Source organism: Mesorhizobium sp. M0184 (assembly GCF_040322215.1).
Classification (GTDB): domain Bacteria; phylum Pseudomonadota; class Alphaproteobacteria; order Rhizobiales; family Rhizobiaceae; genus Mesorhizobium.
The window spans coordinates 1-55,322 of record NZ_JAMYSZ010000010.1 but is presented as its reverse complement, the minus strand read 5'-3'; the positions used below and the strand labels follow the sequence as shown (position 1 = coordinate 55,322).

The 55,322-nt window shown below is 62.5% G+C and carries 57 protein-coding genes (1 of these 57 running past the window's edge); 34 read left to right on the top strand and 23 right to left on the bottom strand.

Features of this window, described 5'->3' with window-relative positions; translation table 11 throughout:
- A protein-coding gene (locus NKJ23_RS14375) for a LysR family transcriptional regulator (RefSeq protein WP_352680714.1) crosses the window boundary here: on the bottom strand, positions 1–617 show its 5' portion. The gene continues 235 nt to the left of window position 1, outside the view; only the first 617 of its 852 coding nucleotides appear in the window; it begins with the start codon at positions 615–617; the stop codon falls past the left edge of the window.
- Between the two features lie 97 nt (positions 618–714).
- Here NKJ23_RS14375 and NKJ23_RS14370 point away from each other — a divergent pair, with 97 nt between their 5' ends.
- The 7 genes from NKJ23_RS14370 to NKJ23_RS14340 all read left to right on the top strand — a co-directional run bounded on the left by NKJ23_RS14370 (position 715) and on the right by NKJ23_RS14340 (position 4,197).
- Positions 715–1,176: a RidA family protein gene (locus tag NKJ23_RS14370; RefSeq protein WP_352616790.1), complete on the top strand. Its 462-nt coding sequence runs from the start codon at positions 715–717 to the stop codon at positions 1,174–1,176.
- A 46-nt stretch (positions 1,177–1,222) separates the two neighbouring features.
- Positions 1,223–2,011 carry an SDR family oxidoreductase gene (locus tag NKJ23_RS14365; protein WP_352680713.1) on the top strand — a complete coding sequence of 263 codons (789 nt, stop codon included), beginning with the start codon at positions 1,223–1,225 and terminating at the stop codon, positions 2,009–2,011.
- Between the two features lie 435 nt (positions 2,012–2,446).
- Positions 2,447–2,656, top strand: coding sequence for a cold-shock protein (locus tag NKJ23_RS14360; RefSeq protein ID WP_010915421.1), 210 nt, complete (start codon positions 2,447–2,449; stop codon positions 2,654–2,656).
- A 348-nt stretch (positions 2,657–3,004) separates the two neighbouring features.
- Entirely contained in the window at positions 3,005–3,232 is a 228-nt protein-coding gene (locus NKJ23_RS14355; protein WP_023677608.1) for a hypothetical protein, read from the top strand.
- Positions 3,232–3,639 (top strand): hypothetical protein, encoded by a 408-nt coding sequence (locus tag NKJ23_RS14350; protein WP_352517839.1) that lies wholly within the window; start codon positions 3,232–3,234, stop codon positions 3,637–3,639. The genes NKJ23_RS14355 and NKJ23_RS14350 overlap by 1 nt, the downstream gene beginning before the upstream one ends.
- Before the next feature lies 1 nt (position 3,640).
- Positions 3,641–3,805, top strand: a complete 165-nt coding sequence (locus NKJ23_RS14345) for a hypothetical protein (protein ID WP_023722752.1) — start codon at positions 3,641–3,643, stop codon at positions 3,803–3,805.
- A gap of 50 nt (positions 3,806–3,855) precedes the next feature.
- On the top strand, positions 3,856–4,197 hold the full coding sequence (locus NKJ23_RS14340) for a YkgJ family cysteine cluster protein (protein ID WP_352517854.1): 342 nt from the start codon (positions 3,856–3,858) through the stop codon (positions 4,195–4,197).
- 34 nt (positions 4,198–4,231) lie between these two features.
- On the opposite strand, the gene NKJ23_RS14335 is transcribed toward NKJ23_RS14340, so the two are convergent.
- Positions 4,232–5,152: an AraC family transcriptional regulator gene (locus tag NKJ23_RS14335; protein WP_352517838.1), complete on the bottom strand. Its 921-nt coding sequence runs from the start codon at positions 5,150–5,152 to the stop codon at positions 4,232–4,234.
- 170 nt (positions 5,153–5,322) lie between these two features.
- Here NKJ23_RS14335 and NKJ23_RS14330 point away from each other — a divergent pair, with 170 nt between their 5' ends.
- Together NKJ23_RS14330 and NKJ23_RS14325 are read left to right on the top strand one after the other, a co-directional pair.
- The gene (locus NKJ23_RS14330) at positions 5,323–5,742 is read left to right on the top strand and encodes a nuclear transport factor 2 family protein (protein ID WP_352517837.1); all 420 of its coding nucleotides are present in this window, start codon (positions 5,323–5,325) and stop codon (positions 5,740–5,742) included.
- Positions 5,743–5,828: 86 nt separating this feature from the next.
- On the top strand, positions 5,829–6,440 hold the full coding sequence (locus tag NKJ23_RS14325) for a LysE family translocator (protein WP_352680712.1): 612 nt from the start codon (positions 5,829–5,831) through the stop codon (positions 6,438–6,440).
- Positions 6,441–6,466: 26 nt separating this feature from the next.
- Here NKJ23_RS14325 and NKJ23_RS14320 read toward each other — a convergent pair whose 3' ends face one another.
- The 3 genes from NKJ23_RS14320 to NKJ23_RS14310 are packed head-to-tail and all read right to left on the bottom strand — an operon-like array spanning position 6,467 to position 8,377.
- Entirely contained in the window at positions 6,467–6,853 is a 387-nt protein-coding gene (locus NKJ23_RS14320) for a nuclear transport factor 2 family protein (protein ID WP_352680711.1), read from the bottom strand.
- A gap of 16 nt (positions 6,854–6,869) precedes the next feature.
- Positions 6,870–7,316, bottom strand: coding sequence for an OsmC family protein (locus NKJ23_RS14315; protein WP_352452750.1), 447 nt, complete (start codon positions 7,314–7,316; stop codon positions 6,870–6,872).
- 50 nt (positions 7,317–7,366) lie between these two features.
- Entirely contained in the window at positions 7,367–8,377 is a 1,011-nt protein-coding gene (locus tag NKJ23_RS14310; RefSeq protein WP_352680710.1) for a zinc-dependent alcohol dehydrogenase family protein, read from the bottom strand.
- A gap of 95 nt (positions 8,378–8,472) precedes the next feature.
- Between NKJ23_RS14310 and NKJ23_RS14305 the strand changes: the two genes are divergently transcribed.
- Positions 8,473–9,072, top strand: coding sequence for a TetR/AcrR family transcriptional regulator (locus tag NKJ23_RS14305; protein WP_352452748.1), 600 nt, complete (start codon positions 8,473–8,475; stop codon positions 9,070–9,072).
- Between the two features lie 93 nt (positions 9,073–9,165).
- Here NKJ23_RS14305 and groL read toward each other — a convergent pair whose 3' ends face one another.
- Both groL and groES read right to left on the bottom strand, forming a co-directional pair.
- Positions 9,166–10,821 (bottom strand): chaperonin GroEL, encoded by a 1,656-nt coding sequence (gene groL, locus NKJ23_RS14300; protein ID WP_352680709.1) that lies wholly within the window; start codon positions 10,819–10,821, stop codon positions 9,166–9,168.
- A 65-nt stretch (positions 10,822–10,886) separates the two neighbouring features.
- The gene (gene groES, locus NKJ23_RS14295) at positions 10,887–11,183 is read right to left on the bottom strand and encodes a co-chaperone GroES (protein ID WP_352680708.1); all 297 of its coding nucleotides are present in this window, start codon (positions 11,181–11,183) and stop codon (positions 10,887–10,889) included.
- 218 nt (positions 11,184–11,401) lie between these two features.
- On the opposite strand from groES, the gene NKJ23_RS14290 reads away from it, so the two are divergent.
- The gene (locus NKJ23_RS14290; protein WP_352680707.1) at positions 11,402–12,337 is read left to right on the top strand and encodes a bifunctional helix-turn-helix transcriptional regulator/GNAT family N-acetyltransferase; all 936 of its coding nucleotides are present in this window, start codon (positions 11,402–11,404) and stop codon (positions 12,335–12,337) included.
- A 40-nt stretch (positions 12,338–12,377) separates the two neighbouring features.
- Here NKJ23_RS14290 and NKJ23_RS14285 read toward each other — a convergent pair whose 3' ends face one another.
- The gene (locus NKJ23_RS14285; protein WP_352517857.1) at positions 12,378–13,766 is read right to left on the bottom strand and encodes an FAD-binding oxidoreductase; all 1,389 of its coding nucleotides are present in this window, start codon (positions 13,764–13,766) and stop codon (positions 12,378–12,380) included.
- 140 nt (positions 13,767–13,906) lie between these two features.
- Here NKJ23_RS14285 and NKJ23_RS14280 point away from each other — a divergent pair, with 140 nt between their 5' ends.
- The 5 genes from NKJ23_RS14280 to NKJ23_RS14260 all read left to right on the top strand — a co-directional run bounded on the left by NKJ23_RS14280 (position 13,907) and on the right by NKJ23_RS14260 (position 21,324).
- Positions 13,907–14,815 (top strand): LysR substrate-binding domain-containing protein, encoded by a 909-nt coding sequence (locus NKJ23_RS14280; RefSeq protein ID WP_352517858.1) that lies wholly within the window; start codon positions 13,907–13,909, stop codon positions 14,813–14,815.
- Between the two features lie 156 nt (positions 14,816–14,971).
- Positions 14,972–15,451 carry a MarR family winged helix-turn-helix transcriptional regulator gene (locus NKJ23_RS14275; protein ID WP_352517870.1) on the top strand — a complete coding sequence of 160 codons (480 nt, stop codon included), beginning with the start codon at positions 14,972–14,974 and terminating at the stop codon, positions 15,449–15,451.
- Positions 15,448–16,626, top strand: coding sequence for an HlyD family secretion protein (locus tag NKJ23_RS14270; protein ID WP_352517859.1), 1,179 nt, complete (start codon positions 15,448–15,450; stop codon positions 16,624–16,626). The genes NKJ23_RS14275 and NKJ23_RS14270 overlap by 4 nt, the downstream gene beginning before the upstream one ends.
- Before the next feature lie 304 nt (positions 16,627–16,930).
- The gene (locus tag NKJ23_RS14265) at positions 16,931–18,466 is read left to right on the top strand and encodes a DHA2 family efflux MFS transporter permease subunit (RefSeq protein WP_352579230.1); all 1,536 of its coding nucleotides are present in this window, start codon (positions 16,931–16,933) and stop codon (positions 18,464–18,466) included.
- A gap of 173 nt (positions 18,467–18,639) precedes the next feature.
- Positions 18,640–21,324, top strand: a complete 2,685-nt coding sequence (locus tag NKJ23_RS14260; RefSeq protein ID WP_352680706.1) for an EAL domain-containing protein — start codon at positions 18,640–18,642, stop codon at positions 21,322–21,324.
- Between the two features lie 43 nt (positions 21,325–21,367).
- Here NKJ23_RS14260 and NKJ23_RS14255 read toward each other — a convergent pair whose 3' ends face one another.
- Both NKJ23_RS14255 and NKJ23_RS14250 read right to left on the bottom strand, forming a co-directional pair.
- The gene (locus NKJ23_RS14255; RefSeq protein WP_023674330.1) at positions 21,368–21,883 is read right to left on the bottom strand and encodes a CAP domain-containing protein; all 516 of its coding nucleotides are present in this window, start codon (positions 21,881–21,883) and stop codon (positions 21,368–21,370) included.
- A 195-nt stretch (positions 21,884–22,078) separates the two neighbouring features.
- A complete protein-coding gene (locus NKJ23_RS14250) occupies positions 22,079–22,573 on the bottom strand; it encodes a MarR family winged helix-turn-helix transcriptional regulator (protein ID WP_051406070.1) in 495 nt (164 codons plus the stop codon).
- A gap of 62 nt (positions 22,574–22,635) precedes the next feature.
- On the opposite strand from NKJ23_RS14250, the gene NKJ23_RS14245 reads away from it, so the two are divergent.
- Positions 22,636–23,085: an SgcJ/EcaC family oxidoreductase gene (locus tag NKJ23_RS14245; protein WP_352680705.1), complete on the top strand. Its 450-nt coding sequence runs from the start codon at positions 22,636–22,638 to the stop codon at positions 23,083–23,085.
- A gap of 276 nt (positions 23,086–23,361) precedes the next feature.
- Here the strand turns inward: NKJ23_RS14245 and NKJ23_RS14240 are convergent, their stop codons facing one another.
- Positions 23,362–23,727: a winged helix-turn-helix transcriptional regulator gene (locus NKJ23_RS14240; RefSeq protein ID WP_023674333.1), complete on the bottom strand. Its 366-nt coding sequence runs from the start codon at positions 23,725–23,727 to the stop codon at positions 23,362–23,364.
- A 108-nt stretch (positions 23,728–23,835) separates the two neighbouring features.
- On the opposite strand from NKJ23_RS14240, the gene NKJ23_RS14235 reads away from it, so the two are divergent.
- Together NKJ23_RS14235 and NKJ23_RS14230 are read left to right on the top strand one after the other, a co-directional pair.
- Complete coding sequence (locus tag NKJ23_RS14235) at positions 23,836–24,540, top strand: glutathione S-transferase family protein (protein WP_023674334.1); 705 nt, start codon at positions 23,836–23,838, stop codon at positions 24,538–24,540.
- A 143-nt stretch (positions 24,541–24,683) separates the two neighbouring features.
- Positions 24,684–25,508, top strand: a complete 825-nt coding sequence (locus NKJ23_RS14230) for a DUF2189 domain-containing protein (RefSeq protein WP_023674335.1) — start codon at positions 24,684–24,686, stop codon at positions 25,506–25,508.
- Between the two features lie 6 nt (positions 25,509–25,514).
- Here the strand turns inward: NKJ23_RS14230 and NKJ23_RS14225 are convergent, their stop codons facing one another.
- Together NKJ23_RS14225 and NKJ23_RS14220 are read right to left on the bottom strand one after the other, a co-directional pair.
- Entirely contained in the window at positions 25,515–26,147 is a 633-nt protein-coding gene (locus NKJ23_RS14225) for a LysE family translocator (RefSeq protein ID WP_023674336.1), read from the bottom strand.
- 119 nt (positions 26,148–26,266) lie between these two features.
- Entirely contained in the window at positions 26,267–28,234 is a 1,968-nt protein-coding gene (locus NKJ23_RS14220) for a pilus assembly protein TadG-related protein (protein WP_502902535.1), read from the bottom strand.
- 336 nt (positions 28,235–28,570) lie between these two features.
- Here NKJ23_RS14220 and NKJ23_RS14215 point away from each other — a divergent pair, with 336 nt between their 5' ends.
- Together NKJ23_RS14215 and NKJ23_RS14210 are read left to right on the top strand one after the other, a co-directional pair.
- Complete coding sequence (locus NKJ23_RS14215) at positions 28,571–29,431, top strand: TIGR01459 family HAD-type hydrolase (RefSeq protein ID WP_352680703.1); 861 nt, start codon at positions 28,571–28,573, stop codon at positions 29,429–29,431.
- Positions 29,432–29,440: 9 nt separating this feature from the next.
- Positions 29,441–30,424 carry a bifunctional riboflavin kinase/FAD synthetase gene (locus NKJ23_RS14210; protein WP_352680702.1) on the top strand — a complete coding sequence of 328 codons (984 nt, stop codon included), beginning with the start codon at positions 29,441–29,443 and terminating at the stop codon, positions 30,422–30,424.
- A 78-nt stretch (positions 30,425–30,502) separates the two neighbouring features.
- Here NKJ23_RS14210 and NKJ23_RS14205 read toward each other — a convergent pair whose 3' ends face one another.
- Both NKJ23_RS14205 and NKJ23_RS14200 read right to left on the bottom strand, forming a co-directional pair.
- On the bottom strand, positions 30,503–31,057 hold the full coding sequence (locus tag NKJ23_RS14205; protein ID WP_352579223.1) for an HdeD family acid-resistance protein: 555 nt from the start codon (positions 31,055–31,057) through the stop codon (positions 30,503–30,505).
- A gap of 340 nt (positions 31,058–31,397) precedes the next feature.
- Complete coding sequence (locus tag NKJ23_RS14200) at positions 31,398–31,997, bottom strand: DUF2165 family protein (protein WP_352680701.1); 600 nt, start codon at positions 31,995–31,997, stop codon at positions 31,398–31,400.
- Positions 31,998–32,005: 8 nt separating this feature from the next.
- Here NKJ23_RS14200 and NKJ23_RS14195 point away from each other — a divergent pair, with 8 nt between their 5' ends.
- The 3 genes from NKJ23_RS14195 to NKJ23_RS14185 all read left to right on the top strand — a co-directional run bounded on the left by NKJ23_RS14195 (position 32,006) and on the right by NKJ23_RS14185 (position 34,113).
- On the top strand, positions 32,006–32,227 hold the full coding sequence (locus tag NKJ23_RS14195) for a hypothetical protein (protein ID WP_352680700.1): 222 nt from the start codon (positions 32,006–32,008) through the stop codon (positions 32,225–32,227).
- The gene (locus NKJ23_RS14190) at positions 32,197–33,102 is read left to right on the top strand and encodes an alpha/beta hydrolase (RefSeq protein WP_352680699.1); all 906 of its coding nucleotides are present in this window, start codon (positions 32,197–32,199) and stop codon (positions 33,100–33,102) included. The genes NKJ23_RS14195 and NKJ23_RS14190 overlap by 31 nt, the downstream gene beginning before the upstream one ends.
- Positions 33,103–33,300: 198 nt before the next feature.
- Positions 33,301–34,113 (top strand): MipA/OmpV family protein, encoded by an 813-nt coding sequence (locus NKJ23_RS14185; protein WP_352680698.1) that lies wholly within the window; start codon positions 33,301–33,303, stop codon positions 34,111–34,113.
- Positions 34,114–34,116: 3 nt separating this feature from the next.
- Here NKJ23_RS14185 and NKJ23_RS14180 read toward each other — a convergent pair whose 3' ends face one another.
- Complete coding sequence (locus NKJ23_RS14180; RefSeq protein ID WP_352680697.1) at positions 34,117–34,551, bottom strand: RES family NAD+ phosphorylase; 435 nt, start codon at positions 34,549–34,551, stop codon at positions 34,117–34,119.
- Between the two features lie 4 nt (positions 34,552–34,555).
- Positions 34,556–34,966, bottom strand: coding sequence for an Xre family toxin-antitoxin system antitoxin (locus tag NKJ23_RS14175; RefSeq protein ID WP_031211149.1), 411 nt, complete (start codon positions 34,964–34,966; stop codon positions 34,556–34,558).
- A gap of 335 nt (positions 34,967–35,301) precedes the next feature.
- On the opposite strand from NKJ23_RS14175, the gene ileS reads away from it, so the two are divergent.
- Together ileS and NKJ23_RS14165 are read left to right on the top strand one after the other, a co-directional pair.
- Positions 35,302–38,292, top strand: a complete 2,991-nt coding sequence (gene ileS, locus NKJ23_RS14170) for an isoleucine--tRNA ligase (protein ID WP_352680696.1) — start codon at positions 35,302–35,304, stop codon at positions 38,290–38,292.
- A 195-nt stretch (positions 38,293–38,487) separates the two neighbouring features.
- Positions 38,488–39,168 (top strand): hypothetical protein, encoded by a 681-nt coding sequence (locus NKJ23_RS14165; protein WP_352680695.1) that lies wholly within the window; start codon positions 38,488–38,490, stop codon positions 39,166–39,168.
- A gap of 71 nt (positions 39,169–39,239) precedes the next feature.
- Here the strand turns inward: NKJ23_RS14165 and NKJ23_RS14160 are convergent, their stop codons facing one another.
- Positions 39,240–39,692: a nucleoside deaminase gene (locus tag NKJ23_RS14160; protein ID WP_352680694.1), complete on the bottom strand. Its 453-nt coding sequence runs from the start codon at positions 39,690–39,692 to the stop codon at positions 39,240–39,242.
- A gap of 76 nt (positions 39,693–39,768) precedes the next feature.
- On the opposite strand from NKJ23_RS14160, the gene NKJ23_RS14155 reads away from it, so the two are divergent.
- The 5 genes from NKJ23_RS14155 (at position 39,769) to NKJ23_RS14135 (ending at position 46,245) form a co-directional block, all read left to right on the top strand.
- A complete protein-coding gene (locus tag NKJ23_RS14155; RefSeq protein ID WP_352680693.1) occupies positions 39,769–41,697 on the top strand; it encodes a pseudouridine synthase in 1,929 nt (642 codons plus the stop codon).
- Complete coding sequence (gene rsmD, locus NKJ23_RS14150) at positions 41,678–42,232, top strand: 16S rRNA (guanine(966)-N(2))-methyltransferase RsmD (protein ID WP_352680692.1); 555 nt, start codon at positions 41,678–41,680, stop codon at positions 42,230–42,232. The genes NKJ23_RS14155 and rsmD overlap by 20 nt, the downstream gene beginning before the upstream one ends.
- Before the next feature lie 97 nt (positions 42,233–42,329).
- Complete coding sequence (locus NKJ23_RS14145; RefSeq protein WP_352680691.1) at positions 42,330–43,694, top strand: M16 family metallopeptidase; 1,365 nt, start codon at positions 42,330–42,332, stop codon at positions 43,692–43,694.
- A 166-nt stretch (positions 43,695–43,860) separates the two neighbouring features.
- On the top strand, positions 43,861–45,105 hold the full coding sequence (locus tag NKJ23_RS14140; protein WP_502902534.1) for a M16 family metallopeptidase: 1,245 nt from the start codon (positions 43,861–43,863) through the stop codon (positions 45,103–45,105).
- A 270-nt stretch (positions 45,106–45,375) separates the two neighbouring features.
- Positions 45,376–46,245, top strand: coding sequence for a patatin-like phospholipase family protein (locus NKJ23_RS14135; RefSeq protein ID WP_352475000.1), 870 nt, complete (start codon positions 45,376–45,378; stop codon positions 46,243–46,245).
- An 89-nt stretch (positions 46,246–46,334) separates the two neighbouring features.
- Here NKJ23_RS14135 and NKJ23_RS14130 read toward each other — a convergent pair whose 3' ends face one another.
- Positions 46,335–47,231 (bottom strand): MBL fold metallo-hydrolase, encoded by an 897-nt coding sequence (locus tag NKJ23_RS14130; RefSeq protein ID WP_352680689.1) that lies wholly within the window; start codon positions 47,229–47,231, stop codon positions 46,335–46,337.
- A gap of 147 nt (positions 47,232–47,378) precedes the next feature.
- Between NKJ23_RS14130 and NKJ23_RS14125 the strand changes: the two genes are divergently transcribed.
- Positions 47,379–48,284 (top strand): LysR family transcriptional regulator, encoded by a 906-nt coding sequence (locus NKJ23_RS14125; protein WP_352680688.1) that lies wholly within the window; start codon positions 47,379–47,381, stop codon positions 48,282–48,284.
- A 189-nt stretch (positions 48,285–48,473) separates the two neighbouring features.
- On the opposite strand, the gene NKJ23_RS14120 is transcribed toward NKJ23_RS14125, so the two are convergent.
- The gene (locus NKJ23_RS14120; RefSeq protein WP_352680687.1) at positions 48,474–49,016 is read right to left on the bottom strand and encodes a dihydrofolate reductase family protein; all 543 of its coding nucleotides are present in this window, start codon (positions 49,014–49,016) and stop codon (positions 48,474–48,476) included.
- 230 nt (positions 49,017–49,246) lie between these two features.
- Positions 49,247–50,977, bottom strand: a complete 1,731-nt coding sequence (locus NKJ23_RS14115) for an adenylate/guanylate cyclase domain-containing protein (protein ID WP_352680686.1) — start codon at positions 50,975–50,977, stop codon at positions 49,247–49,249.
- A gap of 476 nt (positions 50,978–51,453) precedes the next feature.
- Here NKJ23_RS14115 and NKJ23_RS14110 point away from each other — a divergent pair, with 476 nt between their 5' ends.
- Positions 51,454–52,323 carry an HNH endonuclease gene (locus NKJ23_RS14110; RefSeq protein ID WP_352680685.1) on the top strand — a complete coding sequence of 290 codons (870 nt, stop codon included), beginning with the start codon at positions 51,454–51,456 and terminating at the stop codon, positions 52,321–52,323.
- A 346-nt stretch (positions 52,324–52,669) separates the two neighbouring features.
- Positions 52,670–53,812 carry an MFS transporter gene (locus NKJ23_RS14105; protein ID WP_352680802.1) on the top strand — a complete coding sequence of 381 codons (1,143 nt, stop codon included), beginning with the start codon at positions 52,670–52,672 and terminating at the stop codon, positions 53,810–53,812.
- 413 nt (positions 53,813–54,225) lie between these two features.
- On the opposite strand, the gene NKJ23_RS14100 is transcribed toward NKJ23_RS14105, so the two are convergent.
- Together NKJ23_RS14100 and csgH are read right to left on the bottom strand one after the other, a co-directional pair.
- Positions 54,226–54,639: a curlin gene (locus NKJ23_RS14100; protein ID WP_352453910.1), complete on the bottom strand. Its 414-nt coding sequence runs from the start codon at positions 54,637–54,639 to the stop codon at positions 54,226–54,228.
- A gap of 169 nt (positions 54,640–54,808) precedes the next feature.
- Positions 54,809–55,210 carry a curli-like amyloid fiber formation chaperone CsgH gene (gene csgH / locus NKJ23_RS14095; RefSeq protein ID WP_352542636.1) on the bottom strand — a complete coding sequence of 134 codons (402 nt, stop codon included), beginning with the start codon at positions 55,208–55,210 and terminating at the stop codon, positions 54,809–54,811.
- Positions 55,211–55,322 lie beyond the last annotated feature (112 nt).

Below are 55,322 nucleotides of genomic sequence, written 5' to 3'. Positions count from 1 at the left end.
CCGATCCCGGCCTCGGCGAGCGAAGCCAGCATCCTGTCCTGCCAGGAGCAGGCGCCTTCGAAGATGATCAGCGGAAGCTCAACCTCGTCATCGATCTCGATCATGCGGCTTGCCGCCCAGACCAGCTGTCGTGACAGATGGCCTCGCGGCGCCTTTGTGAAGCGCGCCGGATCGGCCATGACGATGTCGCATTTTCCTTCGCCCAGCGACTTGCTGAGATCGGTGCTGCTGGCTGATGTCAGCTCGATCTCCACGGAAGGATGCCGGCGGCGGAAGTCGGCGATGATCAACGGCAGCCGTGTCACCGCCAAATCCTCGACGATGCCCAGCCGGACACGGCCGACCAGCCTGCGGCCCTCTATCTCGCGCCTGGCATCGTCGCCGATCGCGATGGCCTTGCGGGCGAAGGCGAGCAGGATCTCGCCGGCCTCGGTCAGCGTCACGCCGCGCGGCGAACGGCGCAGCAGCTCGGCGCCGACTTCGCCCTCGAGGCGCTGAAGCTGCATGCTCACCGCCGCCTGGGTGCGGGCAAGCCGATCGGCGGCCCGGCTCACCGTTCCCGTATCGGCCACGGTGACGAAGGCGCGCAGCAGCCTGACGTCGATATCACCAGTCATAAAAATTCCTGATAGCTGGGTCAGCACTATCAGGCTATCCGAAAGCCCGGTCTGAATTCAAGGTCCGCTCGCGCCAACGAAAACAGGAGCAGCCACCTTGTCCTACAGAAGAAGATTTGAGGAGTTCGGTGTCGCCTGGCCGTCGCTCGATCGGCCCGCTTTGCCGTTCTCGCCGACGGTTCGGGTCGCAGACATCGTCTATGTCTCCGGTCAGATCCCCGAGATCGGGCAGGAGATCGCTGCGATCGGCCAGGTCGGCGCAGAGATCGATCTGGCCGCGGCGCGGAACGCCGCCCGGCTCTGCGCGGCCAACATCGTCTATTGGCTGGACAAGGAATTGGACGGCAATCTCGACCGCGTCGTGAGATTCGCCAAGCTGACCGTCTATGTGAACGCGGCGGCCGGCTTTGCGGCCTATTCGGAGGTCGGCAACGGAGCATCCGAATTTCTGCTCCATGTTTTTGGCGAGCGTGGCGAGCATGCCCGCTGCTCGCTCGGCATGGCCGGCTTGCCGGCCAATGTTCCGGTCGAAGCCGACGCCATTGTGCATGTACGCTAGGGAAGTCGCCCGAAATGGGCAGTGAAACCAAGAGGACGCTTGGCTGATGGCTGCAAATCTTGAGGGAAGGAAGGCGCTTGTTCTCGGCGGAGGCAAGGGCCTCGGTTTCGGCGTCGCCGAAGCGCTCGCGGCGAAAGGCGCCGAGATCATCCTGGTCGGACGAGGGGAGGAGACCCGGGATGCGGCGCGGCACGCAATCGAGTCCGCCGGCCACATCTGCTCGACTTTCAGCGCCGATCTTTCCGATAACGACAGCGTCTCCCGGCTGATCCGTGCCATCGAGGACGAGCATCAGCGGATCGACATCGTCCTGCTCAATGGCGGCGGCCCGCCGCCCTTCGCGGCCAGCGTCTTCGATGCGAGCGTCTGGGAGAAGCAGTTCACCAGCATGGTGCTGAGCCAGATGCGCATCGCCATTTCTTTCCTGCCAGGCATGCGGGCGCGGCGCTGGGGACGCATCATCGCCGTTTCCTCCACGTCCGTCCGCGAGCCGATCCCCGGCCTCACCGCTTCGAATGCGTTGCGCGCGTCGCTTGCCGGCTGGGCCAAGACCCTGGCCGGCGAAGTGGCGGCGGACGGCGTCACCGTCAACCTGTTGCTGCCTGGCCGTTTTGCGACGGACCGGACGAAGCAGTTCGACGCGATGGACGCCGCCGACAGGGGTGTGGACGCTGCTGTGATCGCCGCCGAGAGTCAGGCCGAAATCCCGGCAAAGCGCTACGGGACCCCCGCCGAATTCGGCGCGGTTGCCGCATTCCTGGCCAGCGACGACGCCGCCTATATCACCGGCGTGGCTTTGCCGGTGGATGGTGGGCTCAGCCGCGGCATGCTGTGAGGGGCAGGCGGCGCGAATGCTCGCATCACACAGGAACGCCCCTCGTGCCTTTTATCTGCGCGGGGGGCGTCCTGTTTGTCGTCCGCCTCTCTCAAGATCGCTCTTTCAAGAACGGCTTTCGACACCGAAAGAATGCCCGCGGTGCCAAAATGGTTCCCGGCTAAGTGGTTTTTTCGGCGGGCAATAGCCCGGCTTTCGCCGTCCGATGTGCTGGCGCGGGCCGCCGCCGCGCGTCTTCGCGAGTGTGGCAAATCAAAAAAATTGACACAACGCGCAAAGAAGTCTATAAGAATTTTGTCGATATTTGTTTGACCGACTTTTGTTATCCGCGTGCTTAGGCGCGCCTTTGGCGAACTTCCCCCATCAAAATCGAGACAAACGTTGTTGTGCATCCGCATGACGGCGAACGAATATTTGCCATGGAAAGGGTTCGTTATGAGCACAGGCACAGTTAAATGGTTCAACGCCACCAAGGGTTTTGGTTTTATTCAGCCTGACGACGGTTCTGCCGACGTTTTCGTCCACATCTCAGCCGTCGAGCGCGCCGGAATGCGCGACATCGTCGAGGGCCAGAAGCTTGGCTACGAGATGGTCCGCGACAACAAGTCGGGCAAGATGTCCGCCGACCAGTTGAAGGCGGCCTAAAACGGAATTCAGCCTCACCGGTGACCACGGATGTACTGGCACCGGTGAATGGCAAATTCCAGCGCATGATCGCGGGATGTTAAATCTCGGAGCGGATCATGTGCATTGAGAAGAACGTTTCTTTGCGCGTTTCTCGGGATGCGCAGGCGCTCTTATGGAAGGTCAGGCGGTGCCTGGCCTTTTTCATTTTTGCGCTTCGACCGCCGAAAGAGCGCTGCTCGACGGCCCGGACGTGCTAAGGACGTTCCAGCAATTTGAACCGGCTGCCGTATTGCTTTGTGCGGGATCCTGGCCGAAAGACCAGTCTCGCCACTTTTCGGCGGCGTGCTCCGAACCGGGAGAAAGACCTTGACCGCAACTTCAAAAAAACCCCGCGACCAGGCCGAATCCATTTTCAGCAAGACGCGGACCCAGTCGATGTCGCTCGACCGCATCAATTCCGAACGGGATGCCGTCAGCCAGGCCCGCGAAGCCAAGACCGCGCGGCTGCGCGAATTGCGGCTGGAGAAGGAAGCCGACGACATGGCGGCGGCGGTTGCGCTCGCGGCCTCGCCGAAACGCGCAGGCAAACGCTGATGGCCACCAAACGCGTGCCTCAAAAGGCGATCGCCGCAGATTCGACCATCGCCGATGTCGTGGGCGAACTAGACAAGCCGGTCGAATATGTCCGGCGCGTGCTCGAAAAGCTCGAGCGCTGCAGGCGTGTCCACGGCGATGCCCAGGTTCGGCTCGGCGTGCGCGGTCGTGCCGAATGCCCCAATTATCTGATTGAATACGTCCGGGAAAACGCCAAGACCCGCGAGCGCATGACCTTTCAGGATGCCGCTTACAGCGGCAGCACGCATCGCGAGCTGGCGCCCCGGCACATCGAGGAAGCCAGGAACTGGTCGCCCGAAGAAATGAACATCACGGCCGTTTCGGCGCTCATCGGCCGCCTTCGCAATCCGAATGCGCCATCATCGCGTTTCTCTGACGAGGATTGATATGGCAATCAAGTTTTCCGCCAAGGGCCAGCCGGCAGCGCCTGCTGCCGCCGTGAAGCCGGCCAAGCCGGCGGCCGCGCCAAAAACCGGCGAAGCCGCCGAAGCGGGCACCGATCTGTTCAGGTCGCCGGCGGAAGCACCGCCGCGCAAGCCCAAGAAGAAATAGCGTCCTTGCAGCAAAATGCCGACCGGAAATCTGCGCCAAGGCTGCTTGCCCTGGCGGTCGCAGAGGAGTTTTCGTCGCCACAAGAGGGCGTCGGTCCGATTGCCTTCGATTGCCAGACCTGTGGCGCCTGCTGCGCCTACTCGTCCAGATGGCCGCGCTTCTCCACCGAGGATGACGCGCAGCTCGACCTTATCCCGCAAAAATACGTGGCTGCCGACGAAGCCGGTATGCGCTGCGACGGCGCGCGCTGTTCGGCACTGTGCGGCGAGGTCGGCAAGTCAACGGCCTGCGGCATCTACGACATCCGCCCCGACGTCTGCCGCGCCTGCATGCCGGGCGATGACGACTGCCTGATCGCGCGTCGGGCTCACGGTCTGCCGACGCTTGAATGACGGCCCTCGGGCTGGCGTCCCAGTTTGAATTTCGTCAATCAGATGCGCGAAAGTCGCTGCGGTAGAGGCCGGGCGATCGTCCGGTCAATCGTTTGAATGCCTGCGAGAACGACGGCACCGATTCATATCCGACGGCGCGCCCGATCTCGCCAATGTTCTGGTTCGTTTCCCGCAGAGCCTTGGCGGCAAGGTTCATCCGCCACCGGGTCACATAGGACAGCGGCGGCTGTCCTACCAGTTGAGCGAAGCGACGCGCGAAGGTGGCCCGGGACTGTGCTGCGCCGCTGGCAAGGGAAGCGATGGTCCAGGGATTGCCCGGCCGCTCGTGGATCAGGCGCAAAGCCTGCGCAATGCCTTTGTCGCGCAAGGCGCCAAACCATCCCCCTGTTCCGAGTGGCTGATGTTCGATCCAGGCGCGCAACAAGAAGATCAACGTGCTGTCGAGAAGGCGTGGGGCGACAATGTCGTGGCCGCCGAGATCGCCTTTCGCTTCGACCTGCAGAAGTTCCAGGGCAAGCCGCAGCGGCTCGCTGGTGTCGATCTGATTCCGGGTCAAATGAATCAGCGGAGGAAGCAGCGAAACCATCGGATATGGCCCGACGCCGTCGAGTGAATATCTCGCACAAAGAAGAGTTGTCGCGCCGCTCTCGCTTTTCGGTTCCAGTCCGCTCCGATTTGCGGAAAGGACGGCGGATATCGATGCCGTCGGTGCATCCGCCGGATTGCAAAGGGCATGCCCGATACCGCTCGCGACAAGGATGACATCTCCCTCGCCTAAGCGGATCGGCTCCCTTTCACCGGCTAACCGCAGCCAGCATTCGCCGTTCTGTATGACGTGGATGGCGGCATTCCTTGTCGGATCCACCGAAATACCCCATGGCCGATGCAGGGTCGCGCTGCCGATCATGGCGCTGCCAAATCTCAGCGAAGCAAGAACTTCGGACAAGGCGTCCATGAGAACCATCCTCCAACGATGAATAGGACGACGCTATTAGACGATTGGATAAGAATCTAGTGGAATAGCGTATCGACCATCTCACAATCGCAACAGATCATGTTGGCAATGTCGGCGTGCGGACGCTCCTGTCCACACCGGGCAGAAGCAGGCACGGGAAGGAGCAAAACATGCGTGACGAACCATCAAATCCATTTCCAGCCGAGAGTCATAATTCGCTCGAGACCAACAAGACGATCGTCCTGGACTTCATCGACAAAGCAGTAAACCAAGGCAACATCGAAGCTGCTTCGATGCATTTTGGCGAACGCTACATCCAACACAATCCGAACATTGCGGATGGTGCGGAAGGCTTCAAAGCCTATCTGCAGCAGCTCAAACAGTCATTTCCCCTCGTGAAGGGAGAGGTGAAGCGGATTTTTGCCGAAGGGGATTTCGTCATCGTGCACATGCACGCAAAACGCGAACCGGAGGAGGAGGGCTTGGCCATTGTCGACATTTTCAGGCTGAAGGACAGCAAGCTGGTCGAACACTGGGAAGTTCGGCAGCCTATTGCCGATAGCAAGCTGCACGCCAACAGCATGATCTGAATTCGCATAGGCTCTCAGGCCGGCTTGTGCCCGCACGTTTCGCTGATTACGCTGCCGGCGGCAGGGCCAGCACCGGGAGACCATCTGTGAGCATCGAATTTCTGTTGACGTCGCTGATTGTCGTGGCTTCGCCCGGCACCGGCGTTCTCTATACGCTGAGCGCCGGGCTTTCGCGTGGTGCGCGCGCCAGCATCATTGCCGCTTTCGGCTGCACGCTCGGCATCATTCCGCACATGGCGGCCGCCATCACCGGCCTCGCGGCGCTGCTGCATACCAGTGCCGTCGCCTTCGAGACGCTGAAGTATCTCGGCGTCGCCTACCTGCTCTACATGGCCTGGAACACGCTGAAGGAGAAGGGCGGCCTGAGCGTCGAAGAAAATGTGGCGCCGCGCTCGGCCGGCAAAGTGATCACTTCGGGCATCCTCATCAACATCCTCAATCCGAAGCTGTCGATCTTCTTCTTTGCCTTCCTGCCGCAATTCGTCAGCACCACCGAACCGCATGCGCTGTCGAAAATGCTGGAGCTCAGCAGCATCTTCATGCTGCTCACCTTCGTGGTCTTTGTCAGCTATGGCATTTTTGCCGCGTCGATCCGCAGCCATGTCGTGTCGCGGCCAAAGGTGCTGACCTGGATGCGCCGCACCTTCGCCGGTGCCTTTGTCATGCTCGGCGCCAAACTGGCGCTGGCGGACCGGTAGACAGGAAGATCGCGGGCAGCGCCAACCTAACCCTTCACGTAGCCCATGGCCTCGACGATCTGCCCGTCCGCCACGCGCATCAGGTTGACGCCGCGCAGCGATCTGCCGTCGGCCATGCAGTAGCGCCAGCGGATCGTCGCCCGGTCGCCGGCGACGAAGGTTTCTTCGATGTCGAAGCGCGTGCCGGGTCCGGTCGCGATCGCCGACCACAGTTCGACGCAGGCGCCCTTGCCGATGCGGCGGGCGCCGTCCGGGGCCGGCGTGGTGTTCTCGATCACGCAATCTTCCGCCACCAGATCGTCGAGCGCCGAAGGGTCGTGGCGCTGGAAGACGTCGTTGTAGCGCCGCATGATCTCGGCCGTTTCGGCGGAGCGTTTGGCCGCCGCGATGTCGATGATGAGTTCCTGTGTCATTGGATATTCCTTCCCTTCAGTGATCGGTAGCGGTTTCGACGAGGCGGGCCTTGAGCGTGATCACGGCGACGCCGGCCAGCGCCCGCGACACGAGGCAGCTCTCCTTGGCCGTCTGCGCCAGCCGCTCGAACTCCCCCGCCGCCAGCCCGGCGACGCTTGCCTCGGTCTCCAGCTCGATACGGGTCAGCGTCGGTCCGGCCGCGGTGGCGCTGAGATGCGCTTTCGCGATCGTGTGGATGCGTGCGGGAGTGTAACCTTCGCGGCCGAGGATGGCGCTCAGCGCCATCGAGAAGCAGCCGGCATGCGCCGCGGCAATCAATTCCTCGGGGTTGGTGCCGGGACCGTTCTCGAAACGCGACGGGAACGAGTAGGCGCCTTCGAAGACGCCGCTGCCGAGCTTCAGCCGGCCCGAACCCTCCTTCAACGATCCCTGCCATTGGGCCTCTGCTTCACGAATGGTCATTGTGTCTCTCCTTTGATTTGAGGGGTCGATCAGATTTTGGGGCGGACCAGTCAGGCGCTGTCGACGACCACTTTCCCGAAGACGTCGCCTTGCTGGAAATAGCGATAGGCGTCGTTGGCCTCTTCGAAGGCGAACACCTTGTCGATGACAGGCTTAAGCCGATGCACCGAGATGGCGCGCAGCATGGCTTCGAGGTTGGTGCGATTGCCGACGAACAGGCGGCTGATGGTGGCGAGGCTGCGCTGGTAGACCGGGCCGGGGATCTGCACCGTCCCGCCTTTCGCATCCTGTATGGTGAGAAGCACGATGCGCCCGTAAAGCGCGCAGGCGATCATCGATTGCGCGAAGGTCGGCGGGCCGCCGGTCTCGACGACGAGGTCGATGCCGCCGGTCTGCTCTCGCACCGCAGCACCCCATTCCGGCATGTCGGCGGTCGAGACGACGAGGTCGGCGCCTAGCGCCTGCAGCCGGTCCAGCTTCTCGTTGCGCGAGGTAACCGCCACGACACGGCAGCCGAGCAGCTTGGCGAATTGCAGCGCAAATAGCGCGACGCCACCTGAACCGATGACAAGAACCCATTGGCCGGGCTTCGGCATTTCGGCCCCAGTCACGGCATTCCAGGCGGTCAGGCCGGCGCAGGTTAGTGTCGCCGCTTGATGCCGGTCGAGATGATCGGGAAGCCGCACCGCCCATTGCTCGTCGAGCACGGCGTATTCGGCCAGCATCCCGTCCAGCGTGCAGCCAAGCTGGTCGATCAGACCGGCATTGATGCGGCCATCGATCCAGCGCGCAAAATAACTGCCGGTGACGCGGTCGCCGACGGCAAAGCGGGTGACGGCATCGCCGACCGCAACGACTTCACCGGCGCCGTCGCTCAGCGGAACGACCCCTTGGCGCGGCGCCAGCGGATAGCTGCCGTTGAGGATCATCGTGTCGCGGCGGTTGAGCGAAGCGGCGCGGACACGCACGACGATCTCGTGCGGCTTCGGCGTCGGCTGCGCCTCGTCGCGCATCACCAGGCACTTGGTCCCGCAGGTTCCTTCAAGACGATAACTGCGCATTTGCCTCTCGATATGTAGACTGATCTACATATTATGTAGACCGATTGTCATATTCGAGGCAAGGCCTATAATGCTCACTCCTGACAGAGGTTGACATGGCGAACGACACCCGTACCCGCATACTCGAGACCACGGGACGCCTGCTTCGGCAGCGCGGCTATCACGGCACTTCGCTCAACGACATATTGAGCGCCTCAGGCGCGCCGAGAGGCTCGCTCTATTTTCATTTTCCGGGCGGCAAGGACCAGCTGGTCATCGAGGTGACGCGCGACAGCGTCGCCGATGTGACGCAGAGGCTGGACGCCGCACTCGCTGCCGAAAAGGATCCGGCGGTGGCCGTCCACCACATTTACCAGTCGGTCGCCCGCATGTTGGAGGACAATCGGTTCACGCTCGGTTGCCCGATCGCGCCCGTGGTGTTGGACTCGCCGACAGACGTGCCGGAACTGGCCGAATTGTGCCGGTCCGCCTTCGAGCAGTGGATAGGCTTGCTCAGGGCGGCCTTCGTCAGGGCAGGGGTGCCCGAGCGCCGCGCGTACGCGCTCGCATTGCTGGTCGAATCATCGCTGGAAGGGCTGATGGTGATCGCACGCGCCACCCACGACCGCGCCCCGGTGCTGGCGGTAGCCGATGAGGTCGCGGCGCTGATTGAGGGGGCATTGCCGGCCAAGAGTGCCGCTGCCGCGGTGCATTGATATCGCCGCTTGAGCCGGGGCAGCCCGCTATGAAGCAAACAAAAAGGGCGGCATCGCTGCCGCCCTTTCCGTAAGCTTGCGAGATTGGCTGGATTAGAAATCCATGCCACCCATGCCGCCCATGCCGCCGCCGCCCATGCCGCCAGGCATGCCGCCGCCAGCCGACTCCTTCTTCGGAGCCTCCGCGATCATGGCTTCGGTGGTGACCAGCAGGCCGGCGACCGAGGCCGCGTCCTGCAGAGCCGTGCGCACAACCTTGACCGGATCGACGATACCCATGGCGATCATGTCGCCATATTCGCCGGTCTGGGCGTTGTAGCCGAAGGTTGCCCCCTTGTTCTCAAGGATCTTGCCGGCAACGATCGATGCTTCCGCACCGGCGTTGGCCGCGATCTGGCGGGCCGGAGCCTGCAGCGCGCGGCGCACGATGCTGATGCCGGCGGCCTGGTCGGAGTTGGCGCCGGTTGCCTTGATGCTCAGCGAAGCGCGCAGCAGGGCGACGCCGCCGCCGGGAACGATGCCTTCTTCGACGGCCGCGCGGGTCGCGTTGAGGGCGTCATCGACGCGGTCCTTCTTTTCCTTGACTTCCACTTCGGTCGCACCGCCGACGCGGATGACGGCAACGCCGCCCGCCAGCTTGGCGAGACGTTCCTGCAGCTTCTCCTTGTCGTAGTCCGAGGTGGTCTCCTCGATCTGCTGCTTGATCTGGGCGACGCGGCCCTGGATTTCGGCCTTCTTGCCGGCGCCGTCGACGATGGTGGTGTTCTCCTTGGAGATCGACACCTTCTTGGCGCGGCCGAGCATGTTCAGGCCGACATTCTCGAGCTTGATGCCGAGGTCTTCGGAAATGACCTGGCCACCGGTGAGGATGGCGATGTCTTCCAGCATGGCCTTGCGGCGATCACCGAAGCCCGGCGCCTTGACGGCGGCGATTTTCAGGCCACCGCGCAGCTTGTTGACGACCAGCGTGGCCAGGGCCTCGCCTTCGACATCTTCCGAGATGATGACCAGCGGCTTCGAGGTCTGCACGACGGCCTCGAGGATCGGCAGCATGGCCTGCAGGTTGGAGAGCTTCTTCTCGTGGAGAAGAATGTAGGCGTCTTCCAGATCCGCAACCATCTTCTCGGCGTTGGTGACGAAGTAGGGCGAGAGATAGCCGCGGTCGAACTGCATGCCTTCAACGACTTCAAGCTCGGTCTCGGCGGTCTTGGCTTCCTCGACGGTGATGACGCCCTCATTGCCGACCTTCTGCATCGCTTCCGCGATCATCGAGCCGACCGACACGTCGCCATTGCCGGCGATGGTGCCGACCTGGGCAACCTCTTCCGAGGTCTTGATCTTCTTGGCGTTCTTGATCAGCGTCGCGACGACGTCGGCGACGGCGAGGTCGATGCCGCGCTTGAGGTCCATCGGGTTCATGCCGGCGGCAACCGACTTGTGGCCTTCCTGGACGATCGACTGTGCCAGAACGGTCGCGGTGGTGGTGCCGTCGCCGGCGATGTCGTTGGTCTTCGAAGCAACTTCGCGGACCATCTGCGCGCCCATGTTTTCGAACTTGTCCTCAAGCTCGATTTCCTTGGCGACGGTGACGCCGTCCTTGGTGATGCGCGGCGCGCCGAACGACTTGTCGATGACGACGTTGCGGCCCTTGGGGCCGAGCGTGACCTTCACCGCGTCGGCGAGGATGTTGACGCCGCGCAGCATGCGCTCACGAGCGTCGCGGGAGAATTTTACGTCTTTGGCAGCCATTTTTTACTCCTGGGCATTTCGCCCGAAATTCAGATTGGATGGTGCGGATGAAAGGCGGCGGCGTGTCAGCCGATGACGCCCATGATGTCCGCTTCCTTCATGATCAGAAGGTCTTCGCCGTTGAGCTTGACTTCGGTGCCCGACCACTTGCCGAACAGGATGCGGTCGCCGGCCTTGACGTCCAGCGGGACGAGCTTGCCGGCTTCGTCGCGGGCGCCGGAACCGACGGCGATGATCTCGCCTTCCTGCGGCTTTTCCTTAGCCGTATCGGGGATGATGATCCCGCCCGCGGTCTTGGATTCGGATTCGACCCGACGAACGACCACGCGGTCATGAAGCGGGCGGAACTTCGACTTTGCCATTTTTTATTCCTCGATGAGAATGGTGAGAACAGTTCCTCCGTCCGGCGGCGCCGGACATGTGGTTAGCACTCATCTTGGGGGAGTGCTAACGTGGCGCTGAAATAGGCTGGCAACTCGCGCGAGTCAAGGCGCCCGGTGAGCATCATCAGGAACAATTGCTTCAAACAGATACTTGACTAAGTCAACTAAATCGCTGATCTTGCCGGGAGGAGGATGCCATGACCATTCATGATCACCCAGGCAAGGAGCTGATCGACGCGGTGCGGGCCTTCAACCGCTTCTACACCCGCCAGATCGGGCTGCTCGACGAAGGGCTGCTGAAAAGCACCTTCTCGCTGACCGAGGCGCGGGTGCTCTATGAGCTGGCCCATCGCGATGGCCTGACCGCCACCGACCTTGCACGCGATCTCGGCCTCGATGCCGGTTATCTCAGCCGGCTGCTGAAGAAGTTCGAGGAGCGTGATCTGGTCGAGCGCGCCACGATGGAGGCGGATGCGCGGCGCTCGTCGATCGCGCTGACCAAGGCCGGGCGGCAGGCCTTCGCGCCGCTGAACCAGGGTTCGCACGACCAGGTCGCGGCTTTGCTCGAACGGCTTTCGGTTGCCGAACAGGACAGGCTGGTCAAGGCCATGCAGACGGTGCAGCTTCTGCTGGGCGGAAGCGCCGAACCCAAAATTCCCTATATGCTGCGGTCCCTGCAAGTCGGCGACATCGGCTGGATCATCCATCGGCAGGGCCTGCTCTACGCGCAGGAATATGGCTGGGACGAAACCTATGAAGCGCTGGTCGCCGAAATCCTCGGTGTCTTCGTCAAATCCTTCGATCCGAAATGGCAACGCAGCTGGATCGCCGAGCGGGAAAGGGAGGTCGTCGGCTCGGTCTTCGTCGTGCGCCAGTCGGACGCGGTGGCGAAATTGCGCCTGCTCTATGTCGAGCCGTCGGCGCGCGGCCTCGGTATCGGCAAGCGGCTGGTCGAGGAATGTATCGGCTTTTGCCGCGCCACGGGTTACACGACACTGACGCTGTGGACCAACGACGTGCTCGCCGCCGCCCGCCACATCTATGAGGCTGCGGGTTTTAAATTGGCCAACGAGGAGCGCCACCATTCCTTCGGCAAGGATCTGGTCGGCCAGAACTGGAATTTGGAGCTGTAGCAGCGCCGCAGAATTTCGAGCATCGGCCTGGGGCGGTCGCTCAGGTCGCAGGCTTGATGTTTTGGTTCAAGCGAAAGAAATTGGTGGGATCATACTTGTTCTTTAGTGCGGCCAACCTCGGATAATTCTCGCCGTAAGCCGCCAGAACCCGATCAGTGCCCTCTTCGCCGAGATTATTCGCATAGACGCCGCCGGTCGAGAACGGTCTCATTGCATCCCACAGGTCGCGCGCCCATCGGATGTGCGTTTCGTCGTCAGACGGATTGTCCCAGATCGATATCGGGAAGCAATCGTAAAGTGCATCTCTGTTGGCGTAGGGCGTTCCGTCCATCGGTACTCGCGAGATGGCGCCGCCAACCTGCTGCAGGACCAGAAGCGATTCGCTGGGTGCAGTCATGTAAGCCGCAAGCATGGTATCGATCGCCTGATCTGTGATTTCGCGCATGAACTGCGCCTTCCAGTAGTAGCGCCGCCCGCGCGGAAAGAGGCTGTCCCCGGCCGATTGGATTTGAAGATAGGGGACAGGAGCAATCCGGCGCTCAACTGGCGTGCCATACTCTCTCAGAGGTTGAATGATTTGCTGGCCTTCGTCGAGTGGGCCGATGTAGCACGCCGATATGCTGAAGAAGCGTTCGCCCGAGGGCGCCGTCACAAGTGCTGCATCCAGGCTCAGCTCATCCGGGGCGCCGCTCGAGAACGCACGATAGAACCGCATCGCTTCGCGTGCCTCTTCGTAGCGGTATAGCATCGATCCCGCGATGAGGAGCGGACCCACGGGATGGAGCTTGTATTCGAAGGTGGTGACTATTCCGAAATTGCCGCCGCCGCCCCGAATGCCCCAGAACAAATCTGCATTTTCGGCCGCGTTTGCCGTGAGCAAGCGGCCGTCCGCTGTCACGATTTCGACAGCAACAAGGTTGTCGCAGCTCAGTCCATGTTTGCGGCCAAGCTTGCCGAACCCGCCGCCGAGTGTCAGTCCGGCTATGCCGGTATCCGCGTTGACACCCATGGTCGTCGCAAGACCATGGACCTGTGTGGCTGCGTCGAACTCGCCCAGGTTCAGGCCGGCTTCTGCGCGCGCAACACGGCGGATCGGGTCGACTTCGATCCGCTTCATGCGTGACACATCGATCACCAAGCCGCCGTCGCATACCGAACTGCCGGCGACGTTATGACCACCGCCGCGGACGGCGACGAGGAAGCCTTGCGATCGGGCGAAGTTGACGGCCGTGACGACATCGCTGGATTCGACGCAATAGAAGACAGCCGCCGGCCTCTTATCGACCATGCCATTCCAAACTCTGCGCGCCTGGTCATAGCCAGGGTCGTCCGGAAGGATCAGATCGCCGCTAATCGCCTGCCTGAGCCGGGCGATATCTGGCGCCTGCAACGTCGGCTCGGAACCGTCTATAAGCTTGAACATGCTCATCGAGGGATACCCTTCGTGATCCAGCACGGTTGGACAGGCCGCTGTCGTTCACCGGATCACAATGATCTCATGCGGCGCCATTCGCTGCAAAATCGAATATCTCAGTCGCTGGATGAGCTAAATTCATCTAAACTGCCTGGATGAGAAAACTTCCGCCGCTCGGGTCGCTTCGCGCCTTCGAAGCCGCTGCCAGGCTGATGAGCTTCAGGAAGGCCGCGACGGAACTCGGAGTGACGCCAACGGCCATCAGCCACCAGATTCGATTGCTGGAGGAGGTCTGTGGGCAACTGCTGTTCCGGCGGCGCCCACGACCGCTCGTGCTCACAGGCGTGGGCGAACGGCTATTCCCGGTAATTTGCAGCGGCTTCGACGCTTTCGCTGCGGCAATAGCATCAGCCTCGGCCGGAGTTGGCCAACGCCCGTTGCGCGTGACGAGCCCAAATGCATTTGCCAGCCGATGGCTGGTTCCGCGCCTGTCGAAGTGGCGCGAACAGCATCCGAACATTCCACTGGAGATCATCGGGACAGACGCCGTTCTGGACCTGCGAGCCGGTGACGCCGACGTCGCGATCCGCTATGCGCGCAGGATGCCGCGGGATGTTCCCGCGCAGGAAATTTTTCGGGACGCATTCTTTCCGGTATGCAGCCCGGAGTTGTTCGCAGGAGGCGACCGACAGATCGAGCGCGCCGCCGATCTGCTGCAATACCCGCTCATCCATTTCAATTGGACGAACCGCGACCCGGAAGCGCCGACTTGGCAACGATGGCTGGCGATCGCACGCTCGATCGATCCCAGCATCCCCAATGCCAACCAGGCATGGGACCTAAGCTTCCGCGAAGAGCTGCACGCGATTGACGCGGTAGCGGCAGGCCAAGGTATCGCTATCTGCAGCGATGTGGTCGTCAGTGGCGAACTCGAGGCTGGCAGGCTAGTCAAGGCACATGATCTCTGTCTGCCAGGCTATGGCTTTTACCTTGCCTGCGTAGCCAATCACCCCCGACAAGCGCATATCGAAGCGTTTTCCGCCTGGATGAGATCGATAGTCTGAGCATCTGAACGCCGATCTTCTGCATGCTCGTCACAAGCGCCCGGCGTAATAAATTGCTAACCACGATCGCCCTGCACCGACTGCCATGCACACTTGCCGGCTTCTGGCACAATCCGGCTCCTTGAATTATGAGCACGCTTATTATATATGTCGCTCATGGTTTCCGACGGCATCGACAGATTGGGCTTTTTGATCCACGACGTGCAGCGCCTGATGCGCAAGCGCTTCGAGGCGCGCGCCAGTGGTTTCGGCCTTTCTTCGGCGCAATGGCGGCTTCTGGTACGTGTCGCCAAGGAGGCGGGTGTCGCGCAGGCGCGGCTTGCCGAGCTTCTCGAAATCGAGCCGATCAGCGTCTCGCGTCTTGTCGATCGCATGGAGGAGGGCGGCTGGATCGAGCGCCGTCCCGACGCAACCGACAGGCGAGTGCGCATGATTTTCCCGACCGCCAAGGCCAACGCGGCCTACACCCACGTCAAGAGCCTTGCCGGCGAGGTTTATGAGGAATCGCTCGTTGGCGTTTCGCCGGAAGATCGCCACGTCCTGGTCAGGGCGCTGGAGACAATGGTGCAGAATCTTGCAGATGGTGAGACGCCGCCCTCGGAAAAAGTGAAGAATACGGAAGGCGCAGCAGCATGAACGCGGTAGCCAAACTAGATGAGAATGCGGCCAAGCTGGAGATGGAAGCTCCCGCGAAGCCGGCGGCAGCTCCGGTAACGGTCGCTCCGCAGATAGCTCCGGCGCCGGTGGCGCCGAAGAAGAAGCGCCGTGCCGGCCGCTTCCTTTTGATGTTTGTGCTGCCCGCTGCGTTGATCGCCGGCGGCAGCTATGTCTGGGTGACCGGCGGCCGCTATCAGGAGACCGAGAACGCCAATCTGCAGCAGGCCAAGGTGTCGATAGCCGCCGATACGGCGGGCCGCATCGTTCAGGTCGACATTTTCGACAACCAGTCTGTCAAGCAGGGCGACGTGTTGTTCGCTATCGATCCCGAGCCCTACCGGATCGCATTGGCCCAGGCCGACGCGGCGGTGGCTGGCGCACGGCTCAATGTCGAGCAGCTGCGTGCGGCCTACAGCCAGGCGCTGGCGCAGGAGAAGTCCGACGAAAGCCAGGTCCAGTACGCGCAGTCGCAATATGACCGCGCCGCCGACCTTGCCCGCAAGGGCATCAACGCCAAGTCGTCTCTGGACGAAGCCAAGAACGACCTCGACAAGGCGAAGCAGCAGCTGGCCGTGGCCCAGCAAGGGATCGCCAGCGCCAAGGCGGCACTTGGCGGCAATCCCGACATCGAGACCGACAAGCATCCAACGGTAATGGCGGCGCTCGCCGCACGCGACAAGGCGGCCTACGATCTGGTCCAGACCACGGTCAAGGCACCTGCCGACGGCATCATCAGCCAGGCCGCTTCGTTCAAGGTCGGCCAGTATGTCGGTTCGGGCACGCCGCTGTTTTCGCTGGTCGAGACCGGCGACACCTGGGTCGACGCCAATTTCAAGGAAACCCAGCTCACCAACATGAAGCCGGGCCAGAAGGCCGAAATCGTGGTCGATACCTATCCGGGCAAGACGTTCGAAGCCACCGTCAAGGCGATCGGCGCCGGCACCGGGGCCGAGTTCTCGCTGCTGCCCGCGCAGAACGCCACCGGCAACTGGGTCAAGGTCACGCAGCGCATTCCGGTCCGCCTGGAATTGGCCGATGCCGACGCCAAGACGGCGCTGCGCACCGGCATGAGCGCGACGGTCACGGTGGACACCGGCGTTTCCCGCGGGCTGCCGAGCATTTTCGGCCGCGCCACGGCAGGCGAGGCCAGGTAAAGAGGCCTGGTAGCGGCCGCATAGCAAACAGCGAGATGGATGCAGGATTGGTCCGAGGGAGGCGCAGGAAAAGTTGAATGCGTGGACGGGCTGCGCTGTAGCCTGCCTGAGCAGACAACGCCGCGCAGGATCTTCGGTCCTCAGGTTTCCGGGCGGCAGGCGCCCGCTTGTCGAGACGCTCAGTCGATGTAACCCCCACATCGATGCTCGCGTCCCACCGCGATGAGGGTCTCTCTACAGCGAGGGCCTCGCCGTCCGGAAACCTAATGTACACGTTTTTGTTACCTGCTGGAAGTTTTAGGTCATGAGCAGCCCAGAACCCTTTCGCGAAGTACCGCACCGCGGCCTGATCACAGTTGCGCTCATGCTTGCGACGATCATGCAGGCGCTCGACACGACGATCGCCAACGTTGCGCTGCCGACCATGACCGGCGATCTCGGCGCCTCCCCCGACAACATCAACTGGGTGCTGACCTCCTACATCGTTGCCGCGGCGATCATGACGCCGGTGACCGGCTGGCTTGCCGACCGCTTCGGCCGCAAGGAGCTGTTCCTGACGGCCGTGGTCGGTTTCACCGTCTTTTCAATGCTGTGCGGCATCGCCTGGAGCCTTGAGACCATCGTTTTGTTCCGGCTCATGCAAGGCGTGTTCGGCGCGGCCATCGTGCCGCTGTCGCAGACCTTCCTGCTCGACATCAACCCTAGGGAACGCCACGGCCAGGCCATGGCCATCTGGGGCGCCGGCATCATGCTGGGACCAATCCTTGGCCCGACGCTGGGTGGCTGGCTGACCGAGAATTTCAACTGGCGCTGGGTGTTCTTCATCAACCTGCCGGTCGGCATCATCGCCTTCCTTGGCATGGCCGCATATCTTCCCAGCGTCGCCCGTCGCGTGCGCAGCTTCGATTTCTTCGGCTTCACCATGCTCTCGCTCGGTGTCGGCGCGCTGCAGCTGATGCTCGATCGCGGCGGCGAGGTCGACTGGTTTTCCTCGATCGAGATATGGATCGAGCTTGGTCTTTCCATCACCGGTTTCTGGGTATTCACCATCCACACGTTGACGGCGGAGCACCCCTTTATCGACCCGAAGATATTCCTCGACCGCAATTTCGTCACCGGGCTCGCGTTCATCTTTGTCATGGGCGTGCTCATCCTGGCGAGCATGTCGCTGCTGCCGCCAATGCTGTCGACCATCTTCGGTTATCCGACCCTCACCATAGGCATCGTCTTGGGCCCGCGCGGTGTCGGCACGATGATCGCGATGCTGTTCGTCGGGCGGATCATGCACAGGATCGATGCCAGGATCCTCGTCGTCATCGGCTTCCTGCTGACCGCGCAATCGCTCTACACGATGTCGAGCTTTTCGCCGCAGATGGACAACTGGCTTATCCTCAGCTCCGGCGTCATCCAGGGCCTTGGAATGGGAATGGTGTTCGTGCCGCTGTCCACCGTGGCTTTCGCCACGCTCGACGCACGCTTCCGCACCGATGCAACGGCGCTGTTCAGCCTGGTGCGCAATCTTGGCTCGTCGATCGGCGTATCGGTGGTGACGGTTCTGCTGGTACGCAACACGCAGATCAACCACGCCGAGCTCTCGGCCTATATCAATGCGTTCAATCCCAACCTCTGGGCGGCATCGCCGGCAGCGGCGGGCGGCGATCCGACGGCGCTGTCGCTGATGGATCGCATGGTCAATATCCAGGCGATGATGATCTCCTACGTCAATGACTTCAAGCTGCTGATGATGATGACACTGCTTGCTGTCCCCTTTGTTTTCCTGCTGCGCAAGCCAAAGGCTGCGCCGCCCGCCGGTGGCGCGCCTGCCGCGCATATGGACTAAGTCTCACGGCTCCGGCACCGCGACCGGCTCACGGCTTCCGTTGCCTGTGCCGGTAGCGTCGGCGTTGAGCCAGTTTCACCTGCCATTAGTATATCCGGACCAATATGCAGTCGCTTTTGGGTTGAAGGCGAGCCTCCTTTGCTTGCCTCAAGCATCAGCGGGAGGAATTGTGTTTGGCCACGAAGTCATCCAGGCAAACCGACGCGCCCGAATCCGCAAATTTGACGACGCTGGCACAACTGGCGACTGCCTCATATGAGGCCCTCGAGCGCGAGCTTCGCGCCACGATTGCGGCACTTCAGGACCAGGCACTGCGGTTCCAGACCGCGATAGAGAACATCTCGCAAGGCATCTGTTTCTTTGATGCCGATGAACGGCTGATCCTGTGCAATCGACGCTATGCGGAAATCTATCGCCTTGCACCGGAGCAATTGCAGCCGGGTGCGGCGCTGCGCGAAATCGTCGAGCGGCGCGTCGCTGTCGGAACCTCGGCAATGAATGCGGACGCTTATCTGGCGTTGGCCCGGGCAGTCAATTCGGGCGCGGCTTCGGGGAACTGGACAGCCGAGCTCGCCGATGGCCGGACAATTCAGGTCTGCCATCAGCCGATGCCTGACGGCGGCTGGGTGGCCACGCATGAGGACATCAGCGAGCTCAGCGCCAACCGCTTGGTCGTCGACGAGCGTATCTCCTTGCAGACGCTGATCGACCTGGTGCCTGACTACATGTGGGTGAAGGACACCGAAAGCCGCTTCGTCGTCGCCAACCGAGCCATTGCGTCCGACAGCGGTCGAGACAGCACGAGCGACATGATCGGTCTGAGCGACTTCGACCTTCACGCGCCGGATCTTGCGCAGAAATTTCGCGTCATCGAGCAGCAACTGATGCGCGACGGACAGCCGATGATCGACGAGGAGGAGTTCGTCGTCGATGCGTCAGGCACCGGCAAATGGTTCCTGTCTACGAAACTGCCGTTGCGCAACGTTCAGAACAACATTTTCGGCCTCGTCGGCATTGCCCGCGACATCACTGCGCGCAAGCAGGCCGAAATCCTTCGCGACGGGCAGGCGCATATCCTCGAGATGATCGCAAAGAGCGCTCCCCTCGAAGACGTGCTCGAGCGGCTCATGCGTCTGGTCGAGTCCCAACTGGCGGGGATATTCGGTTCGGTCTTGCTGCTCGACAAGGATGGCAGCCACTTGCGCCACGCCGCCGCGCCGAGCCTGGCGAGAGACTACACCGACGCCGTCGACGGCGCCGCGGTAGGCCCAAGGGCAGGGTCTTGCGGTACCGCAGTCTATCGGCGCGAGCCGGTGATTGTCGCTGACATCATGCAGGATCCGCTTTGGCAGGACTATCGCGAACTCGCGCGGCCACACGGTTTGCGTTCATGCTGGTCGACGCCGATCCTGTCGCATCAGGGCGCCGTGCTCGGCGTTTTTGCGATGTATTCTGTGACGGTGCGCGAACCGACCGAGGCCGAGGCTCGCCTCATCGATTTCACCACGCGCATCGCCGGGATCGCCATCGAACGCAAACAGGCCGAAGACCGGATCCACTTCATGGCCAATCATGACGTGCTGACCGGGCTCCCCAATCGCGCCTTGTTGGAGGACCGGCTTTCACAGGCAGTCTTGTACGCCCAGCGATACGATCGCTGGGTGACAGTGGTGTTCATCGATCTGGACAATTTCAAATTCGTCAACGACACGCTCGGCCACAATGCCGGCGACGAGCTCCTGAAGATCGTCGCAAGTCGCATGGTCGACTGCGTCCGGGCGACCGATACCGTCGTGCGGCTTGGCGGCGACGAATTCGTCGTCGTGCTTTTCGACCAGCCGGCGAACGTCGATCTCGTTTCCGAGACCTTGCAAAAGCTCAGGGCTGCACTCGCCGAGCCGGTTCAGCTCGGAGCGCATCTTGTGCGGGCGACGGCCAGCATCGGCATTGCCAACTATCCCAAGGATGGGACGGATCCCGATACGCTGCTGGCAAATGCCGACGCGGCCATGTATCGCGTCAAGGAGTTCGGCCGCGATAATTTCCAGTTTTACGCTCCGGAGTTCAACACCAGGGCGCATGAAAAATTCGTGCTTCAGGAAGAGTTGCGAAACGCCTTGGCGCGTTCGGAATTCACGCTGCTCTACCAACCGCAGGTGGACCTTCGGTCAGGTCGGGTTTTTGCGGTCGAGGCGCTGATACGCTGGAACCACCCAACGCTTGGCACGGTAATGCCGACGATGTTCATCCCGACCGCCGAGGAGACAGGTCTGATCGTATCGATCGGCGACTGGGTTCTGCATGAGGCGTGCCGGCAGAACAAAGCCTGGCAAGACGCAGGACTGCCGCCCTTGACCGTTTGCGTGAATGTGTCGGCGCGGCAATTCAGGGAGCGCAACCTGATCGATCGCATCGTCAGCGCGCTGAAGGACAGCGGCCTGGAGGCCAGGTATCTCGAGCTGGAGGTGACCGAGAGCCTTATCATGCAGGATATCGAGCTGGCGGTCGCCACCATGAACGCCCTGCAAAGCCTGGGTGTCCAGATCTCGATCGATGATTTTGGCACCGGCTATTCCAGCCTCAGCGCACTCAAGACCTTTCCCGTGGCGCGGCTGAAGATCGACAAGTCCTTCATCAAGGATCTCGCCGCCGACGAGAACGATCAGGCTGTGGCCAGCGCGGTGATTTCATTGGGGCAAAATCTCAACCTGAGGGTCATCGCCGAGGGCGTTGAGACAGATGATCAGGTGGCTTTCCTGCGCAGAAACAATTGCGACGAAATGCAGGGCTATCATTTCAGCAGGCCGATTTGTGCGCAGGACGTCGAGGAATTGCTCGGCGGCGGCCGCAAAGACTGACGGATCGGTCGCCAGCAGGCTTCTGCCGACCAAATGGCGGAAGTTATCTGCCGAGCACAAGGCACCAGTAGCGAAGCGTGCTGTCGCGGCCGTCGCGCACATAGGCGAGGCCGAAGCGGGTGAAGCGCGGGTCGAGCATGTTGCGGCGGTGGCCTGGCGAATGCACCCAGATATCAAACAGCTTCTGCTGGTCGAAGCGGCCTTCGGCGATGTTTTCGGCGGCAGCGCCGGCAATGCCATTGTCTTTGACGCGCGAGGCAAAGTCCTTGCCCCAGCCGGTGGTGTGGTTCATTCGGCCGCCGCGCGCCATATAGCCGGCCTGCTGCAGCGCCGCCTGCTCGAGCGGCGCATCGGGGACAAGCGGCCCGAGACCCGCCGAAGCGCGGATGCCGGCCAGCGTGCCAGCGGCGGAGGCAGAGACACCGGCGCCTTCGCCGGTGGGCAGCACGGTGGCGCAGGCGACGAGCCCGGCAAGGGCGCCAAGGCCGGCAGCTCTGAGCAGCACGCGCCTGCTTAGGCTTGGTTGGGCCTCATAATTTTCGATTTTCGTAACGGTCATGCCCGCCTGACATAACCGCGATCATGGCTTTTGCCGGGCAGGGCGGTGAAAATGCGTGATGATGGTTTCGACGTGATGGCACTGTGTCAGATTGATTTCACTGCTCAATCGAAACAGGCTTGCTCGGATGGCGGCATTCGCCCAGGCGGCTGTTCGGGCTCGATACGCCCAGGGGCTCGATACCCAGTCAGGCATTCACGGACCGAGAGTTTCTTTTGCCCCATCTTTGCGGCTTGACGAGCGCTGGCGAGGTATCCTCGGTTGCAAATTTTCTCTGGGGGATATCGCTTGCAGTGACGACCGGAGCGATTCGTACGCCTGAGCACCAAGCAGCCTCCGGTATTGGTCTTCGAGACGCTGATTGAAATCGTGGACGGTCCGGATCACCGCAAGCGCCGCGTTAGTTGCAACGATTAATTTGGCCCGTCGGTCGTTCGGATCATGCGAGCGCCGAACATAACCGAGGCGCTCCAGTTCATCGATCAACTCACCCATCGATGCTTTGCCAATGCCCGCACGCTCTGCGAGGACGCTGGGTCGGGTTCCCTCCGCGTCGATGTTGGCGAATACAGCGCCGTGTTTGGGCTTGATTGCCGAATGGCCGCTCTCCCGGAGAACCTGGACCAAAGCGCTCGCCGACGATTGATAAGCATAGAGAAGCAGAGACTGCGTGTATGGCTGATTATCCATCTTTCCAAACTTATATGGTGCCCATATAGTATGGCAACCGAACTATATGGCAGGAGGTCAGCATGGCTACCGGCAACGTCCGAACTGAAGGGGTGGAAAGTGTCGCGCACAGGCTGATCGAAGCTTGGAATCGTCACGATGCTCGCGCCTTTGCCGCCGTATTCGCGGCAGATGCCGAATTTACAAACGTCTTCGGTATGCAGGCGACTGGACGTGACAAGATCGAGCAGTTCCATGCCCCAATTTTTGAGAAGATGTTCAAGCACAGCCACCTATCCGCCGAAAGCGTGCGGAACAGGCTTGTTCGCCCTGATGTTGCCACGCTCGACCTGCGGTGGTCCATGACTGGCGCGCTCGATCCGATGGGAAACGAATGGCCGCGTCGGCGCGGATTAATCAGCGTAGTGGCGACGCGGGATCATGATGAATGGTTGATTGCAACGATGCACAATATGGAACTTGGGGACGATCAAATGGCAAAGTCTCAGGAGAAACTTCAAGAGCATAAGTAGGCTCTTCATTCACACAGAATCAAAAGCGACAGCCAGCCAGCATGGTCAAGCCGATCTGATCGGGCAACGAGATCGAACGGCGGGTCAGGTGATCGGGATTGGCGAGCTATGCTACAGGAGTTGGTGCCGGATGGCGGTGCCTTGTCCCGGTTTGGCTGGCACAATGGCGCGCCCCATAGCCGGTCGCCTTGGTCTTGCGGAATCTAATGTATGAACGGCTTGGAGCGCGCTGGGCTCTCGCCGGCAGTTCTTTGCGGCGCGGTGATCGCCGGGCGGCTATTCCGCCGCCACGAGTTTGGTTTCCGGCGTCGATGTAGCCCGGCTGGCCCGATCGTCCTCGGTATCTTCCCACCAATCGCCCAGGGCGTCGATGAGCGGCACAAGCTTGAGACCGGGCTCCGTCAGGTCGTAATCCACGTGTAGCGGATAGCCGGCATGCGCTGTTCGCCGCACAATCCCGGCTTCCTCCAGCTTGCGTAGTTCGAGCGCCAGGATGCGGTGCGACACTGTCGGATTGTCACGCCTTAGGTCGCTGAAGCGCTTGGTACCGTCCTTGAGATAATAGAGCAGCAAGGTGGGCCAGCGACCGCTGAGCACACGCATGGTCTCCTCGATCGGGCAGCGTGAGACGACATCTTTCATGGCGGGGACCTGGTTACAGAATAGTGCGTAATTTACATGGGGCGACCAGCGTTTAGGGTCAAGTTTCGCTGCGCAGCGTGATCCCTAAATCATGGAAGAGACAAAGAAATGGAACCTATTCTCCTTTACGGCTTCCCGCTGGGAAGTTCGATGGGGCTTGTCGCTGCTTTTGAACGCCTCGAACAACGCTACCGCCTGTGTCGTGTCGACATGCTCGCTGAGATGAAGAACGACGCCTATGCCAGTATCAACGGCCGCCAGGAAACGCCGGTGTTGATCACCGACGAAGGCAGGGTGCTCACCGAGACCATGGCGATTGCCGCCTGGCTCGAAGCTCGCGATACGCAACGTCGTATCAGCTTTGAGTCTCGCTCGCCGGAAGCCGACCGGATGCACCAGCTGATGGCTTTCGTGAACACCGGTTTCACCGCCGCTTTCACCCCGCTCTGGGCTGCTTATGAAATGGAGCCGGCCGAACCGGTGCTGCTGGCGACCTTGCGTGACTTTGGCCGCAAGGTCGTTACCAACCGCCATGACCAGCTCGAGGCGATGATCCTCGACACGGATTTCCTGGTCGGCGACCGGCTGACGCTTGCCGATACCACGCTGATCGGCGTGGCGCGCTGGGCGGAGTTCCACCAGGCGGTCGACGGCGCCGCTTATCCCAGGGTGGCGGCGCTACGTCGCCGCATCGAAGCCGATCCGGCCGTGCGATACGCGCTCGCTGTCGAGGCTGGCGAAAAGCCCGCCGGGTCAGGCGCTTGCCTCGGTCACGTGCCGCTGGCCGAGGTGATCGATCGCTTCGCGGCCTAATCCGTTCGTTCAGCCGCCCGGCGCCCCGGCGCCGGGCGGTGGCGACAAGCACGCCGAGATCCGCTATCTTACGGGCGTTCTTGAAGTGGCAGCTGCGGGCGGCCATCCTGGCGGTGACCGCCCCGACACACGGGAGAAAGGTTATGGCCGGCTTTCATGTCATGGCGGACGCACGTGGAATGCATGTACAGCCCACGGTGCGCCGCATCAGCACCGAGGATCTGATAGATGCGCTCCGTCTCGGCGTAGAGGATTTCTGGGCCAAGCCGTCGCATTATGTGTTCCTGTGCCTGATCTATCCGGTGGTCGGCCTGATCCTGACGCAGTGGACCTCGGGCTCGAACGCCATCCAACTCATCTATCCGCTGATGTCCGGCTTCGCATTGGTCGGTCCGTTCGCCGCTATCGGCCTTTACGAAATCAGCCGCCGGCGCGAGTTCGGCATGGATACATCCTGGTGGCATGCGCTCGACGTGCGCCACTCCCCGGCGCTGCCCGCGATTGCAGTCATCGGTATCACGCTGGTGGTACTGTTCCTGCTCTGGCTGTTCACCGCGCAATCGATCTACACCAGCCTGTACGGCAATCAGCCTCCGGCCTCTATCGTCGGCTTTATTCGCGAAGTGCTGACGACCAGCAAGGGCTGGACGCTGATCCTGCTCGGCAACCTGGCCGGGTTCGCCTTCGCCGCGATCGTGCTGGCGACGACTGTCGTCGCCTTTCCGCTGCTGCTCGACCGCGACGTCGGCGCGGTCTCGGCAGTCGAGACGTCGGCGCGCGCAGTTATGACAAACCCGCTGCAGATGGCGCTGTGGGGCCTGATGGTCGCCGTGCTCCTGGTCATCGGCTCGATCCCGCTATTTGCCGGGCTTGCCGTCGTCATGCCCATCCTTGGCCACGCGACCTGGCATCTCTACCGCAGGGTGGTCGAACCGGAGCGGGCAGAGCAGGTCAGGCGGCCGATGTAGGACCGATCAGCGTTGCGCGTCGGTTGCCATCTTGACGGCCAGCGCGGTCAGCACCGTGCCCATCATCCAGCGCTGGATCACCAGCCATAGCGGCCGCCCGGCGAGGAAGATGGCGATCGAGCCGGCCGTCACCGCGATGATGGCGTTGACGGTCAGGCTGATCGCGACCTGCGTGGCACCGAGCACCAGAAGCTGCGACAGCACGTGGCCCTTGCCGGGGCTGATGAATTGCGGCAGCAGCGACAGATAGAGCACTGCCACCTTCGGGTTGAGCAGGTTGGTCATCAGGCCCATGGCGAACAGCTTGCGCGGCCTGTCTTTCGGCAGTTCGCGGATCTGGAAGGGCGAGCGCCCGCCGGGCTTCACCGCTTGCCAGGCGAGCCACAGCAAATAAAGCGCGCCGGCAAGGCGCAGCACATCATAGGCAAAGGGCACGGCGAGCAGCAGCGCGGTGATGCCGAACGCCGCCGACAGCACATAGAACAAAAAACCGAGCGCCACACCGCCCAGCGAGATCAGCCCGGCCTTCGGCCCTTGCGACAGCGAGCGCGAGATCAGATAGATCATGTTCGGGCCGGGCGTCAGCACCATGCCGAGGCAGACCAGCGCAAAGGCAAGGTGGTTGGCGGGTTCAGGCAAGAGCGCATCTCCGGGTGGGGACACTCACCACATGCTTCCATCACCCGCAAGGGCATGACGGCAGGAGCCTTTGCGCCAGCGCGCCGGGCCCCCTGCCTTAGTTGCCAATCCCATCGCCTTCAGCCGACGATGCGCAGGTTCGACAATTCGTTGGCGATTTCCTTGAAATTGTCGGACAGCGTCGCGCCGGTTGCATTCCAGAACAGCTTGGCAGGCTTGCTCGGGTCGGCCGAATCCTTGCGGAAGCGCGAATCCGACGAACACGCCTTCAGCGCATCGATTGCCTTCTTGTCGCTGGCATCTGTGGGCGACAGGTCGAGCGCCACCGTCATCACCAGAACGTTCGAATTCTTTGCATTGGCGCAGAGCGTTTTCATCTGCTCGTCGAGTGCTGCCGTGTAGTTGGCACCGGTATAGGTGGTCTTGCCGATATCGGTGCTGGTATTCATGAACAGGCGGGTTACGCTTCCAGATCCCGGATAGGTCAGCCCAGTGTAGCCGTAGGCGGCGTAGGTCGACCTGTTGTTGGCGTAGCTGCCGTCGCTGACGGCACTATAAGTATTGGCTCCGTCGGTCAGCACCACGACCACCTTGTCGTTGCCCCTCTCGCTGTTCGGCCGACCATCGGTGAACGGTGGGTTGCTCGATACAGTTCGCCAGCCCCAGGCAAGGCCCTCCGGCACGTTGGTGTTGCCGTTCGGCGCCATGGCGTCGATGGCGTCCTTGATCTCCTGCTTCTCTGCGTCCTGGCTGACGTCCTTCAACGGCGTGATCGGGTTGGTGGTGCAGGAGGAATTCGGCCCATCGCCCGCGGCTGCGGATTGCGAACCGTATGGTTTTACCAGGAAATATTTGCGCATGTCAGACTGGCGCTGGGAAGCGGTAGGACCGGCGACATAGGGCCAATCGGCCCACCAGTTGTTGCCGTAATTGTAGGACGTGCTGATGACGTCGTTGATGCCGTCACGGTTGAAATCGAGCCACAGAGTGCCAGCCTCATCCGGGGCGAACATCGGCACGAAAAGCGTGGCCGGCGCGGCTGTATCGGGCGTGGTGTCGTCGACATTGTAGGGATATGGCCGTGCTTCGACGCAACCTTGCCAGCTCGCATAGCGGCTTGTGGTGTAGATATATTCCGGTGCGCTCCAGTGGCCGTACTGGCAGGTGCCGTTCTTCTTATATGTGTCGCAGACATATTGCTTCGAATTGGGTACCTCTTCGCGGCCCGATTCGACCGTCATGTCGGCGTAGAGGCTGAAACGCGTCAGCGGCTGGTCCTTGGTCTCGCCCCAGCCGGCGCCACGCTTGTACCAGACGCCGTTGAGCTTCTCGGCATATTTGTCCGGATTGTTGGCGGCACTCATCGTCGTCCAGTCGAAATCCTCGTGCTGGATCGGGGAGATGCCGTCCTGATCCATCCAGCCGTCCTGGTCGTGGGTAGGGCCGACATTGACCGAGGCCGCAAACGGCACGAGAGAAAACTGCACCGGTTTGGTGATCTGCTTCATCTGCTGCGCCTGAAGCGCCAGCGTATCGACAAGCTGCTTGGCGGCCGACTTCAGCAGGTTTATTCGCTTCTCGCCGGTGCCGGAGCCGAGATCGCTCATCGAGCCGGAATTATCCAGCACAAGCGCGACTTCGAGGGTGTTCTTGAGGCGGAGTTCCGAACATTCGGTGAAGGTCGTGTCACTTGCCGTGCCGCCGATCAGCAGGCTGGCGGCCGGTAGAAAATAGGGGTGGAATGTGAGGCCGGCGCAGAGCTTCAAGGTGCCGCCGCCGGCATTGTTGTTGGGCAGCGTGACGGTCAGCGCTGTGTTTGCCGGGTCGATACGTGCGAGATTGGTTTCGAAAAATGTCTTGGCGTAGGCCTTGACGTCGTCGTCGCTGGCGCCGGCAACGATCTGCTGGGCGGCGGCGAGGCCGGCCGCATCAAGTGCGTTCAGCGTTTCGTGCTTTTGGCGCAGCAACTCCCCGTAATCGACACTGAGCGCCAGACCGGCCATCAGCGGCACAATGGTGATTGCAGTCATTAACGAGTAGTTGCCACGTCTGTCGTGTCGGAATTCTCCGATTATTGCCTTCAGCATTCCCGCCCGCCCCATTTTTCCCGGACGATGCCACGCATTTTTAAATTTCCGATTGCTGAAATACGTTCAAGGCCGGTACGGGTTTTCAATTCCCGTTAACCACGCGTCCGCAATCGGCAATGCTGCTCCGAGCTTCCCGCAGCAAAGCCTCTTAAAAGGGATAAGGCGCTGGAAAAGAAAAGCTTTCGCCATCGCGTCCTCGCCGGCGTCCCCGTGCCACAATCTTGCGGCGCTATGAAAGCTGGTGACAGGGTGAAGCGCTTCGGTTAATCCCAACCGGTCGCGGCGGACCGTCGGTCGCGGCGCTTGCAAGCATCATGGTACAGGGACAACGGCATGGCGGATTCGCCCGACATCATCGGTTCGCTCGCAGACTTGTCGGGAGCCTATTCAGCCATCCTGTGCGACGTCTGGGGCGTTGTGCACAATGGCGAATGGCATTTCCCCGCGGCGGCTGCCGCGCTGATCGCTGCTCGCGCGGCGAAAATACCTGTCGTGCTGATCACCAATTCGCCGCGTCGCAGCGCCGACGTGGTGGCGCAGATGAACGCCATCGGCGTTCCGCCCGCCGCCTATGACCGTGTCGTGACGTCCGGCGACGTTACCCGCGACCTGATCGCGGAAGGGCCGCGAAAGATCTTCCACATAGGCGCCGATCGGGATTTCACGCTCTATGAGGGCCTCGACGTCGAACTCGTCGAGGAGTTCGAAGCATCCGGCGTGGTCTGCACTGGCCTGTTCGATGACGAGGTGGAGAAGCCGGAGGATTATGCCGATCTTCTGCTGCGGCTGCGTGCCAGGAACCTGCCCTTCATTTGCGCCAATCCCGACATCGTCGTCGAGCGCGGCGAACGCATGATCTGGTGCGCAGGCGCTTTGGCCCGCGAATACGCACAGCTTGGCGGACGCACGCTGATCGCCGGCAAACCCTACGCGCCGGTCTATGACATCGCCATGAAGGAGATCGCCGTCATTCTCGGCCGCCCGGTCGAGCGTTCGCAAGTTCTGGCCATCGGCGACGGCATGATGACCGACATCAAGGGCGCGGCCGACAATGGCTTCGACGTGCTCTACGTATCAGGCGGCATCCATGCCCGCGATTACGGTGAGACGCTGCAGCCGGATCCGGCCAGGCTCGCGGCTTTCCTGGAAAAATATGGCTACAGGCCGGTCGCGGTGATTCCCAGGCTGCAATAGGTTCAAGCCATGACGGCCATGTTCGAACGCATTTCCGCAACCGCACCGCTGCCGGCCCATCTGCGCGGCGGCGTGGTGGCTATCGGCAATTTCGACGGCGTCCACCGCGGCCACCAGGCGGTGCTCGAACGCGCGCGCGCCGAAGCGGAGCGTCGCGGCGTACCCGCCCTGGTGCTGACCTTCGTACCGCATCCGCGAAAGGTGTTTAGGCCGGACATGCCGTTGTTCGTGCTGACGCCGCCGCCGATGAAGGCGCGGCTGTTGTCGCATCTGGGCTTTGCGGCGCTGGTCGAGCAGCCGTTCACACGCGAGTTCGCCTCCTTGTCGGCGGAGGCTTTCGTCACCGGCGTGCTCGAGCGCAACCTCGGCATAAGCCACGCCGTCACCGGCTTCGATTTCCATTTCGGCAAGGACCGCCAGGGCGGTCCGGCCTATCTGATGGCTGCCGGCGAGCGCCACGGCTTCGGCGTCACGCTGGTTGACGCGTTTCGCGACGAAAGCGCCGAGGTGGTGTCCTCGAGCCGCATACGCACGCTGCTGTGCGAGGGCAATGTGGCCGAGGCCGCCGGCTTGCTCGGCTACCGTTTCACCGTCGAGGCGGAGGTGATCGGCGGCCAGCAGCTCGGCCGGACACTCGGCTTTCCGACCGCAAACATGAGGCTTTCGCCGGAAGCCACCCTCAATGAAGGGATTTATGCCGTCCGCTTCCGCCGCGCCGACGGTTCGCTACACGATGGCGTCGCCAGCTTCGGCCGCCGGCCGACGGTCGACGACAATGGCGCGCCATTGCTGGAGACCTTCCTCTTCGACTTTTCCGGCGACCTCTACGGCGAGATTTGTGCCGTGTCCTTCTTCGGCTACCTGCGCTCGGAGGTGAAGTTCGACGGGCTTGACGCGCTGGTCGCCCAGATGAAGCGTGACGAGGCCGAGGCGAAGGCACTGCTCGCCGGCGTCAGGCCGCTTTCCGGGCTGGACGCGGCCATAGCTTTTTAGAGCATGGTCCCGAACCGAAGGTCAGCGCAGCAAAAAGTGGGATCCGGTTTTCCGATTAAGATCATGCTCAACCAGAATTTATCTCTTCAGCGCCAAGCCAAGGGCGATGAAGGTCCAGCCCTGGAAGATCAGGTCGACGGCCAGGAACAGGCCCAGCACCCACACGCTGTTGACCGGCCAGCCCATGGCGATGACCAGTCCCGCCAGCGCGCTGATGACGCCGGCCGCGACCACCCAGCCCCAGCCCGGCTGCGGCCGGTGGCTGTAGCCTACCCAGGCCCTGAGCACGCCTGAGGCAAGCAGCGCGACCGCCAGGAGGAAGGTCAGCACCGTCGAGGCGAGGACCGGATTGTCGAAGGCGAAGAAGCCGGCGACGGCGTAGAGGAGGCCGCTGAGCAGCCAATAGAAGAAACGGCCCCATGTCTTCACGCCGAAGGCATGGATGATTTCGACAATGCCGGCCATCAGCATCAGCCAGCCCACGACAAAGACCGAGGCGACGGTTGCGATGAACAGATTGCCGAAGGCGATGCCGCCGAAGACAAGCAGCAGCACCCCGAGCGCGACGAACCATCCCCATTTAGCCCGCGTCTGGCTGATCGCATCTTTCAAGGCATCGCCGTGCAGTGTCATCGCCCTCTCCCTCAAGACTACTTGGCCTTTTTGTCGGCTTTGAAGGTAACGCCGATAGGCCTTCTCGTAAAGCGAGCAGGCTGTGAGGGTCACACCCATGCTCGGGCGGTACGCCTGCGAGACGTCTGCTTTTGGCAAGAGCAGCCGCTGCGAGTTCATTTCCGTGAAACGTGGGCTTGCGCCCTCAGGCCAAACCGTGGTCACGCCGAGGTTTAGTTGGAGAATAGCTCCTGTCCGCAAAGCGGCCGCAACGTCGAGCTTTGATATAGAGCCCGACCTCCAAACGCCGGGCAACGCCGGTCGCATCCGCATCCGCATGTCACAACCTTGCGTCGAGGTCTCAGTAATCGCCGCCCTCGCGATGCAGGGTCGCGAGGATTAGCCCGAGCGCGTTGGGCAAGAAGTAGATTGTTCCGCCGAGCTGGTTCGAGAGCGGCATGGTCTTGGCTTCCCATGACAGGAAATAGTCGCCGGCGATCACCGTGAAGCCGATGCCCCACACCAGGATTGCGCACCGGCAGCCCAGCATCATCCATGCCTTGCCATGAGCGAAATCGCTGCTGCTGCCAACCAACTTGCGCAGCATAAGCACAAGCCCGATCAGTCCGAATATCCCCGCTAGGGTCTCGACGGCCATAATGCCGACGAGTGCCACAGGGGCAGCCCATGGCATGGTGATGGCACGCCATTGCTGCCATGGGTTGCCGTAGGTGTTGGTCATTTCGATCATCGGCTTCACGGCATTCACCAGAGTGTCTTTGAAGTCGGTTGCATCGTTCAACAGACCGAGAAAACCCCACAGGGTGGGGAACAGCGCCATCACGATCAGCCCCAATCGTCCTACGCTGCGCGGATTGACAAGCCGCTCGGCAGTGGTTCCGGCATACGAATTGTCCGGCATCGGAATTCCCCCTCTTTTGAACCTTGCACCGTCGAGCAAATCGAAAATTGGCTGACACGGCAGCGCACCGCCAATATGGCACGGACGTCGGGCGATTTCTCGCTGATGTAGATCTGGCTGATCGCAAGATGATAGTGGCGCTGGTTCGTCGCTATTTTTGCAAGCGGGCAATCGGTATCTTGTCGATGACGTTTGGCTGTTCGCCTTTCTCGGCGCTTGGCAAGACTGGGGGAGCAAAATGGGCGATGTGGACGAACACCTCGATCTGACAGAGATCAACGCCGTCCGCAGGCTGTTGACGTCAAAACCACGAACGGTCCGCTGGGACGAACGCCGGGCGCGGCTCGACGAAGTCGGTTCGGTCTGGCCGGTCGCGGAGGACATCCGATGCGAGCGCGAGGTTTTCGATGGCCTTGAGGGAGAGTGGTCCCTGGCGCCTGGGAGTGACAGGGATAAGGTTCTGCTCTTTTTCCACGGTGGTGGCTACTGCTCCGGCTCCCTTAAAAGTCATCGTCGAATGGTTACCGAGGCAGGTCGGGCAATGGGAATACGCACCCTCGCGATCGACTATCGCCGCGCACCGGAACATCCTTTCCCTGCGCAACATGAAGACGCACTCACCGCATGGCGCTTTCTGAGCCGGCAAGGCATCGCGTCGGATCGCATCGTGGTTGGCGGAGACAGTGCGGGCGGCAACCTTACCCTGTGCCTGGTCAGTATATTGCGTGCGGCAGGCGAGCCGTTGCCGCGATGTCTTTGGCTGGTTTCGCCCTGGACGGACCTTTCGATGTCCGGCGCGACACTATCAACCAAGGACGCAATCGACCCTATCATCCACCGGGCGTATTTGGAGGAACTGGCAACGGCCTATGTTCCCAATGGCGTTGGTCGGCGCGATCCGCTGATCTCGCCTTTGTTCGCCGATCTGAGCGGATTTCCCCCAATGCTGATACAAGCCGGTTCGGCCGAGACGCTGATGTCTGACGCAACTCGGCTCGCCGAAGCCGCCGGCGCGGCGGACGTCAAAGTACGTTTCGAAATTTGGCCGCATATGATTCACGCTTGGCCGGTTTGGAATGCGGGGTTGAGCGCCGGTCGCCGCGCTCTTCACAGCGCAGGCATGTTTGTCCGCGAATGTTTGTAACCCCTGCCGAGGCAACTGCTATCGTATTCCAAACACTTGATCTGGAATCTTGGTGCGCTAAACAATCGACTGCAACGCGCAACAGGCCGGCCAACGCCGCCGATGTCATGGATATTAAGTCAAATTTTACCGAACTGGCGCCATGGCTTCAGTCAAGGCTGGTTGTATCGGCCAATGTGTTCGACGTATGGAGTAACGATGCGGTCTGTCCCGACGATCCCGGCGGTCCTGGCCGCATTCATGCTCGCCACCTGCGGCGTTGCCAAGGCCGGCGAGGGCACCTTCGGCTGGCTGTCCGGAGACTGGTACCTGACGGTCGGCGCCACCGGCATGATTGCCCCGAATTTCGAGGGCGGCAAGAAGTACCTGCTCAGCGCCTCGCCGATCATCTCGCTCGGCAAGGCTGGTCCCGCGGCGCGCTTCACCTCGCGCAACGACAATATCTCATTGGCATTGATCGACGATGGCGGCGTCCGCGCCGGCCTGACAGGCAAGTTCCTGTTTTCCCGCGACGGTGGTGACGCCGACGAATTGAAGGGTCTCGACCCGGTGCGCTGGGGCGGCGAGGCTGGCGGCTTCTTCGAATTCTATCCTTTGGATTGGCTGCGTGCCCGCGCCGAATTGCGGCACGGCATTCGGGCCCATAACGGCTTTGTCGCCGACATCGCCGCCGACGCCTTTTACGATGTGACGCCCGACGTCAGGATTTCGGCCGGACCGCGCGTTTCGTTCGCCTCATCGGACTATTTCGACGCCTATTACGGCGTTGATGCCAAGGAGTCCCTGGCCTCGGGACTTAGCGAATATCATCCCGGCGGCGGGGTGAAGTCGGCGGGCCTGGGCGGCGCGGTGACCTGGAAGGTGACCGAGCCGATGACGGCCAGTCTGTTCGGCGAATATTCCCGCCTGATGGGCCCGGCCGCCGATTCCAGCCTGGTCAAGGAGCGCGGCTCCAGGGATCAGTTCATGATCGGCATGTCGACGACCTATCGCTTCGATTTCTCGATGTGATGTCTACCCCAGCAACCGGGTATCGATAGGATGCGTTGTGACCTCAACGATGTGGATGCCGTCGCCCGCCAGCAAATCTGGGTTGAAGAGAAAGTTCCTTGTAAACGGGACGATCACACAGGGGACTTCCATAACGGCGTGCTTGGCTGTGGCGATAAAATCCGTGCCGAGCCGCTGCGTCGTGGCTGTATCATCCTTCCAGTCATCAGATAATTCCAGAGATGCAACGGTAAGGCCGTCCGGCACTTCGATCTCCAGAAGCTGATAGGTCTGGGGCAGGTCTTCCGCGTCCACATGCACCAGAATTTCGAGAAGCGCTGTAGCTGGATGATCGGCGCAGTAGACGATCGGTGTCCCCATGACATGCCAACGGCCGGCGCTGACCATGCCACCGGCGCCGGAGAGATCGGCGTAGCTGGAAATGCGCCACAGCCGCATTGTGTTAGGCGAGAATGCCGTAATCGATGCGATGGAGCTCTTCTTCCACCAGGACGGCACCCGTCTCGGACTGCAAGAGGTTGATCGGTATCTCGTTGAGCACTCTGCTGCGCTTGCGCAACCAACGCTGCGCCTTTTCATGACTGCCGAAAACCCGGTCCGCCATCGCTGAAACCCGCTCAAGTCGCTGGACGCGGTCGGATTCGGTGATCGTCAGAGTCTCGTTTCGCTCTTTACGACGCGCCAGGGTCCGTCGCGGGCCGACGATCTTGTAGATTTCATCACTACTGAAGCCCCGTTGACGGAGCCCTTCGACCCTGGTGACATGAACGAGAAACCGTTCCGTCGCGGTATCGGGAATTGCGGCGTCGGCGGGATCGGCTTCTGGGCGAACCTTGCTATGCAGACTAGACATGAGCTGGCTCCGCTGCCACTTGCCCCTAGACATAGGCGCAAGTGGCACATCATGCAAGGAAAACCACGACAACAAACTAACGACCATGATGCCCCGACAGGAAACCGCCGAGAGTTCGGGCTTTTCAACATCGCCTGTGTCGGTTAAAAGCCCAGCCATGACGAGCTTTTCGCGCCTTCTCGCGACTGCGATACGAATTACAGGCCCGGTGTTCCGGGCGGCCTGACCGCCGCCGGAGCCGCCGGGAATCTTGCGCGCGCCTCTCGCGCTTATTCCAGATCATGATAGTTCAACGCCCGGGCTCTTTTGCCGCCGGCAACGCATATGGCAGACGAATGACTGATACCGAGACCGCCGAGACGATCGACTATTCCAAAACGCTCTACCTGCCGCAGACGGATTTCCCGATGCGCGCCGGTTTGCCGGAAAAGGAACCGCTGCTGGTCAAACGCTGGCAGGACATGGACCTTTACCGCAAGTTGCGCGAAGACGCAGCCGGCCGCGAAAAATACGTGCTGCACGACGGCCCGCCGTATGCGAATGGCAACATCCATATCGGCCATGCGCTGAACAAGATCCTCAAGGACGTCATCACCCGCTCGTTTCAGATGCGCGGCTATGACTCGAACTATGTACCCGGTTGGGATTGCCACGGCCTGCCAATCGAATGGAAGATCGAGGAGCAGTACCGCGCCAAGGGCAAGAACAAGGACGAGGTGCCGGTCAACGAGTTCCGGCAGGAATGCCGCGAGTTTGCGGCGCACTGGATCAAGGTGCAGGGTTCCGAATTCCAGCGGCTCGGCGTCGTCGGCGACTTCGACAATCCCTATACGACAATGGCTTTCCATGCCGAGGCGCGCATCGCCGGCGAGCTGCTGAAATTCGCCATGTCCGGCCAGCTCTATCGCGGCTCCAAGCCGGTGATGTGGAGCGTGGTCGAGCGCACCGCGCTGGCCGAGGCGGAGGTCGAATACCAGGACTATGAGTCGGACACGATCTGGGCGAAGTTTCCGGTCGTCAGCCTCGCTCGCCAGGTCATCAACATCGAGGATGGGCAGCCAGCCCTGGACCCCAAGCTGACGCAGACGTCGCTCGATCTGCTTGATGCCAACGTCGTCATCTGGACGACGACGCCGTGGACAATCCCCGGCAACCGCGCCGTCAACTACTCGCCGCGCATCAACTATGGTCTCTACGAGGTTACGGCGGCCGAGAACGCCTTTGGTCCTCAGCCCGGCGAAAAGCTGATCTTTGCCGAGAAACTTGCGGACGACGCTGCCGCGAAGGCCAAGGTCACTCTGAATCGGCTTCGCAGCGTTGGCGCCGAAGAGCTTGAAAACCTTACGCTTGCCCATCCCCTCAAAGCTCTGGGCGGCGGCTACGATTTTCCCGTGCCGATGCTCGCCGGCGATCACGTCACCGACGATGCCGGCACCGGTTTCGTCCACACCGCGCCGGGACATGGCCGCGAAGACTTCGACGCCTGGATGGATGCTGCCTCTGATCTTCGCCAGCGTGGCATCGACACCGCGATCCCCTTCACCGTCGACGATGCCGGCTTCTTCACCAAGGACGCGCCGGGCTTCGGCCCGGACCGCGAGGGTGGAGCGGCGCGCGTCATCGACGACAATGGCAAGAAGGGCAACGCCAACCACGCTGTCATCGACGAGCTGATCAAGCGCAACGCGCTGTTCGCGCGCGGCCGCCTGAAGCACTCCTATCCGCATTCCTGGCGCTCGAAGAAGCCGATCATCTTCCGCAACACGCCGCAATGGTTCGTCTATATGGACAAGGAGCTTGGCGACGGCACGACGCTGCGCAGCCGCGCCCTGAAAGCCATCGACGATACCCGCTTCGTGCCCGCCGCCGGCCAGAACCGCATCCGCGCCATGATCGAGGAGCGCCCTGACTGGGTGCTGTCGCGCCAGCGCGCCTGGGGCGTGCCGATCGCCGTCTTTGCCGATGCCGACGGCAATGTGCTGCGCGACGAGGCAGTCAACCAGCGCATCATGGACGCCTTCGAGAAAGAAGGCGCCGACGCCTGGTTCGCCGCCGGCGCCAAGGAGCGGTTCCTCGGCAATCACGATGCCTCGAAATGGCAGCAGGTCATGGACATCCTCGATGTCTGGTTCGATTCAGGCTCGACGCATGCCTTCACGCTTGAGGACCGGCCCGACCTGAAATGGCCGGCCGACGTCTATCTCGAAGGCTCCGACCAGCATCGCGGCTGGTTCCACTCCTCGCTGCTCGAAAGCTGCGGCACCAGGGGCAGGGCGCCCTACGACACCGTCGTCACCCATGGCTTCACCATGGATGAGGAGGGGCGGAAAATGTCGAAGTCGCTCGGCAACACCGTCGTGCCGCAGGACGTCATCAGGCAGTCCGGTGCCGACATCTTGCGGCTGTGGGTGGTGACGACCGATTATTGGGAAGACCAGCGGCTCGGCAAGAACGTGCTGCAGACCAATATCGACGCCTACCGCAAGCTGCGCAACACCATCCGCTGGATGCTGGGCACGCTCGCCCACGACGATGGCGAGGAGGTGCCGCTGGACAAGATGCCTGAACTGGAGCGGCTGATGCTGCACCGGCTCGCTGAACTCGATGAGGTCGTACGCTCGGGCTACGACGCGTTCGAATTCAAGCGCATCACCCGCGCGCTGCTCGACTTCATGGTGGTCGAGCTGTCGGCCTTCTATTTCGACATCCGCAAGGACGCGCTTTACTGCGAAGCGCCTTCCAGCCTGAAGCGCAAGGCTTCCGTGCAGGTGGTGCGCCATCTCTTCGACTGCCTGGTGAAATGGCTGGCGCCGATGCTGCCCTTCACCATGGAAGAGGCTTGGCTCGACCGTCATCCGGATGCGGTCTCCCTGCATCTCGACCAGTTCCCGGAGATCCCGGCGGACTGGAAGAACGAGGCGCTGGCGGAGAAGTGGCGCAAGGTGCGGCAGGTTCGCCGTGTCGTCACCGGGGCATTGGAAATCGCCCGTGCGCAGAAGGTCATCGGCTCTTCGCTGGAAGCGGTGCCGGTCGTCACCCTCGACGATGCCGTGCTCGAAGCGGCGATCGCCGATGTCGACATGGCCGAGATGGCGATCACCAGCGATCTGGTAATCGTGCACGGCAAGGCGCCGGCGGGCAGCTTTACCCTCGACGACGTCAAGGGCGTCGCCGTGGTCGTCGAGAAGGCGGAGGACCGTGGCCTGGTGAAGTGCGCGCGCTCCTGGCGCTACACCGCCGATGTCGGCTCAGATCCGGAATTCCCGGATGTTTCGGCCCGTGACGCCGCTGTTCTGCATGAGCTGAAGGCTTTGAGCCGTCTTTAAGGCGGTGCACAAATGCCACGGCGGGCGGCCGATCGGCCCCCCCGCGTTGCCCTTAACGAGTGGTTGAGGTAAACACGCGAAACTCCGGACGACAAATTGTCGCCGGAATTCCGTCGGAAGAGCGTAGGCGATGGGGACCGGACCTTTCTTTGGCCGGCGGCAATCGAGAGGCTGTCTACAGTGGGACTTTTTGGCATGACCGAGAGAACTTACGCGCGCGTTGCGCTGCTGGCGCCGCTTGTCGTATCGGGCCTCGCTTTGTCCGGCTGCATGGGCTCGCCCACTTACGGAACCGACAAGACCGCGGGCGCGCAGCTGGCTGGCGACCTCACCGGGGCTTTTTCCTTCGCACCCAAGCGCAAGGATAGTATCGACTACAAGCCGCGCCCCACGCTGGTGAAGCCGGGGCCGGGGCAGAAGGAAGTCTTGCCGCCGCCGCAGGAAAGCATCGAGACGGCGAGTGCCGAATGGCCCGAATCGCCGGAGCAGCGCCGTGCCCGCCTGCGCGCCGATGCCACCCTGCATCAGGACGACCCGGCCTACCAGGCGCAGGTCATCGATGACGTGCAGACGGATCCGGCGTCGGTCAAGGCCGCGCTGAAGCAGTCGGGCTCGAGCCACCCGCCAGCCTGGACTCCGGCCGATTCGGACAAGGCCCGCGCCGCGGAAATCATGCGCCGCCGGGCTGAAGGCAAACAGGGCGACCCGACCACTCGTAGATATCTGAGCGAGCCGCCGGTGCAATACCGCGCTGCCGCCGCCACCGCGCCGCAGGGTGACCTCGGCGAGGACGAGTACAAGAAGGAACGCCGCCTCAAGAGGGAGGCGGCCGCCAAGAGTAAGAGCGGCGGCATGTTCGACTGGCTGCCCTGGTAGGCTGACGGCGCCAGAGACTTTCTGGCCTGGATTGGTTGACTTGGATTCGGACCGTCTGCCGGACCAGAAAATCAGGGTCCGCGTCGCTCGCGAAAAAAGTCCTTCAGCAATGCTGCTGCTGCGTTCTCGGCAATGCCCGGATAGATGTCGGGCACATGGTGGCAGGTCGGTGACGTGAAGAAGCGAACGCCGTTGACCACTGCGCCGCCCTTCTCGTCGGCAGCGCCGAAATAAAGCCGGCGCAGCCTGGCGAAGGAGATGGCGCCGGCGCACATGGCGCACGGCTCCAGCGTCACATAGAGATCGTGGCCGCTGAGCCGCTCGCTGGAAAGCTTGCGGCAGGCCTCGCGGATCGCCAGCATCTCGGCATGGGCGGTCGGATCGGCAAACTCGCGGGTGCGGTTGCCGGCACTGGCAACGACCGTATCGCCGCCGACGACGACCGCGCCAACCGGCACTTCGCCACGCAGGGCGGCGGCTTCGGCTTCTTTCAGCGCCAGGGCCATGAAATCCTGCCGCTTCACGCGGTTTCCATTCCGATTATCTCCTCGCCACTAGAGCGCGATCCTGTTACTACCCGCGCAAACGAGCAAAGGCCACATGGACGACAAAAACAAGAAATTCCCCCGCAAGGCCGGCCCGAAGCCGGCAGGGACGCGCGGTCGCGATGGCGCTCCCGGCAAGGGCGGCAAGCCGCCCTTCGGCGCCAAAAAACCTTACGCTCCGCGCGGCGACCGGCCGGCGGCGGCCGAAGGCGAACGGCCGAAGCGCGACTTCAAAGGCGGCGACAGGCCGTTCAGCAAAGGGCCGCGTCCGGAAGGCAAGCCTTATGAACAGCGCGAGGGTCCACGCAAGCCTTATGCGCCGCGCGGCGACCGGCCGGCAGCTGCCGAAGGCGAGCAGCCGAAGCGCGACTTCAAAGGCGGCGACAGGCCGTTCAGCAAAGGGCCGCGTCCGGAGGGCACGCCTTATGAAAAGCGCGAAGGTCCGCGCAAGCCTTACGCACCGCGCGGCGACCGGCCAGCAGCTGCCGACAGCGAGCGCGGCGAGAGGCGCTTCGACCGTCCCAAGCGTGATTTTAGCGATCGTCCCAAGCGTAATTTTGGCGGCGATCGACCGCAAGGGGTACAAAGGGCACAGGCGGCATCGGAAGGCGGCTTCAAGCCGCGCCCGCGTCGCGTCGAGGCAACGGAAGAAGCCGGCGAACGCATTGCCAAGCGGCTGGCGCGTGCCGGCCTGGCCTCGCGCCGCGACGCCGAGGAACTGATTGCGGCCGGCCGCGTCAAGGTCAATGGCAAGGTGTTGTCCTCGCCGGCCTTCAACGTCATGCCCGGCGACATCATCCATCTCGACGGCATGGAGATCCCGCCGATCGAGCGCACCAGGCTGTTCCTGTTCCACAAGCCGGCCGGCGTGGTCACGACAAACCGCGATCCCGAAGGCCGCAAGACCGTCTTCGACGTGCTGCCGCCCGAGCTGCCGCGGCTGATGACTATCGGCCGGCTCGACATCAACACCGAAGGCCTGCTGCTGCTCACCAATGATGGCGGCCTGTCGCGCGTGCTCGAACTGCCGGCGACCGGCTGGTTGCGACGCTACCGCGTGCGCGTCCACGGCAAGGTCGAGGAAAGCGCGCTTGCCGGCCTGCGCGAAGGCATTGCCGTCGACGGCGTCTTTTACGGCGCCATCGAAGCGACGCTCGACCGCGAGCAGGGCTCGAACGCGTGGCTGACACTCGGCCTGCGCGAAGGCAAGAACCGCGAGGTCAGGAACATCCTGGGCGCGCTCGGTCTCGACGTGACGCGGCTGATCCGCATTTCCTACGGGCCGTTCCAGCTCGACGATTTACCGGAAGGCCATGTGCTGGAGATCAAGGGCCGCGTGCTGCGCGACCAGCTCGGCGAGCGCCTGGTCGAAGAGTCCGGCGCCAATTTCGATGCCGATATCGCCAAGCCGTTTTCCAACAAACCGGTCAGGCGTGAGCGCGAGGAGGAGCCCGAGCGGCCGAAATTCACCCGCGACGGCGAACGCCGGCCGATCGGCGAGGGCGGCCTGATCAAGAACCGCAAGCGGCGCGAGGGCAGCCGCGACGAAGCGCTCGGCAAGCTGTCGACAAGCCCTGACAGGAGCTTTGCGCCAAAAAAGAGCTTTGGCGAGCGTGGCCCCAGACCTGAACGCAGCGACTTCGGGGACAAACCCCGTGGCGATAAGCCTCGTGGCGGCTTCGGTGGGAAAAAATCCGAACGCGAGCAGCGGCCGATCGAGCCGCCGGGCCAGCGCAAGGCCAATGTCTGGATGGCGCCGGGCGCACGGCCGATCGGCAAGGGCAGGGCGGAGGCAGACGCCGCCAAGGCGGCAGAAAACAAGGCGCGCAAGGCATCGTTCAAGCCGTCTTACGGCAAGCCCGGCGGCAAGCCGCAAGGCGGCGGTGCAAAGCCGTTCGGCAAACCGCGCGGCGAGCGCCCGGATGGCGGTGGCGACCGGCCGCGCGGCGGCCCGAAAGGAAGCAATGCGGATCGTCGGCGGTGAGTTTCGCGGGCGTCCGCTGGCGACGCCCCGCACCTTTGCCATCCGCCCGACCACCGACCGCACGCGTGAGGCGGTCTTCAACGTGCTGGCGCATCGCTTTCCCGAAAGACTGGACGGCGCGCGCGTGCTCGACCTGTTCGCCGGCACCGGCGCGCTCGGCCTCGAAGCGCTGTCGCGCGGCGCCTCCTACGCTGTCTTCATCGAGGAATCCGCCGAAGGGCGCGGCCTGATCCGCACCAATGTCGAGGCCTTCGGCCTCACCGGCCGCTCCAAGATTTTCCGCCGCGACGCGACGGGCTTGGGCGAGGCGGGCACCATCGCCGCATTCGGCGTGGTCTTTGCCGATCCGCCCTATGGCAAAGGCCTTGGCGAACGCGCCTTGCGCTCGGCCAAGGCAGGCGGCTGGCTCGCCCCCGGCGCGCTATGCGTCGTCGAGGAAGCGGCGGCGGCGCCGTTCGAGGCAGGGCCGGGCTTTTCGGTTGTCGACGAGCGCAACTATGGCGAGACGGTCATCCGGTTCATCGAGGCCGCCTGAGTTCGGCTTCCACGATGGCGCCTTCAAAATGACGAACAATTCGCTTTGCCTCGACCAGCAACCCCGCCTATCGTCCCACTACAAACCGGAGCCATCTATGACATTTCAGGCTGAATGGCTGCGCGGAACGCTCTTGGGACTGGCTCTGGTGATGGCCGCGCCGGCTCTGGCGGATAACAATCCTGACGATGGCGTCGTCACCGATTTCCTGCTCGACAACGGCATGGAGATCGTCGTCATCCCCGATCACCGCGCCCCCATCGTCACCCATATGGTCTGGTACAAGATCGGCAGCGCCGACGAGCCGCCGGGCAAGTCCGGCATTGCCCATTTCTTCGAGCATCTGATGTTCAAGGCGACCAGCAACCATGCGGCGGGCGAGCTCGACCGTGCCGTCGCCGCCATCGGCGGCTCGGACAACGCCTTCACCTCCTACGACTACACCGCCTTTCACGAGACGGTGGTGCCGCAGGCGCTCGGTGAGATGATGGGCTTCGAGGCCGACCGCATGCGCAATCTCATCCTCAACGACGATGTCATCAAGACCGAGCGCGACGTCATCCTCGAGGAGCGCCGCTCGCGCATCGATAGCAATCCGCAGGCAGTGCTCGACGAGGAAATCGACGCCACGCTGTGGCAGAACCAGCCGTACCGCATTCCGGTCATCGGCTGGATGCAGGAGATGGAGAAGCTGAACCGCACCGACGCGATGGCCTTCTACAACAAATATTATACACCCAACAACGCCGTGCTGGTGGTGGCCGGCGATGTCGAGCCGGAAACGGTCAAGGCGCTGGCCGAAAAGACCTATGGCAAGATCGCGCGCGGCCCGGACTTGCCGCCGCGCATCCGCCCCGTCGAGCCCGAGCAGAACACCAGGCGCACGGTGACGCTGACCGACGGGCGCGTCAGCGTGCCGAGCTTTACCACGCAATGGGTGGTTCCGTCCTATCACACGGCAAAGCCCGGCGAAGCCGAAGCGCTCGACGTGCTGTCCGAAATCCTCGGCGGCGGCAACCGCAGCCGGCTCTACCAGGAGCTTGTCGTCAGGCAAGGCATCGCCGCCGAGGCCGGCGCCTTCTTCCAGGGCACCATGCTCGACGACACCAATTTCACCGTCTACGGCGCGCCGCGCGGCGATGCCAAGCTTGCCGACATCGAGGCCGCGGTCGACGCCGAGATCGCCCGCATCGCGAAAGACGGCGTCACCAGCGACGAGCTGGAAAAATCCAAGGACCGTTTCGTACGCTCGATGATCTTTGCCCGCGACAAGCAGGAGGACATGGCCAACATCTACGGCTCGACGCTCGCCACAGGCGGTAACGTCCAGAACGTCCAGCAATGGCCGGACCGCATCCGCAAGGTCACCGCCGACCAGGTCAAGGCGGTCGCTGCCCGCTATCTCAATCTCGACCACGCAACGACCGGCTATCTTCTGCCGCAAACCCAAGCTGGGAATTGATTTGATGATGAGCCAGCATGGTCCCGCTCTGCCTTCTCCCCTCGTGGGCTCCTCCCCTTCTCCCACAAGGGGAGAAGGGAAGCGCCCGCACGCCGGCCCTCTGCTAGCAACCCTGTTCCTCTCCCTTCTCTTTGTCATCCTGCCGGCGCTTTCCGCTCGCGCCGCCATGAACATCCAGGAGGTGACCTCGTCGAAGGGCATTGCCGCCTGGCTGGTGGAGGATTATTCGGTGCCGATCGTCGCTATCCGCTTCGTTTTCGATGGCGGCGCGACGCAGGATCCGCCCGGCAAGGAAGGGCTTGCCAATCTGATGAGCGGCCTGTTCGACGAAGGTGCCGGCAACCTCGACAGCGAGGCCTTCCAGATCAAGCTTGACGATGTCGGCGCCGAGATGAGCTTCGATGCGCAGCGCGACGGCATCTACGGCTCGATGCGCATGCTGGCCGAGCAGCGCGACGGCGCCTTCGACCTGTTGCGGGTGGCGGTCAACCAGCCGCGCTTCGACCAGGTGCCGATCGACCGCATCCGCGCGCAAATCCTGTCCGGCATCATCGCCAACGAGCGCGATCCCGACACGCTCGCCCAACGCAAATGGCTGGACGCGATCTACGGCAGGCATCCCTATGCGCGGCCCGACCAGGGCACCAGGCAAAGCATCGCGACGATCACGCCGGCCGATCTCAGCGCCTTCCACAAGGCAAGTTTCGCCCGTGACGGCCTGCATGTGGCGGTGGTCGGCGCCATCGACGCCGAGACGCTGAAGCAGAAGCTCGACCTGGTGTTCGGCAGCCTGCCGGAAAAGCAGGCGCTCACGCCCGTTCCCGACATCGACCTGAAGCTCGGCCAGCAGCTCGAGGTCGTTTACGACCAGCCGCAGGCCTCGCTGCAACTCGCCTATCCCGGCGTGAAGCGGAACGCGCCGGATTTCTTCGCCGCGGTGCTGATGAACGAGATCCTCGGCGGCGGCACCTTCACCTCGCGGCTGTTCGACGAGGTGCGCGAGAAGCGCGGCTTGGCCTACAGCGTCAGCTCCGACCTCGTCGACCACCAGCATTCCGAGGCGCTGTCCATCACCACCTCGACCCGCGCCGATAGGGCGGCCGAGACGCTGGCCGTGGTGCGCGACGTGATCAAGCGCATGGCCGAGGAGGGGCCGACCGAAGCCGAGCTGGCGGCGACCAAGAAATACATGATCGGCGCCTATGCCATCAACAATTTGAATTCCTCCGGCGCGATCGCCTCAACGCTGCTCGAGATTCAGCTCGGCAAGCTCGGCATCGACTACATGCAGCGCCGCGCCGCCCTAATAAACGCGGTGACGTTGGACCAGGTGAAAGCGGTGGCGAAAAAGCTGCTCTCCGCCGAGCCGGCCGTCATGGTGGTCGGGCCGAAGCTGGGAAGCAAGGGATGAGCCCACTTTTCCCGCACTGGCCTGCGCCGGTTGGCTCCCCCTTCTCCCCTTGTGGGAGAAGGTGTCGCCGAAGGCGACGGATGAGGGGTGCTCCAGCTTGGCATCGACCGAGCTCCGTCCAACACCCCTCAACCGTCTCGGCGCTCCGCGCCGATCCACCTTCTCCCACAAGGGGAGAAGGAAAGACGCGCCACGGACGCAAACTGCCGACAATCCGGGCGAGGGGGCATTTGCCCAAATTCGACAGCTCCGCCACATGGGGCACCCAAAATGGCGCCTAGCTTCGGCATCGCCTTTGGCGGCGGCGGGGCGCGTGGGCTGGCGCATATCCATGTTATCGAGGCGCTGGACGAGCTGGGCATAAGGCCGGCAGCAATCGCCGGCTCGTCGATCGGCGCCATCATGGGCGCCGGCATGGCCTCGGGCATGACCGGCAAGGACATCCACGACTATACGCGCTCGATCCTCGGCCGCCGCGCCGAAGTGGCGACGCGCATGTGGCGGGCGCGGCCCGGCACTTTTGCCGAGGCGATGCAGGGCGGCCTGCGGGTCAGCCAGTTCAATGTCGAGCGCATCCTCAAGGCGTTCCTGCCCGACGCCATTCCCGAGACCTTCGCCGAATTGAAGATACCGCTGAAGGTGACGGCAACGGACTTTTATGGCCACAAGCTCGCCGTGTTCGACGAAGGCGAGCTGCATTCGGCGCTGGCCGCCTCGGCGGCGATCCCGGCGGTGTTCCGTCCGGTGATGCGCGACGGCAGGCTGCTGATCGACGGCGGCATCTACAATCCCGTGCCGTTCGACCTGATCGAGCTCGACGCCGACATCATCATCGCCGTCGACGTGGTCGGCGCGCCGACCGAGGCCGGCCGCAAATTTCCGACCTCCGTCGACCTGATGTTCGGCGCCACGCAGCTGATGATGCAGTCGATCATCGCCAGCAAGCTGAACCAGAGCCGGCCCGACATTCTGATCCGGCCGGCCGTCTCGAAATACCGGGTGCTCGATTTCATGAAGGTCGAGGCGCTGATGGCCGAGACGGTGGCGATCAAGGACGAGCTGAAGCGCGAGATCGAGAAGGCGGTGGAGGCCCGGGCCAAGGCCGAAGCCAGCAAGCGCACCAACCGTCTCGGCGGATGACCGTAATCAAGCGTCCGGCGTCAGCGCCCGCTGGACCATGAGCGTATCCTTCGTAAGTGGCGCGGATCAGCTCGCGATTGGCGGCCATCTCAGCCCCACTTCATCTCGCCGGTGGCAACCTTGGAGCCGATGTCGAGCGCGACGCCCATGCCGAGGCCGGGGAAGCGGGCTTCCATGGCGCTCTTCAGTGCGGCCGCGTCCTTGGCCTTGGCCAGTTCTTCCTCGAAGGCGATGAGATAGGTCTTGGTGTGCTCGACGCCTGAAAGGTCCGTAGCGGCCTCAGGCGTCATGTGCCCGGGCACGACGATTGCCGGCTTGCGCGCCGCGATCTTTTCGAGATTGGCGAGCCAGGCGGCGCGCAGTTCCCTGGTCGGCGTGTCGGCGGTCCAGACATGCACGCCGGCAAAGATCATCACCCCGCCGAACACCGCATTCAGCGACGGCACGAAGAGATAGCGCCGGTTGGCGAGGCCTTCCGCGGCGACGATCTCGATGGTCTCGCCATCGACGCTGAGCGTCTTGCCGTCGAATGCTTCGGGGATGACGACGTCGGCCAGCGCCTGCGGGCCATTCTCCTTGAGTTGCGGCCCCCAGACGGCGAGCTTCTTTTCGACATTGCCGTTGATGGCGGCCACCGTCTCGGCCGCGGCGATCACCCGTGCCTGCGGGAACGCCTGCTTGATCGGCTTGAGGCCGAAATAATAGTCCGGGTCGGACTGGCTGACATAGATGGTGGTGAGCGTCTTGCCGGTCGCCTTGATCGCCTCGGCCACGGCCCGGCCGTCGGGGTAAGTGAAACCGCCATCGATCAGCACGGCTTCGGCGGCGCCGGAGACCAGCACCGGGGCGCGGAAGAAGCCGTTTTGCCCGGCGGGGAAATGTTTCCAGGAAAGCCCGCCTGCCGCATGGCCAAGCCCGGCGGGAGCAAAGACCGCGGCAGCGCCGGCGGCGAGGGTGGTTTTCATGATGGCTCTCCGTGTGAACATGGATGTCTCCTGGGAATGCGGAACTCGGCGGCGCGCGGCCTCGATGCCCGCAAGATGGCAAAAGCGGAATGCGTATTGAAGGCCGACAAAATAGACGTAATGTATGCCATTGCCTGACAATGAGACTGCCTCTGCCATGAGCGAAGCATGAACCTGAACCGGCTGGCCTATTTCGCGGCGGTGGTCGATGCCGGCTCGTTCACGCGGGCCGCCGAGCGGCTGGGCATCACCAAGGCTGTGGTCAGCCAGCAGGTGGCGCGGCTGGAGCGCGATGTCGGAACGACGCTGCTGATCCGCACGACGCGGCGCGTCCATCCGACCGAGGCCGGCCGAACGTTCCATGCCCGCTGCCTGCAGGTCCTGCAGCAGGCCGAGGATGCATTCGACGAGCTCGCGCAGGCCGCCGCCGAGCCGACTGGCACGCTGCGCATCGCCGCGTCCAACGACTACGGCACATCGGCGGTGGTGCCGGTGGTCGCCGCCTTCAGCGCGCGCTATCCCGCCTGCCGGGTGGAGCTGACACTGGGCGACGAGACGATCGACCTGGTTTCCGGCCACATCGACGTGGCCATCCGCGTCGGCTGGCTGGCCGATTCCAGCCTGCAGGCCCGGCGCATCGGCACCTTCCAACAATTCATGGTATGCGGCGCCGGCTTTGCAGGCCGGTTCACCGCCGGCGAACCGCAAGACCTTGCCGGGCTGCCCTTCGTCGCCAACATGGCGCTGCGCGAACCGCTGCTATGGCAATTTTCGCGCGGCGATGACGAGCAGCAGGCCGTGCGCATGCAGGCAACGATTTCGATCGACGCAACGCCGGCAGTGCTGGCAGCGGTCCGCGCCGGCGCCGGCCTGTCGGTGCTGCCGGACTTTTTGGTGCGGGACGAACTGGCCGCCGGGCGGCTGGTGCAGATCCTGCCCGAGTGGCGGCTGCCCTCCGGCGGCATCTACACAGTCTACCCCGCCGCCCGCTTCCGCCCGCCCAAGGTGACGAGGTTTGTCGAGATGCTGATCGCGGCCGAGCAGAAGCTGGAGGCAGGCGGGCGGGGGCGGTAGCTTGGGTGAGGCGCTGATGGCCGAAGCTGCGATCTCCCCCCTTGAGGGGGAGATGGCCGGCAGGCCAGAGGGGGGCGGTTCGACCGGGCGCGGCCTCCCTCTTGCGTCGGTAGGGGTTGGCGCATTACGCGAGACGACCCCCTGTGCCCTGCCGGGCATCTCCCCCTCGAGGGGGGAGATTGGCCGTCATCACGGCTTGCCTATCCCAGCCGCATACTCCAGCGCCACCACGCCGTTGCTGAACTGCCTGGCGGAGACCAGCTCGAGCGGCAATTGTGCGCCGGGCGGGAACAGCAGCTTGCCCTGGCCGACGGCACCGGGGTAGCTGAGCAGCCTAATGCGGTCGACAAGGCCATGGCGCAGCAATTCCTGCGCGACGCTGAGGCTGCCATGCACATAGATGTTGCCGCCGCTGCCTTGCTTCAGCCCTCTGACGGCGTCCGGCAACGCGCCTTGCAGCAGCTCGGCCGGCTGCCAGTCGAGCGCCTGCAAGCTGGTCGAGGCGATATATTTCGGCAGCGCGTTGAACCGGTCGGCGAAGTCTCCGGTCTCCTTGGGCCACGAGCCGGCAAAGATCTCATAGGTCCTGCGCCCCAACAGCATGGCGCCGCTGTCGGCAAGCTCGTCCTCCTTGAACTTTTGCATCTCATCGTTCCAGGCCACGCTCGGCAGCTTCTCGACCTCGGCAATGCCATCGACGCTGATGAATTCGGTGATGATGAGTTTTCTCATGGCGGGTTCCTTTCTGGCAAGGCCGAATGGCGCGGGCCCTATGCGACATGCGCCGTCAACTAGCGCGGCGCTTTTTCAGGGGGAGGGTTTTCCCTGTTCGCTTCCAAAGACCGATACCGTGGGAAAAGCTTCTCCGACCTGCCCGTCGTTCGGTCATGCCACAAGGTCCGCATCGGGGCCGGTCTTTTTTGCCTGTCCCAGATTGGCTCTGGGTCGTAGTCACGGGCTGGCTACAGGTGGGCAATACCGGCTTTCAGCAGTCCTTCGCGGACGTGCTGCACATCAGACTCCTGGGCAAAGTGCAGGGTGGCGATAAATGAATCGAGGTCGAATTGGGGATCGAGCGTTCTGATCTTGCCCAGATGCGCCGCGGCCGCGATTTCGTCGCCGAGCCAGCCGTAGCAGGCAGCGGCGAAAGCGTGCTGAGCCGAGTCCATGGTTGACAGATGCATGAAAGCTTCGATCGCCTCGCCATACTGGCGCGCGGCGAAATGCGCCTTTCCCAGATGGCTCCAGAACCTCTCCGGGTGGTGCGGGTTCAACTGCATTGCCTTGCGGATCCATTCAATTCCCTCTTCCGGCCTCCCCAGCCACGTCAATAACTCGCCTTGCTGCACCACCACGAGGTCGTAATTGGGATTGAGGGCCAGCGCCCGCTCTTGATGGTAGCGCGCAGTGGTCAGCTCATTGTTGTTCACGTTCACTGCCGCGAGAATGCGGTGGACATCGGCATCGTTGTTGTCCAGCGCCAGCGCCCTGTCCAGCGCTGCCATAATGTTGTTCCAGACGTCATCCCTGTCTTCGCACCAGTTATGGACCCAGGCCTGGCCAAGAATGCAGGCCCGCCAGGCATGGGCATGGGCATAATCGGGGTCGAGCGCGACGGCCCTTTCGATCAAGGTTTGCGCGCGTTCATTATCCGCAATCGTGCTTCGGTGATGCAGCACCTTGGCAGCAAGCACACATTCATACGCGGCCATGTTTGCAGGTTTCGCCCGCGCGAGCTGGTCCCGCTGAGCCGCCTCGACACGACCGGGCAGCGTAGCTGCGATCGCCGCGGTCACCTCATCCTGAATCGCGAATATGTCGTCCAGCTTCCGGTCATATTTGTCCGCCCAAATATGAGCGTCATTCGCCGTGTCGATGAGCTGAACCGTCACGCGCACCCTGTCGCCGATCTTGCGGACGCTTCCCTCCACTAGGTATTGGACGGTGAGTTTCTCGGCCACCTCGCGCACATTCACGGCGCGGTTCTTGTAGACGAAGCTGGAATTGCGCGAGATGACGAACAGCTCATGGTGGCGGGACAGTTCGGTGATGATGTCCTCGGTCAGTCCGTCCGCGAAAAATTCCTGCTCGGGGTCGCCGCTCATGTTGGTGAATGGCAGCACCACTATCGAAGGTTTCGAGATGGATCGCTTCGCCTCGACTTCCGGCAGGACAGAACTATCAAACCCAACGCGATAGAGGCGAACCGGGCGGCTGATGTTCTTTAACGTCTTCTCGCCCAGGTCCTCCATGGCAATTTCGAGACGGTCGGCAATTTGGGTCGCCACCGCTGCGGTCACGCAGATACCGCCGACGTCGGCGAGTTGCTCGATACGCGAGGCAATATTGACGCCGTCGCCGAAAATGTCCTCATCGTCGAAAATGATGTCACCGAGATTTATGCCGATCCTGAATTCGATACGCCGTTCTTGCGGCACATCCGAATTGCGCCGTTTCATGCGCTGTTGGATCTCCACGGCGCATTTCACGGCATCGGTCACGCTCTGGAACTCAACGAGCATGCCGTCTCCGGTGGTTTTGATGATCCGGCCCTTGTTCTTCGCGATGGCGGGATCGACCAGTTCTATGCGATGGGTCCGAAGGCGTGCGAGCGTGCCGGATTCGTCGGCCTCCATCAGCCGACTGTAGCCCGCCATATCGGCAGCCAGAATTGCGGCTAGTCTCTGTTCCATCACTTGAACCAAAAACCAAGCCTATCCTTCCTGGGCTGCCAAATCCAGCAATTTGGGCTTGTGGCTGAATCAAGACGTCTTCTACGCAGCAGCAACAAAGGGCGGATCAAACCTTCCGCCTTCCGCCAGGTGGCTGCGAACTCGATCGCATCAATCGCGGGAGAGCGACGCCATTCGGCGCGCCAGGCCACGCTCGGCAGCTTCTCGACCTCGGCGATCCGTCGAGGCTGATGAATTCGGTGACGATGAGTTTTCGCATGGCGGGTTCCTTTCTGTCGGGACGGGCCGTGCGGGTCTTGTGCGAACTGCACCGTCAACTAGCGCCGCGCATTTTCAAGGGGAGGGCTTTCCCTATTCGCTTATTCGCTCCCAAAGACCGATACTGTGGGGAAAAACTTCTCCGACCTGGACTAAGCTCCCAAGATCGGATTGGTATCTGAGGCAGATATCTCCAAAAAACGAACTGTAAAAAGATCATGGGATTCGGGGTCTTCATTCACCGGTCAGATTCGATCTACAACGACCGCCCCGCTGAGCAATACCAGTTTCCTAGCCAGTATCTGCGCCGCGTCGAAGCATGCGTAGGCGACTGGATCATCTATTATGAGCCCAGCAAGGTAGAAGAGAGCCGCGGCTATTTCGCCATAGCCAAAGTCCAACAGGTCATCCCCGATCCTGCGAAGCCTGACATGTACCTCGCTCTGATTGAGCCCGGGACCTATCTCGACTTCGCCAATCCTGTTTCGTTCAACGGGGCGAATGGCATCGTGGAGAAGAGTGTACTCAACGAGGAAGGACGGATTTCCGGTCGCGCCCAATCTGCCGTCCGCCCAATCGGTCTAAGTGACTTCAACCGCATTATCGATCTCGGCCTGGGCAGCAATGAGTCGTTGCTGCCGCGCGTTGATGAGATCGGGACGTCGCTTGGCTTTCAAGACGAGCAGGCGCCATTTGAGTTGGAGCAGAGCCGTGATCGCGTGAGTTACATCGCGTCGCGAATCGTGCGGGATCGTATTTTTCGCCGCATCGTCTTGCGCGCCTATGATGAGCGCTGTGCGATCACGGGACTCAAGTTGATAAACGGCGGCGGCCGAGCGGAGGTCTCCGCCGCGCATGTTCGACCGGTTGAAGCCAATGGTCCCGATATCATCAACAATGGGATCGCATTGTCCGGCACCGCGCATTGGATGTTCGATCGCGGGTTGATCAGCCTATCCGACGATTTGGAAATCATGATCTCCCGGCAGGTCAACGATCTCGACAGCGTGCAGGGATTCATAAACAAAACCGGTCGAGCACTTACGCCCAGTCGACATTTTGAACGCCCGCATCCTCATTTCCTATAATGGCACCGCGAGCACTGCTACAAGCAGTGAAAGCACCGTCGGCGTGGGAGCGTGTTGGTGGGCACTTCTGACTCGTCGGAGGCCTTCATTCTCTCGTTGCGAATGGCAGCAATGCGCCCCTTCCTGGACATTACCAAAGCAAGACCACGGGGAATTCTGACCCACGTCCCGAATTCATGGCCTTCGTCTCGCTGGAATGTCTAACGCGACTCCGTCATGATGTCCCAGCCCTGTCGAGCGACGCTGCCAAAGCCGTTGACGCCAACGCAGGTGATGAGGGCAGGCTAGACCAGTGCAGCAGATCCGCCCGGCGACTTTTCTTTTTGCGGCCCGAGCCCTGCGCGACATGGGCGATGGCTTCGTGGCCGTTCTGTTGCCGGTCTATCTCCTCGCATTAGGCTTCGCGCCTCTGCAGGTCGGCATCATTGCAACCGGATCGCTGCTCGGTTCAGCGCTCTTGACCATCGCCGTCGGACTCCTTGGTGCCCGACACGATCACCGCCAACTCCTGCTTGCCGCCGCCAGTCTGATGGTGGCCACGGGTGTGGCCTTTGCTGTGGTCCACGACTACGCGCTGCTTTTGGTGATCGCCTTCGCAGGCACCATCAACCCGTCGGCCGGCAGCGTCAGCGTGTTCGTGCCCTTAGAGCATGCCGTCCTCACACGCGAAGTCACCGACGCCGCGCGGACCAAGATGTTCGCGCGCTACAGCCTTGTGGGTGCGCTCGCAGCCGCGGTTGGCGCGCTCGCTTCGGCAACCCCTGATCTTCTGGCTCCAGCCGGCCTCGACCAACTCACCGGCATCAAGGCGATGTTCGTGCTCTATGCGTTGCTGGGCCTGCTCGGCGGTCTCCTTTACGCGCAGATCCCGCAGCGCCGTCCAACGTCGGACTCCGGCAGCACGTCCGCGCTTGGCCCCTCGCGGAATATCGTTTTCAGGCTTGCGGCCCTTTTTAGCCTTGATGCCTTTGCCGGCGGCTTCCTCGTCCAGTCGCTGCTTGCCCTGTGGCTTTTCGAAAAATTCGACCTGTCGCTTTCGGAAGCGGGCTTTTTCTTCTTCTGGTCCGGCGTGCTTTCGGCGTTCTCATTCCCCGTTGCCGCCTGGCTGTCGCGGCACATCGGACTCATCAACACGATGGTGTTCACACACATTCCGTCCAGCATCGCCCTGATGCTGGCGGCGCTTGCGCCGACGCTCCCTCTGGCCCTCGCCCTGCTGCTGATCCGTGCCGCGCTTTCGCAGATGGACGTCCCGACGCGCTCATCTTACGTCATGGCGGTCGTCACGGAGGCGGAGCGGGCAGCCGCCGCGAGCTTCACATCGGTACCGCGCAGTTTGGCTGCCGCAGCCAGTCCCGCCCTGGCGGGCGCTCTGTTCGCTGCCTCGTTCCGGGCTTGGCCCCTGATCATCTGCGGTGCACTGAAGATCGCTTACGATCTGCTGCTGCTGATGCAGTTTCGGCACCTCAAGCCGCCGGAGGAACGGTGATGCAGCCGCCGGTTTGGGGTGTTTGACCAGGATGGGTCAATCGCGAAGGAAAACGTTGGAAAGTTGTCGATCACTTCCGGCTGTCGCGGAGCGTGAAATGTCGCCTCGCTTCCTCGTGACATTGTCTGCCGCACTTTATCTGACATCATCGGTGTTTGCCGGGGCAGGATCACCCGTTCCGTCGAACGTCTGCTATGCGTGGAAAAGCCGCTGCAGAAGGTCCGCATCGGTGAAGGTTTTTCGATGTGGGCCGCAGCGCGAGGGGTGCGGGCTGGGTCGACATCGGCCCGCGTTGAAAAACCTCCCAAGGAGGAAGCCGCGGGGTCATCTTCGGCTCTGCCGAGATGTTCGGCCCGAATGATTGGGTCGCGCGCAAGGGGATCGAGTCCCGCTCGCGCCCCGATTATCGGCCGTTACCAGCCGTAGCTGAAGATGGCGCCGCCACCACCGTCGCCGTTCTGCACGACATTCGCCTCGGTGTTCCTTCCGAACTGGAAAATACCGTAGGCGTTGTCGTTGCCGTTCTGCCTCAGGATGGCGGAATGGCCGTTGCCCTCCTGATGGATGATGCCCAGATTGCCGCGGCCGTTCCGGCCGAGGCCAGCAGCATTACCGTGTCCGGACTGACGGATTCTGGCGCCGTGCAGGCCGCGATACTTCGAATAGACGCGCAGGCCGGTCGCCAGGGCGCCGGCGTCGCGGGCGTTGGCAGGAGCAAATGTCACCGACACCCAGCCTCCTGCGTAGGCCGGTGCGGACAGCGCCACCTGGCCGATGCTGCCGGCAACGAGAGCGGCAGTAAGGGTTATGAACATATTGCGGGTCATCTTGGTCTTCATTTCCGGCTGCCTCAGCCTATGGCCAACCTTCCCGAATTGCGGCTGAACCATCCCGGAACCCGTCGTTCAGCTGTCGTTCAGTCATTTTTCCCGGCTCGGCACACATAGAAAAGGGCGCCGAACGCCGACGCCCTTTTTCGTGAACTGGCCGGTGCGATCAGGTCGCGCCGCCGACCCGCGCGGCGCAGCCGATGCTCTTGCCATCGACCGCAACTTCGAGCTTGGCGTCGTAAACGCCGGCCTTTGCGTCGAGCGTGACAGCGCCGAGCGTAGCTGGCTTGCCGGGCGCGGCGCTGAAGGCGCCGCCCTGCTCGATGCTGGTGCCGCCGGTGCGACCGGTGCTTTCGACATGGAAGGAATAGGTGCCACTCACGTTTCTGTCGGCATAGGCAAGCGCCTCAAGCAAGACCATGCCCCCTTCCGGCGTGGCGCGGATCTCGCAGCGCACCGGCCCAACGGACTGGTCGGCGGTGGCCATGGTCGCCAGCGCGCCGGCCGGGACCAGGACCAGGGCGAGTGCCGCCATGACGCGGCGGGAATGCTTGACGATGCGGGGCATGGTTCGTCTCCTTGGCTTGGCTAGCGGCGGGCCCCGGAAAATTTACCCGGCCCCCGGGCGGTTGCGTGGTTTTTGGGCGGGCGGGGCGCAAACAGCGCCAATTGACCCGGCC

Coding starts and splice junctions, on each gene's coding strand:
- NKJ23_RS14235 (WP_023674334.1), top strand. CDS start 23,836: ATGGAACCTATTCTCCTTTACGGCTTCCCGCTGGGAAGTTCGATGGGG.
- NKJ23_RS14265 (WP_352579230.1), top strand. CDS start 16,931: ATGAGCAGCCCAGAACCCTTTCGCGAAGTACCGCACCGCGGCCTGATC.
- NKJ23_RS14245 (WP_352680705.1), top strand. CDS start 22,636: ATGGCTACCGGCAACGTCCGAACTGAAGGGGTGGAAAGTGTCGCGCAC.
- NKJ23_RS14320 (WP_352680711.1), bottom strand. CDS start 6,853: ATGACACAGGAACTCATCATCGACATCGCGGCGGCCAAACGCTCCGCC.
- NKJ23_RS14185 (WP_352680698.1), top strand. CDS start 33,301: ATGCGGTCTGTCCCGACGATCCCGGCGGTCCTGGCCGCATTCATGCTC.
- NKJ23_RS14270 (WP_352517859.1), top strand. CDS start 15,448: ATGAACGCGGTAGCCAAACTAGATGAGAATGCGGCCAAGCTGGAGATG.
- NKJ23_RS14115 (WP_352680686.1), bottom strand. CDS start 50,977: ATGGAACAGAGACTAGCCGCAATTCTGGCTGCCGATATGGCGGGCTAC.
- NKJ23_RS14310 (WP_352680710.1), bottom strand. CDS start 8,377: ATGCGCAGTTATCGTCTTGAAGGAACCTGCGGGACCAAGTGCCTGGTG.
- NKJ23_RS14155 (WP_352680693.1), top strand. CDS start 39,769: ATGGACGACAAAAACAAGAAATTCCCCCGCAAGGCCGGCCCGAAGCCG.
- NKJ23_RS14315 (WP_352452750.1), bottom strand. CDS start 7,316: ATGACCATTCGTGAAGCAGAGGCCCAATGGCAGGGATCGTTGAAGGAG.
- NKJ23_RS14335 (WP_352517838.1), bottom strand. CDS start 5,152: ATGGACGCCTTGTCCGAAGTTCTTGCTTCGCTGAGATTTGGCAGCGCC.
- NKJ23_RS14230 (WP_023674335.1), top strand. CDS start 24,684: ATGGCCGGCTTTCATGTCATGGCGGACGCACGTGGAATGCATGTACAG.
- NKJ23_RS14120 (WP_352680687.1), bottom strand. CDS start 49,016: ATGAGAAAACTCATCATCACCGAATTCATCAGCGTCGATGGCATTGCC.
- NKJ23_RS14215 (WP_352680703.1), top strand. CDS start 28,571: ATGGCGGATTCGCCCGACATCATCGGTTCGCTCGCAGACTTGTCGGGA.
- NKJ23_RS14165 (WP_352680695.1), top strand. CDS start 38,488: ATGACCGAGAGAACTTACGCGCGCGTTGCGCTGCTGGCGCCGCTTGTC.
- NKJ23_RS14130 (WP_352680689.1), bottom strand. CDS start 47,231: ATGTTCACACGGAGAGCCATCATGAAAACCACCCTCGCCGCCGGCGCT.
- NKJ23_RS14360 (WP_010915421.1), top strand. CDS start 2,447: ATGAGCACAGGCACAGTTAAATGGTTCAACGCCACCAAGGGTTTTGGT.
- NKJ23_RS14125 (WP_352680688.1), top strand. CDS start 47,379: ATGAACCTGAACCGGCTGGCCTATTTCGCGGCGGTGGTCGATGCCGGC.
- NKJ23_RS14345 (WP_023722752.1), top strand. CDS start 3,641: ATGGCAATCAAGTTTTCCGCCAAGGGCCAGCCGGCAGCGCCTGCTGCC.
- NKJ23_RS14180 (WP_352680697.1), bottom strand. CDS start 34,551: ATGCGGCTGTGGCGCATTTCCAGCTACGCCGATCTCTCCGGCGCCGGT.
- rsmD (WP_352680692.1), top strand. CDS start 41,678: ATGCGGATCGTCGGCGGTGAGTTTCGCGGGCGTCCGCTGGCGACGCCC.
- NKJ23_RS14275 (WP_352517870.1), top strand. CDS start 14,972: ATGGTTTCCGACGGCATCGACAGATTGGGCTTTTTGATCCACGACGTG.
- NKJ23_RS14210 (WP_352680702.1), top strand. CDS start 29,441: ATGACGGCCATGTTCGAACGCATTTCCGCAACCGCACCGCTGCCGGCC.
- csgH (WP_352542636.1), bottom strand. CDS start 55,210: ATGCCCCGCATCGTCAAGCATTCCCGCCGCGTCATGGCGGCACTCGCC.
- NKJ23_RS14240 (WP_023674333.1), bottom strand. CDS start 23,727: ATGAAAGATGTCGTCTCACGCTGCCCGATCGAGGAGACCATGCGTGTG.
- NKJ23_RS14190 (WP_352680699.1), top strand. CDS start 32,197: ATGGGCGATGTGGACGAACACCTCGATCTGACAGAGATCAACGCCGTC.
- NKJ23_RS14110 (WP_352680685.1), top strand. CDS start 51,454: ATGGGATTCGGGGTCTTCATTCACCGGTCAGATTCGATCTACAACGAC.
- NKJ23_RS14220 (WP_502902535.1), bottom strand. CDS start 28,234: ATGCTGAAGGCAATAATCGGAGAATTCCGACACGACAGACGTGGCAAC.
- NKJ23_RS14250 (WP_051406070.1), bottom strand. CDS start 22,573: ATGGATAATCAGCCATACACGCAGTCTCTGCTTCTCTATGCTTATCAA.
- NKJ23_RS14135 (WP_352475000.1), top strand. CDS start 45,376: ATGGCGCCTAGCTTCGGCATCGCCTTTGGCGGCGGCGGGGCGCGTGGG.
- ileS (WP_352680696.1), top strand. CDS start 35,302: ATGACTGATACCGAGACCGCCGAGACGATCGACTATTCCAAAACGCTC.
- NKJ23_RS14365 (WP_352680713.1), top strand. CDS start 1,223: ATGGCTGCAAATCTTGAGGGAAGGAAGGCGCTTGTTCTCGGCGGAGGC.
- NKJ23_RS14305 (WP_352452748.1), top strand. CDS start 8,473: ATGGCGAACGACACCCGTACCCGCATACTCGAGACCACGGGACGCCTG.
- NKJ23_RS14145 (WP_352680691.1), top strand. CDS start 42,330: ATGACATTTCAGGCTGAATGGCTGCGCGGAACGCTCTTGGGACTGGCT.
- NKJ23_RS14330 (WP_352517837.1), top strand. CDS start 5,323: ATGCGTGACGAACCATCAAATCCATTTCCAGCCGAGAGTCATAATTCG.
- NKJ23_RS14255 (WP_023674330.1), bottom strand. CDS start 21,883: ATGACCGTTACGAAAATCGAAAATTATGAGGCCCAACCAAGCCTAAGC.
- groES (WP_352680708.1), bottom strand. CDS start 11,183: ATGGCAAAGTCGAAGTTCCGCCCGCTTCATGACCGCGTGGTCGTTCGT.
- NKJ23_RS14285 (WP_352517857.1), bottom strand. CDS start 13,766: ATGAGCATGTTCAAGCTTATAGACGGTTCCGAGCCGACGTTGCAGGCG.
- NKJ23_RS14205 (WP_352579223.1), bottom strand. CDS start 31,057: ATGACACTGCACGGCGATGCCTTGAAAGATGCGATCAGCCAGACGCGG.
- NKJ23_RS14105 (WP_352680802.1), top strand. CDS start 52,670: ATGGGCGATGGCTTCGTGGCCGTTCTGTTGCCGGTCTATCTCCTCGCA.
- NKJ23_RS14100 (WP_352453910.1), bottom strand. CDS start 54,639: ATGACCCGCAATATGTTCATAACCCTTACTGCCGCTCTCGTTGCCGGC.
- NKJ23_RS14350 (WP_352517839.1), top strand. CDS start 3,232: ATGGCCACCAAACGCGTGCCTCAAAAGGCGATCGCCGCAGATTCGACC.
- NKJ23_RS14290 (WP_352680707.1), top strand. CDS start 11,402: ATGACCATTCATGATCACCCAGGCAAGGAGCTGATCGACGCGGTGCGG.
- groL (WP_352680709.1), bottom strand. CDS start 10,821: ATGGCTGCCAAAGACGTAAAATTCTCCCGCGACGCTCGTGAGCGCATG.
- NKJ23_RS14140 (WP_502902534.1), top strand. CDS start 43,861: ATGAACATCCAGGAGGTGACCTCGTCGAAGGGCATTGCCGCCTGGCTG.
- NKJ23_RS14280 (WP_352517858.1), top strand. CDS start 13,907: ATGAGAAAACTTCCGCCGCTCGGGTCGCTTCGCGCCTTCGAAGCCGCT.
- NKJ23_RS14175 (WP_031211149.1), bottom strand. CDS start 34,966: ATGTCTAGTCTGCATAGCAAGGTTCGCCCAGAAGCCGATCCCGCCGAC.